The 57,379-nt window shown below is 71.1% G+C and carries 46 protein-coding genes and 1 pseudogene (2 of these 47 cut by a window edge); 11 read left to right on the top strand and 36 right to left on the bottom strand.

Annotation, left to right across the window (positions count from 1 at the left end; genetic code table 11):
- On the top strand, window positions 1-506 hold the 3' portion of the coding sequence (locus ACTMSW_RS09175; RefSeq protein WP_441180092.1) for a protein kinase domain-containing protein. It extends 1,036 nt beyond the left edge of the window; only the last 506 of its 1,542 coding nucleotides appear in the window; its start codon lies beyond the left edge, outside the window; the stop codon is at window positions 504-506.
- 50 nt (window positions 507-556) lie between these two features.
- On the opposite strand, the gene ACTMSW_RS09170 is transcribed toward ACTMSW_RS09175, so the two are convergent.
- Window positions 557-1,381, bottom strand: a complete 825-nt coding sequence (locus ACTMSW_RS09170; RefSeq protein WP_441180091.1) for a phytanoyl-CoA dioxygenase family protein — start codon at window positions 1,379-1,381, stop codon at window positions 557-559.
- Window positions 1,382-1,512: 131 nt separating this feature from the next.
- On the opposite strand from ACTMSW_RS09170, the gene ACTMSW_RS09165 reads away from it, so the two are divergent.
- Complete coding sequence (locus ACTMSW_RS09165; RefSeq protein WP_441180090.1) at window positions 1,513-2,337, top strand: helix-turn-helix domain-containing protein; 825 nt, start codon at window positions 1,513-1,515, stop codon at window positions 2,335-2,337.
- A 59-nt stretch (window positions 2,338-2,396) separates the two neighbouring features.
- Window positions 2,397-2,852 carry a pyridoxamine 5'-phosphate oxidase family protein gene (locus ACTMSW_RS09160; protein ID WP_441180089.1) on the top strand — a complete coding sequence of 152 codons (456 nt, stop codon included), beginning with the start codon at window positions 2,397-2,399 and terminating at the stop codon, window positions 2,850-2,852.
- A gap of 133 nt (window positions 2,853-2,985) precedes the next feature.
- Here the strand turns inward: ACTMSW_RS09160 and ACTMSW_RS09155 are convergent, their stop codons facing one another.
- From ACTMSW_RS09155 to ACTMSW_RS09145, 3 genes are read right to left on the bottom strand one after another with little or no spacing between them, the layout of a single operon-like run.
- Complete coding sequence (locus tag ACTMSW_RS09155) at window positions 2,986-4,230, bottom strand: RNA polymerase sigma factor (protein ID WP_441180088.1); 1,245 nt, start codon at window positions 4,228-4,230, stop codon at window positions 2,986-2,988.
- Window positions 4,227-4,613 (bottom strand): YciI family protein, encoded by a 387-nt coding sequence (locus ACTMSW_RS09150; RefSeq protein ID WP_441180087.1) that lies wholly within the window; start codon window positions 4,611-4,613, stop codon window positions 4,227-4,229. The genes ACTMSW_RS09155 and ACTMSW_RS09150 overlap by 4 nt, the downstream gene beginning before the upstream one ends.
- 5 nt (window positions 4,614-4,618) lie before the next feature.
- A complete protein-coding gene (locus ACTMSW_RS09145; protein WP_441180086.1) occupies window positions 4,619-4,999 on the bottom strand; it encodes a YciI family protein in 381 nt (126 codons plus the stop codon).
- A 238-nt stretch (window positions 5,000-5,237) separates the two neighbouring features.
- Here ACTMSW_RS09145 and ACTMSW_RS09140 point away from each other — a divergent pair.
- A pseudogene (locus ACTMSW_RS09140) lies at window positions 5,238-5,545 on the top strand (YdeI/OmpD-associated family protein); the annotation flags it as partial.
- A gap of 11 nt (window positions 5,546-5,556) precedes the next feature.
- On the opposite strand, the gene ACTMSW_RS09135 reads toward ACTMSW_RS09140, so the two are convergent.
- The 8 genes from ACTMSW_RS09135 to ACTMSW_RS09100 form a co-directional block, all read right to left on the bottom strand.
- Entirely contained in the window at window positions 5,557-5,940 is a 384-nt protein-coding gene (locus ACTMSW_RS09135; RefSeq protein WP_441180085.1) for a low temperature requirement protein A, read from the bottom strand.
- Between the two features lie 130 nt (window positions 5,941-6,070).
- Entirely contained in the window at window positions 6,071-6,697 is a 627-nt protein-coding gene (locus ACTMSW_RS09130) for a LuxR C-terminal-related transcriptional regulator (RefSeq protein ID WP_441180084.1), read from the bottom strand.
- 61 nt (window positions 6,698-6,758) lie between these two features.
- The gene (locus ACTMSW_RS09125; RefSeq protein ID WP_441180083.1) at window positions 6,759-8,528 is read right to left on the bottom strand and encodes a fatty acyl-AMP ligase; all 1,770 of its coding nucleotides are present in this window, start codon (window positions 8,526-8,528) and stop codon (window positions 6,759-6,761) included.
- A gap of 1,063 nt (window positions 8,529-9,591) precedes the next feature.
- Window positions 9,592-10,770 carry an ISAzo13 family transposase gene (locus tag ACTMSW_RS09120; RefSeq protein ID WP_441180082.1) on the bottom strand — a complete coding sequence of 393 codons (1,179 nt, stop codon included), beginning with the start codon at window positions 10,768-10,770 and terminating at the stop codon, window positions 9,592-9,594.
- Between the two features lie 88 nt (window positions 10,771-10,858).
- A complete protein-coding gene (locus tag ACTMSW_RS09115) occupies window positions 10,859-11,515 on the bottom strand; it encodes a class I SAM-dependent methyltransferase (protein WP_441180081.1) in 657 nt (218 codons plus the stop codon).
- A gap of 72 nt (window positions 11,516-11,587) precedes the next feature.
- Window positions 11,588-13,048, bottom strand: coding sequence for an MFS transporter (locus ACTMSW_RS09110; protein WP_441180080.1), 1,461 nt, complete (start codon window positions 13,046-13,048; stop codon window positions 11,588-11,590).
- A 54-nt stretch (window positions 13,049-13,102) separates the two neighbouring features.
- The gene (locus ACTMSW_RS09105; RefSeq protein ID WP_441180079.1) at window positions 13,103-13,963 is read right to left on the bottom strand and encodes an ABC transporter permease; all 861 of its coding nucleotides are present in this window, start codon (window positions 13,961-13,963) and stop codon (window positions 13,103-13,105) included.
- On the bottom strand, window positions 13,960-14,880 hold the full coding sequence (locus tag ACTMSW_RS09100; RefSeq protein WP_441180078.1) for an ABC transporter ATP-binding protein: 921 nt from the start codon (window positions 14,878-14,880) through the stop codon (window positions 13,960-13,962). The genes ACTMSW_RS09105 and ACTMSW_RS09100 overlap by 4 nt, the downstream gene beginning before the upstream one ends.
- Window positions 14,881-15,012: 132 nt before the next feature.
- Between ACTMSW_RS09100 and ACTMSW_RS09095 the strand changes: the two genes are divergently transcribed.
- Window positions 15,013-16,155, top strand: coding sequence for a sensor histidine kinase (locus ACTMSW_RS09095; RefSeq protein ID WP_441180077.1), 1,143 nt, complete (start codon window positions 15,013-15,015; stop codon window positions 16,153-16,155).
- A complete protein-coding gene (locus ACTMSW_RS09090; RefSeq protein WP_441180076.1) occupies window positions 16,152-16,826 on the top strand; it encodes a response regulator transcription factor in 675 nt (224 codons plus the stop codon). The genes ACTMSW_RS09095 and ACTMSW_RS09090 overlap by 4 nt, the downstream gene beginning before the upstream one ends.
- A 54-nt stretch (window positions 16,827-16,880) precedes the next feature.
- On the opposite strand, the gene ACTMSW_RS09085 is transcribed toward ACTMSW_RS09090, so the two are convergent.
- The 12 genes from ACTMSW_RS09085 to ACTMSW_RS09030 all read right to left on the bottom strand — a co-directional run bounded on the left by ACTMSW_RS09085 (window position 16,881) and on the right by ACTMSW_RS09030 (window position 37,361).
- On the bottom strand, window positions 16,881-17,846 hold the full coding sequence (locus tag ACTMSW_RS09085; protein ID WP_441180075.1) for an SMP-30/gluconolactonase/LRE family protein: 966 nt from the start codon (window positions 17,844-17,846) through the stop codon (window positions 16,881-16,883).
- A 132-nt stretch (window positions 17,847-17,978) separates the two neighbouring features.
- A complete protein-coding gene (locus ACTMSW_RS09080; RefSeq protein WP_441180074.1) occupies window positions 17,979-19,268 on the bottom strand; it encodes a phosphoesterase PA-phosphatase in 1,290 nt (429 codons plus the stop codon).
- Window positions 19,269-19,486: 218 nt separating this feature from the next.
- Window positions 19,487-20,719 (bottom strand): beta-ketoacyl-[acyl-carrier-protein] synthase family protein, encoded by a 1,233-nt coding sequence (locus tag ACTMSW_RS09075; protein WP_441180073.1) that lies wholly within the window; start codon window positions 20,717-20,719, stop codon window positions 19,487-19,489.
- Entirely contained in the window at window positions 20,719-20,952 is a 234-nt protein-coding gene (locus ACTMSW_RS09070; protein WP_441180072.1) for an acyl carrier protein, read from the bottom strand. Before ACTMSW_RS09070 ends, ACTMSW_RS09075 begins: the two co-directional genes overlap by 1 nt.
- A 17-nt stretch (window positions 20,953-20,969) precedes the next feature.
- Window positions 20,970-21,968: a beta-ketoacyl-ACP synthase III gene (locus ACTMSW_RS09065; RefSeq protein WP_441180071.1), complete on the bottom strand. Its 999-nt coding sequence runs from the start codon at window positions 21,966-21,968 to the stop codon at window positions 20,970-20,972.
- 97 nt (window positions 21,969-22,065) lie between these two features.
- Window positions 22,066-23,514: an MFS transporter gene (locus ACTMSW_RS09060; protein ID WP_441180070.1), complete on the bottom strand. Its 1,449-nt coding sequence runs from the start codon at window positions 23,512-23,514 to the stop codon at window positions 22,066-22,068.
- 188 nt (window positions 23,515-23,702) lie between these two features.
- The gene (locus ACTMSW_RS09055; protein WP_441180069.1) at window positions 23,703-24,908 is read right to left on the bottom strand and encodes an acyl-CoA dehydrogenase family protein; all 1,206 of its coding nucleotides are present in this window, start codon (window positions 24,906-24,908) and stop codon (window positions 23,703-23,705) included.
- 10 nt (window positions 24,909-24,918) lie between these two features.
- Window positions 24,919-26,058, bottom strand: coding sequence for an acyl-CoA dehydrogenase family protein (locus tag ACTMSW_RS09050; protein ID WP_441180068.1), 1,140 nt, complete (start codon window positions 26,056-26,058; stop codon window positions 24,919-24,921).
- Window positions 26,055-26,873 carry a thioesterase II family protein gene (locus ACTMSW_RS09045; RefSeq protein ID WP_441180067.1) on the bottom strand — a complete coding sequence of 273 codons (819 nt, stop codon included), beginning with the start codon at window positions 26,871-26,873 and terminating at the stop codon, window positions 26,055-26,057. Before ACTMSW_RS09045 ends, ACTMSW_RS09050 begins: the two co-directional genes overlap by 4 nt.
- A gap of 7 nt (window positions 26,874-26,880) precedes the next feature.
- A complete protein-coding gene (locus tag ACTMSW_RS09040; protein ID WP_441180066.1) occupies window positions 26,881-31,551 on the bottom strand; it encodes a non-ribosomal peptide synthetase in 4,671 nt (1,556 codons plus the stop codon).
- A gap of 19 nt (window positions 31,552-31,570) precedes the next feature.
- Complete coding sequence (locus ACTMSW_RS09035; RefSeq protein WP_441180065.1) at window positions 31,571-37,042, bottom strand: type I polyketide synthase; 5,472 nt, start codon at window positions 37,040-37,042, stop codon at window positions 31,571-31,573.
- Window positions 37,043-37,067: 25 nt separating this feature from the next.
- Window positions 37,068-37,361, bottom strand: a complete 294-nt coding sequence (locus tag ACTMSW_RS09030; protein ID WP_441180064.1) for an acyl carrier protein — start codon at window positions 37,359-37,361, stop codon at window positions 37,068-37,070.
- A 441-nt stretch (window positions 37,362-37,802) separates the two neighbouring features.
- Between ACTMSW_RS09030 and ACTMSW_RS09025 the strand changes: the two genes are divergently transcribed.
- Complete coding sequence (locus ACTMSW_RS09025; RefSeq protein WP_441180063.1) at window positions 37,803-38,330, top strand: pyridoxamine 5'-phosphate oxidase family protein; 528 nt, start codon at window positions 37,803-37,805, stop codon at window positions 38,328-38,330.
- Here ACTMSW_RS09025 and ACTMSW_RS09020 read toward each other — a convergent pair.
- The 11 genes from ACTMSW_RS09020 to ACTMSW_RS08970 all read right to left on the bottom strand — a co-directional run bounded on the left by ACTMSW_RS09020 (window position 38,327) and on the right by ACTMSW_RS08970 (window position 52,147).
- Window positions 38,327-38,980 carry a hypothetical protein gene (locus ACTMSW_RS09020; RefSeq protein ID WP_441180062.1) on the bottom strand — a complete coding sequence of 218 codons (654 nt, stop codon included), beginning with the start codon at window positions 38,978-38,980 and terminating at the stop codon, window positions 38,327-38,329. The two genes, ACTMSW_RS09025 and ACTMSW_RS09020, sit on opposite strands and share 4 nt — an antisense overlap.
- Window positions 38,981-38,998: 18 nt before the next feature.
- The gene (locus tag ACTMSW_RS09015) at window positions 38,999-40,729 is read right to left on the bottom strand and encodes an acyl-CoA dehydrogenase family protein (protein ID WP_441180061.1); all 1,731 of its coding nucleotides are present in this window, start codon (window positions 40,727-40,729) and stop codon (window positions 38,999-39,001) included.
- A gap of 27 nt (window positions 40,730-40,756) precedes the next feature.
- The gene (locus ACTMSW_RS09010; protein ID WP_441180060.1) at window positions 40,757-41,809 is read right to left on the bottom strand and encodes a methyltransferase; all 1,053 of its coding nucleotides are present in this window, start codon (window positions 41,807-41,809) and stop codon (window positions 40,757-40,759) included.
- The gene (locus ACTMSW_RS09005) at window positions 41,802-42,614 is read right to left on the bottom strand and encodes an N-acetyltransferase (RefSeq protein ID WP_441180059.1); all 813 of its coding nucleotides are present in this window, start codon (window positions 42,612-42,614) and stop codon (window positions 41,802-41,804) included. Before ACTMSW_RS09005 ends, ACTMSW_RS09010 begins: the two co-directional genes overlap by 8 nt.
- A gap of 14 nt (window positions 42,615-42,628) precedes the next feature.
- Window positions 42,629-43,420 carry a leucyl/phenylalanyl-tRNA--protein transferase gene (locus tag ACTMSW_RS09000; protein WP_441180058.1) on the bottom strand — a complete coding sequence of 264 codons (792 nt, stop codon included), beginning with the start codon at window positions 43,418-43,420 and terminating at the stop codon, window positions 42,629-42,631.
- Entirely contained in the window at window positions 43,417-44,646 is a 1,230-nt protein-coding gene (locus tag ACTMSW_RS08995; RefSeq protein ID WP_441180057.1) for a cytochrome P450 family protein, read from the bottom strand. The genes ACTMSW_RS09000 and ACTMSW_RS08995 overlap by 4 nt, the downstream gene beginning before the upstream one ends.
- Before the next feature lie 37 nt (window positions 44,647-44,683).
- On the bottom strand, window positions 44,684-45,610 hold the full coding sequence (locus ACTMSW_RS08990) for an isopenicillin N synthase family dioxygenase (protein WP_441180056.1): 927 nt from the start codon (window positions 45,608-45,610) through the stop codon (window positions 44,684-44,686).
- Window positions 45,611-45,665: 55 nt separating this feature from the next.
- Entirely contained in the window at window positions 45,666-48,713 is a 3,048-nt protein-coding gene (locus tag ACTMSW_RS08985) for a non-ribosomal peptide synthetase family protein (protein WP_441180055.1), read from the bottom strand.
- A complete protein-coding gene (locus tag ACTMSW_RS08980; protein WP_441180054.1) occupies window positions 48,710-49,987 on the bottom strand; it encodes an MFS transporter in 1,278 nt (425 codons plus the stop codon). Before ACTMSW_RS08980 ends, ACTMSW_RS08985 begins: the two co-directional genes overlap by 4 nt.
- A 47-nt stretch (window positions 49,988-50,034) precedes the next feature.
- Entirely contained in the window at window positions 50,035-51,186 is a 1,152-nt protein-coding gene (locus ACTMSW_RS08975; protein WP_441180053.1) for a SagB/ThcOx family dehydrogenase, read from the bottom strand.
- Between the two features lie 346 nt (window positions 51,187-51,532).
- Window positions 51,533-52,147 carry a TetR/AcrR family transcriptional regulator gene (locus ACTMSW_RS08970; protein WP_441180052.1) on the bottom strand — a complete coding sequence of 205 codons (615 nt, stop codon included), beginning with the start codon at window positions 52,145-52,147 and terminating at the stop codon, window positions 51,533-51,535.
- 94 nt (window positions 52,148-52,241) lie between these two features.
- Between ACTMSW_RS08970 and ACTMSW_RS08965 the strand changes: the two genes are divergently transcribed.
- From ACTMSW_RS08965 to ACTMSW_RS08955, 3 genes are all read left to right on the top strand, one after another.
- Window positions 52,242-53,666, top strand: a complete 1,425-nt coding sequence (locus tag ACTMSW_RS08965) for an MFS transporter (RefSeq protein WP_441180051.1) — start codon at window positions 52,242-52,244, stop codon at window positions 53,664-53,666.
- 71 nt (window positions 53,667-53,737) lie between these two features.
- Window positions 53,738-54,289 carry a PadR family transcriptional regulator gene (locus ACTMSW_RS08960; protein WP_441180050.1) on the top strand — a complete coding sequence of 184 codons (552 nt, stop codon included), beginning with the start codon at window positions 53,738-53,740 and terminating at the stop codon, window positions 54,287-54,289.
- Between the two features lie 23 nt (window positions 54,290-54,312).
- Complete coding sequence (locus tag ACTMSW_RS08955) at window positions 54,313-56,034, top strand: acyl-CoA dehydrogenase family protein (RefSeq protein WP_441180049.1); 1,722 nt, start codon at window positions 54,313-54,315, stop codon at window positions 56,032-56,034.
- Between the two features lie 124 nt (window positions 56,035-56,158).
- On the opposite strand, the gene ACTMSW_RS08950 is transcribed toward ACTMSW_RS08955, so the two are convergent.
- Entirely contained in the window at window positions 56,159-56,878 is a 720-nt protein-coding gene (locus tag ACTMSW_RS08950) for a DinB family protein (RefSeq protein ID WP_441180048.1), read from the bottom strand.
- A gap of 336 nt (window positions 56,879-57,214) precedes the next feature.
- Between ACTMSW_RS08950 and ACTMSW_RS08945 the strand changes: the two genes are divergently transcribed.
- A protein-coding gene (locus tag ACTMSW_RS08945; RefSeq protein WP_441180047.1) for a hypothetical protein crosses the window boundary here: on the top strand, window positions 57,215-57,379 show its 5' portion. It continues 93 nt past the right edge of the window; only the first 165 of its 258 coding nucleotides appear in the window; it begins with the start codon at window positions 57,215-57,217; its stop codon lies off the right edge, out of view.

Genomic DNA, 57,379 nt, shown 5'->3' with positions numbered 1-57,379 from the left:
CTGCTCCCATCGGAGGTATGCCGAGCCCGACCGGGCGACCGTCGGCGCCCCCCGCGGTGCCGTCCACGCAGGGAGAACCCAGCCCGGGCACCGGCGGTGGCGGACTTGTCACCGGCAGCTCCGCCGGCGTGCCGGTTCGCGCACCGGAATCGGCTGCCCCGACGGCCACCCGTCCGGCACCCGCGAGGACGGCGATCCGACCGGGGCCCGCGAACGGAAGCGGTGCACCCCGTCCCACGACGACCGGAAGTGGCTCCCCGGGACCCACGGCAGCACCGACCGGGGAGCCCACGGCGGACCCCACCGGGGAGCCGACGGCGGACCCCACGGCGGACCCCACCGGGGAGCCGACGGCGGACCCCACGGCGGACCCCACCGGGGAGCCGACGGCCGACCCCACGGCGGACCCCACCGGGGAGCCGACGGCCGACCCCACGGCGGAGCCCAGCGAGGAGCCCGGGGCGGAGGAATCGGCAGTGGCCGGGAGCGCAGCGCCGCGAGGCTAGGTGACTCGCGTCGCCGGAGGCGTCCCGACCGACCTCGGCCGGCCCGTGCGTCAGCCGGTGGCCGGCAGGAGCGGGTTCAGCTCGGTGGCTGCCATCTCGCCGGGGTGGGCGCCGGGCAGCCAGGTGGCCAGGTCGTTGGCCTGTGCGGGGTTGGCCGGCGGGAGAACGGTGAGGCCGTCGGCGAACCAGATGACGGTCATCACCTCCCGCATCGTCGTCGACGTGTTGGGCAGTGCCTTGTGCACGGTCCAGCCGGAGTGGAAGGTGGCGTCACCGGCGGCCATGGCGACCGCTGCGGTGACCGGGAACCGCCGGTCCGGCAGGAGCCGCTCGAAGTGCTCCTCGGACGCGTCGGAGATCGTGATGTCACTGAGCGGGCCGTCCGCGTGGCTGCCGCTGGCGAAGCACATGCCGCCGGTCTCGGGAGTGATGTCGACCAGGGGCATCCACATGGTGAGGCAGCGCTGCCCGTCCAGCGGCCAGTACATGGCGTCCTGGTGCCAGGGCGTGTGGCCACCCTGCGGCTCCTTGAACAACGCCTGGTCGTGGTAGAGCCGGACCTTCTCGACGCCGAGCAGCGCGGCGGCCACGCCCGCGAACCGGGCGGCCAGCGTGAACCGGGCGGCGGCCTCGTCGTGCCGCCACAGGTTCCACACCTGCAGGAACGCCCGACCGTAGGTGTCGCGCTCCGCCAACGGCTTGTCCTCGGTGCTCAGCCGCCGGACGCCGGCGGCGATCACGTCGCGGAAGGCGGCGACCTCGCCGGCGTCCGCGACACCCCGCAGTCGGAGGTGGCCGTCCCGGCGGTAGGCGGCGACATCGGTGTCCGAGATCGGGTACGCGCTGGTCAACGGTGGTAGGTGCAGGAGAGTCACGGGGGATTTCCCTTCGCTTGTGGGGGCGGTGTTCCTGCGACGGTGTGCGCTGCCGCAAGCACATCAGGCAACCGGCCGGCACTCCCGGGACGACCTGGCAGAACGGGTACGTTCTGGTTTAGCGTCCTCAGATGGCACCCGTAGCGGAGGTGGTGGCCCGACGTGGCGACGGCCGCCTCGGACACATCCGCCTCGTCGGCCGGATCGAAGGTGGCACCGGTGTCCCGAGCCGCGCGCTGAGGAGCTACCCGTCGTACGCGCTCACCTACGTCACCGCTGGCAACGGCCGGTACCGGGACGCGGCGCACGACGTACCCGTGACACCGGGTACGTTGATCCTCGTCTTCCCCAGGATGCCCCACTGGTACGGCACAGCCGGTGGTGCCACCTGGGACGAGACCTTCCTGGTCTTCGGCGGTCCGTTGTTCGAGCTGGCCCACCGCACGGGTGTCGTCGACCCGGGGCGGCCGCTGCACACCGCCCTGCCCGTGACCCGGTGGAAGGCGCGCCTGGAGGATTTCGGACGCCGCCCCCGTGCCGGTTCGCGCGCCGCCGCGGACCGGGAGGCGCTGGAGCTGATGGCGCTCATCGCCGAAGCGACCGGCACCGCCGACGGACGAGCGGATCGTGGCGCGGTGGACTGGTTCGCCCGGTCGGTGGACATCCTGGAGGGCGACCTGGAGACGCAGGTGGCGATGCCGGAGATCGCCCGAGCGGTCGGGATGCCCTACGAGACCTGGCGTCGAGCGTTCCGGACGCGTGCCGGGAGCAGTCCTCAGCAGTACCGGAACCAGCACCGGTTGAAGACCGCGGTGGAACTGCTGGAGCACACCCGCATGAGTACCCGCGAGATCGCCGCCGCCCTGGGGTTCACCGACGAGCGGCACCTCATCCGCCGATTCCGAGCCCGGCATCGCATGACTCCCCGACAGTTCCGAGACAACCGCCACCGGTAGCGCCTGAAGCGACGCCGTGTGGTCCTGCCGCTCGCTCGCGACGGTGGGATCATGTGCGTATGGCGGCATGGCAGGACGTCGAACGGGCGGAGCCGGAGTTCGCGCAGCGCGTACGCGCGCTGTTCGACGCTCACCGGCACAAGACCATCGCCACCCTGCGAGCCGACGGGTCGCCCCGGATCTCGGGGATCGAGGCGGTGTTCGAGGACGGTGAGCTCGTCTTCGGCTCGATGCCGAACGCGCGCAAGGGCGCGGATCTCCGTCGGGATCCTCGGTTCGCCCTGCACAGCGCTACGGTCGACCCGGTCGAGGGCTCCGAGGCACGGTGGCCGGGTGAGGCGAAGATCTCGGGCCGGGCGACAGCCGCCGGACCCGTCACGGACGGACCAGCCGGCGACCGCTTCCACGCCGACATCGCCGAGGTCGTGCACACCCACCTCAACCCGGAGGCCACGATGCTCGTCATCGAGTGGTGGACACCCACCCACGGGCTACGAAGGATCGAGCGCGGGTGACGTGGGCCGATCCGTCGCAGTCCGCTGTCGCCGACGTCGCGACCGGTCCGCCACGCCTCGACGATTCGGCCGCCTCATGGGACGCACCGACATGCCGTGAACGGCGCGGGAACAGGCCGGCTGCACGTGTCGGTCAGCCGGCGAGCTGGTCGCGGCGGCGGGCGAGGTAGGCCCGCTCCGCGGGGTTGCCGGTGAGACCGATGGCGCGGTCGTACGCCGCCCGCGACTCGCCGCCGCGTCCGAGGCGCCGCAGCAGGTCGGCGCGTGCGGCGTGGAAGGCGTGGTAGCCGTCGAGGACCTCGGCGAGCCGGTCGATCTCGGCGAGCCCGACACCGGGGCCGTCGACTTCGGCGACCGCGACGGCCCGGTTGAGCCACACGATCGGCGAAGGGTCGAGCTGCACCAGGCGGCCGTACAGGGCCACGATGGTGGACCAGTCGGTGTCCCGGGCGGAAGGGGCATTGGTGTGGACCACGTTGATCGCGGCCTGCAGCTGGTAGCGCCCCGGTGGGTCACCGCCGGTCGCCACTGCCTCGATCCGCTCGCGGACCAGGGCGTTGCCTTCGGCGACGAGGGTGCGGTCCCATGCGCCGCGGTCCTGCTCGTCGAGGGTCACCAGCTCCCCGGTGCGGGACACCCGCGCCGGCCGCCGGGCGTCGGTGAGGAGCATCAGGGCAAGCAGGCCGGCCACCTCGCCGTCGTCCGGGAGGAGGGTTCGGAGCAGGCGGCCGAGGCGGATCGCCTCGTCGGTGAGGTCGACGCGCAACGGGTCGTCCCCCTCGCCGGCGAGATAGCCCTCGTTGAAGACGAGGTAGACGACCGCGAGCACGCCGGCGAGCCGCTCGCGGATGTCGTCGGCCGAGGGCACCCGGTAGGGGATGTGCGCCGCCTTGATCTTCGCCTTGGCGCGGGTGATCCGTCGGGCCATCGTGGTCTCCTGCACCAGGAAGGCGCGGGCGATCTCACCGACGGTGAGGCCGCCGAGCAGGCGCAGGGTGAGCGCCACCCGGACCTCCACCGCCAGCGCCGGGTGGCAGCAGGTGAAGACCAGTCTGAGCCGGTCATCCTCGACCGGGCCGGTCGGCTCGGGAGGAGTGTCGTCGTACACGATCCGGGCCTCCTCGTGCTTGGCGTGGCGCTGCGACTCGCGACGGAGCTGATCGATCGCCTTACGGGTCGCGGTCGTGGCGAGCCAACCGCCGGGATTGGGCGGTACGCCCTCGCGGGGCCACCGCTCGGCAGCCGCGACGAACGCCTCGGCCGTCGCGTCCTCGGCGACGTCCAGGTCGCCGAAACGGCGCGCGAGGCGGGCGACCACCCGCGCCCACTCCTCGTGGTGGGTACGGATGATCGCCTGCTCGACGGTGGGACCGGTCACGGCTCCAGCAGCGCCCGGACGGAATCTCCGGTGCGGAAGGGCCGCACCTCGACCCTGCCGCGGCAGGCTCGCGACCCCTCGGCGGCGAGCGCCAGCGCCACGTCGAGGTCGGCCGCCTCGATGACCCAGAAGCCGCCGAGGTGCTCCTTCGTCTCCAGGTACGGCCCGTCGGTGAAGGTCGGCCTCTCGCCCTGCCCGTCGACGGTGGTGGCAGTCGTCGCGGGCTCCAGGCCGTCGGCGAAGACGAGGTGACCGTCCCTCCGGAGCTTCTCGTTGAAGGCGCCGGTGTCGGCGAACGCCTGCGCCATGGCCTCCCGCGAGGGGTAGGTGCCGAACTCGGTGCGCTCGGCCGGTCCGTGGACGGACAGCAGGTACCGGGGCATCGCGCTCACCTCTCCCCGGAGCCGCCACGCCGGGCCTCGCCGGGACCCCGGAACCGGTGCACCTCCTGCGGCCAGTCGAGCGCGGTCGCGAGCCGGCCGGCCCAGTATCGCGCCGCCTCGTCGTCGGGCACGTCCACGGCGGCGAAGCCGCCGAGGTGCTCCTTGGTCTCGACGTACGGGCCGTCGGTGAAGACGGGCTTGCCGTCGACCGACTCGACACTGCACACCACGGTGGACCGGTCAAGCCCGCCGTTGCTGAAGATCAGGACACCCTCCGCCTGCATCTCCGCGATCACGGCCCGGGCGGCCGTGCCCTTCTCGCGGATCTCCTCCGCCGTGTGGTGGGGCACCCACTCGTCGTTGAAGGTGATCAGGTACTCGGTCATGTCGTCTCCTCTCAGTCCCCGTACGAGGGCCTTCCCGGCTCCTCGTGTCCGGCGGCCCGGTCGGCCGCCGCACACCAGTTCCACGAACGGCTACGCCTCGATACGACACCATCCCGGAAACTCCTTTTCAAGGCAGGCGAGTCGGGCCGGCCCAGAGGCAGATGCTGCGGCAACGGCGCAGCGATGGCCTGCCGTCATGACGAGCGCCGAACTGGATGAGTTGATCGTCACGGACGCCGACGCGGAGGCCCGTGAACGCGATGAGCAGACCTCCTGGATCCGGGTCACCCCTCGCAGGCCCCGCAGTTCCGGGTCGCAGCGCAACGTCGCCCAGGTGGCCCGCCTGGAGGCGCAGGGGCGGATACCGCCGCCGGGGCGCGCCGCGGTGGAGCCGCGAAGGCGGACGGGCGGTGGGCGGCCGTCTACGCCCCGCCGTCGGAGGCCGAGGTGCCGGCCGACCTCCTCGCCGCCACCGCCGCCGATCCCGCCGTCCAGGCCGTGTTCGACGTCCGCACCAAGACCAACCGGTTCGCCCTCATCCACCGATAGGCCACCCTTCATGTGGCGACTCCGGTCAGCCGGGGTGGGGACGCCATTTCTGGCGGGCGGCCCCGGGCGCGGGCCGCGTCGGAGATGGCGATCCCGGTCAGAACGACGGCAGGGATGGCGGCGACCATGAGCGGCGGCAGCGGGACCATCGCCGGGGCCGACGGCGATGCAGGCAACGGGGTGTGCCCGAGTGGGTGGGCGACGAGTTCGTCGCCGACAGCGGCGACGACCACACCGGCCACCATCACCAGGTGGGCGTACGAGGCTGTTCGGGCGAGACGCGCGGAATCGGCGGACGCCGGGATCGCTCCTGCCAGGACTTCTCCTGCGCGATAGAAGTAGATGCGCAGCATCTCCAGCGCGCCGACGGTGTCCCGGAGCTGGGCTCGCAACGCTGGCGGTCATGCCAGCGGCCGGCCGGTCGACGTCGCCCCGCTGGCGCCCAGCGGTTGCGCCTCGGCGTACCCGCGCCCGGGTCATGCCGCGGTACCCGACCACGGTATGCGGTGATCGACTCCGCCCTCAGTCGCGGTAGGCGTCGCGGAGCATCTGCGCGACGAAGTGGGCGCGGCTCGGCGAGTTTGCCTTGTGCAGGACGGCTGAGACGCGTCGCTTCGCGCTGTGCAGGGAGATGCCCAGCTTCTGGGCGATCTGCCTGTTGCTCAGACCCTCCAGCAGCAGGTCGATGACCTTACGCTCCCCGGGGCTGAAGTAGGGCTGGGCCGGCGGTGGCGACACGTCGGTCGACTGGACGCGTTCGAACAGGTAGTTCGCCACCGGCTGCGGTATCGGCAGTTCCCCGCGCATCAGGGCCTGCAGCGTGCGGTGCAGTGCCGGCTCCGTGACGTCGTGCAGCATCAGGTAGCCGTCGGCGTGGGTCCTGGCGGCCATGGCCAGGTCCCTGGGCTCTGCGCTGCCGACCAGTTCCAGCACCCGGCTCGTCGGAAAGAGCTTCCGGACTGCGCCGACGGCATCCTCCGGCGATGCGCCGCTGACGATGACGATGTCCGGGTTCGATTCCTCGCCACGCGCTTGTCGTGCGAGGAGCAGGTCGCCATCGCTGCGATGGCATTCGAAACTGCTGACCGTCCCGATTCGTGCCAGCATGGCAGCCAGTCCGTTGCGCAGCACTTCGCGTGGCTCCAGCACAGCGACATCCATCATCCCCCAGGCCTTCCGTAGATTTCGTCGTGTGGGGCGATCGACCGAATCACCCGCCGTAGGACGGTGATCCCCCACTGGAGATGCTCGGTGCCCGAGCGTCCCGGTCCACCGTGGTCAAGGTCTTGTGGTGGTACCGGTCCCTGCAGGCTCGACGTTGCAGTTTTCCGCTCGATGTCTTCGGCAGGGTGCCGCGCCGGACGAACACCACGTCGTGGACGCTGACGTCGTGGCGCTCCGCGACCGCGCGTCGGATCCTCATCCGCTGGTCGCCGAGGTCCGCCGACGCGTCCTGCAGTTCCGCGGCTATCACCACGTGTTCTCGAGTGCCCACCTCGACAGGGAAGGCGACGACGTGTCCGCGCCGCACCACGGGAACCGCCTCCTCGACGGTCAGCTCGATGTCGATCGGATGATGGTTGCGGCCGTCGACGATGATCAGATCCTTGCGCCGCCCCGCGATGAACAGCGAACCGCCGTAGAAGAAGCCGAGATCACCGGTGCGCAGCCAACCGCGCTCCCCGTCGAGCACCGCGTCGAAAACCTCCGCGGTGAGCTCGTCCTGGTCCCAGTAGCCGGCGCAGACGTTGTCGCCGCGGACCCAGATCTCCCCGACGTCCTCCGGTCCCGCCGGCAGCCCGGTCGCGGGGTCGACGATTCGCACCTCTTGATGCAGGGCGGGCCCGCAGCCGACCATGGCGAGCCCTCGGGTGTCGCCGTCGCCGATCCGTCGGACCCGGCCGGCGTTCAGCTCCGCCCGATCGAACGAGCAGATCAACGGCTCCTGGCCCGGCCGAACCCCGGTCACCATGAGCGTCGCCTCGGCCAGGCCGTAGGCGGGAGCGTGGGCGGAAGGCCGGAAGCCGCTCGGCGCGAAGGTCTCGGTGAAGCGGGCCAGCGTCCGGGCGCGCACCGGCTCGGCGCCGTTGCCGAGGTACGTGATGGTGGACAGGTCGAGCCCGGCGCGTTCCTCGGCCGTCACCCGGTCTACGCAGAAGTCGAAGCCGAAGTTCGGGGCCAGCACATGCGTCCCCCGGTGCTCGGCGAGCAGCCGCAGCCAGCGGTACGGCTGCTGCACGAAGGCCAGGGGAGTCAGATGCACGACCGGAGTCCCGGAGGTCAGCGGCAGGAGCACGGCGAAGACCAGGCCCATGTCGTGAAAGAGCGGCAGCCAGCTCACGATCGTGGAGCTTCCCTCGACCAGCAGGCCGGTGGCCAGTTGGTCGACCGCCGTCGCCATGTTGCGGTGGGTCACCCGGACGCCGGCGGGACGCCTCGTCGAGCCGGAAGTGTACTGGAGGTACGCGGTCGACCCCGGCTCGGCGGGTGCCGGTTCCCACGGCGCCGTCGGGTCGGGGTCGACGTCGGCGGGACAGACGATCCGTACCGGTGTCCGCAGGGGGAGACCAGCCACCGCGTCCCGGGCCGTCGATGAGGTGATGGCCACCTCGCAGCCGCAGTCGTCCATCGCCAGCGCTATCCGGTCGCTGCGGCGATAGGCGTCGGGCGCGAACAGCGGCACCGCGATCACACCGGAGTAGAGGCAGGCGACGAACCCGACGATGTAGTCGACACCCGTCGGGCAGAGAATCGCGGCCCGCCCGCCGGGACGGGTCTCCTGGCGCAGTCGCCGGCCGAGGGCGCGAACCCTGGCGTCCAGTTCTCCGTAGGTCAGATCCCGGGCGCGTCCGTGCGGATCGGTGGAGTAGCTGACGAACGTCATCGCCGTCCGCCCGGGGTCCGCTTCGGCGCGCTGCCGGATGACCGAGGGCAACCCGCCGGTCTGTCCGATCCTGCCGAGGTCCGAGATGGTACTCATGGTGTCGTCTCCACCGTCTCCAGGAGTTCAGCCGGGGCACCCGGGTCCGGCCGGCCCGGCCGACGTCGTCCCCCTGGCCACGGCGCGTGCCGGGGGGTCCGCGTACGGTGCGGGCTCGGCACGTCGGTGCGGGGCCGCCACATCCGCGTGGGTCTATCGCTGCCGAGCCGGCAACCGCGCCACAGCGGGCGCATCAGCGGGCCGAGGACATGGGCCTGGATGCGTGCTCGTGCCCTGCGGAGACCGCGACGTGGTTCCCGCTTCGGGCCGGACGGATCTCCGGTCGGATGACTCGTGGCATGACGTCCTCTCGCGTTCTCTGGGAATGATCAGTGCGGCGGACGGAATGGTGGGTTGTGCGGGCGTGGGATTCCCGCTCCGCGGAAGGGTGTCGGTGCGGCACGACGTCGATCGGAGAATGCCCGAAAGTGGTCGGTTCCTGCGGGCGGGACCGTTTCCGACTCGATTGATCGAGAGGTGCCTTTGGCGCTTTCCGACGCGGGCCTTATCACACGAACGGTCTGCCGAAATGAATTCGGGGGCATCCGATCATCGCGGCGAATGACGGCTCCTCGGGCGTTCACCCCGATACGGCGTCTTGAGTCCGGCGATGTCGTCCGGAGCCGGTCCGCCTGCGCTTCTGCCGGCACTCCGACACCCTGCGGAGCAAACGGTATGAGCTGCTCAAACGCAGGAGCAAGGACCCCATTGCCGCTCGAAGCGTCGTTCCCCGGCATTCCTACCCCCGTACGAGTCGCCGCACCCTGAAGATCGACAAGAAATGACCCGACGTGTACGGACTCGCGCGACGACGTGCGCACCTCCGACCGGGGCATTGTGTTCTCGACGTCGAATGCGGAAAGCGCGCCAAGCGCGCTTGGAAGCGTTGTTCGGCGTGGTCTTGGGCAATGGAAAATCTATCACCGCCTCGACGGGACTTCAAGAGTTGGTAACAGCATCTACCGCGGTCGCAACTAATCGATGCAGCTCATTGCGCTCGTAGAAATTACTGCCTGATTGACGGCCGAGCGCGGATGCTCGGCCGTGCGGGGCTCCGTGGCCGTCATCGCGCGGGCGGGATGTCGTAGTTCCAGTCACCGCGGAACGCGTGCCGGGCGATCCGGTGGTGCGGCACGTCCCGTATCCGCCGGTCGGTGATCCGTCCGGCCGGGTGGCCGGCGTCGTGCAGGACCTCGTCGGTCCGGGGTCCGGTCGGGGGGGTCGCGGCGATGGCCCGCACCACCACCTCGTGCCCTTCCGGTGGTCTGCCCCGCCCGTTCATCATGATCTTGAAAAACAGCCGGTGCTCGACATTGGTCCACCGCAAGGTGCCCGGGGGTAGGTGGGTCAGGGTGAGCGCCAGGCCGGTCTCGTCGGTGAAGCGGACCAGTTCCGCCTTCCATGCCGGCGATGCGGACCGGTCCGGGACGCCGGTGTCGGCGGCGATCATCAGCCGCTGCGCGCCGGGGTGCGCATCCTCGCCGAGGATACGCCACCAGCGGCGAATCGACTCCACCGCGAGCGCCGCGGTGCCCGGGTCGGAGCGCACGTCCACCCAGCCGGTGGTCCCGCCGATGTCGGACCGGAGCGCGTCGTCGGAAACGCCGGACATGTCCCGGCCCGGCACGTCGGTCGGCTCCCGATGCCGGCCGGGTGGGCGCCCCTTCCGCGCGCTCACCGAGATGACGGGATGCCCGATGGCGAGGAACTGGGCCGCCATGTCACCGGCGTACGCGAACTGCGCGTCACGGTCCTGACGCGGCCGGCCATTGATCGCCGCGGCGCCGACCTGCAGGGCGTATCCGCATTCCTTGAGGAGTCGGGCCACCGTGTTCGGCCCCACCGGGAAGCCCTGTGCGGTCAGCGTCTGCGCCAGCTTCACCGTCGACTTGGTCGTCCAGCGCAACGGCGACTCCGCGGCGCCGGGGGCGACCGGATCCATCAACGCCTCCAGTGCCGCGACCACCCCGGGCAGAGCGCGGGTGACCGGTGGTCGCCCGGCGCCCTTGGCCCGCACCCGGCCGTTCGGCACGGGGCCGGACGACACCTGCTGCACGCCGCGGGAGACCACCTCCGGATCGGCGCCCACCGCCTCCGCCACCCGCTTGATTCCGCCCCGGCCCAGCCTGCGCGCCGTGGCGCCCAGCAGGAGCCGGCGCTGCCGCTCGTCCAGTACGTCGTATATCGCGGAATAGACAATGGCGAATTCGTTCAGGAACGGCTCACGCGAACTCGTCTTCATTCTCGGGCCTCGATCGTGAATCCTGAGATCAGACAGGTGACGGCGGTCGGTGAAGGGCGTTTACCTCAGCTTCATCGTGTCGACAGATTCAGGAATCGGGGGCCGGCGTGCGGGACGGTGCCTGGTTGACGGCGACGACACAGGTCACCGGAGGGCGGAGGGCGAGGCATTCGGTCCGTGCCAGGGTGAAGCCCGCGGCGCGGAGCAGCTCCCCCTTCTCCCGGCCGACGAGCGTGGGGTCCCTCGTGGCTCCGGGGTGGCGCGGCTGGGAGGCGATGGCCATACGTCCGCCGGGCGTGAGCCGGCGCCGAAGGTCTTCGAGCCGCTCGACCGGCGTCGTCCAGAAACCTATGGAGTTGACGGCGAGGATCACGTCGAAGGGGCCGTCGACGGCCGGCGGCAGCTTCTCGGCCGGGGCCTGGAGCAGCGTCACGCGTCCGGCCCGGATCGCGGCGGCGTTGCGCCGGGTCGCCTGCCGCAGCATCACCTCGGAGTGGTCGATGCCGTACACGTGCCCTGAGGGACCGATCCGGCGGGCCAGTTCGGCGACGGCCAGGCCGGGGCCGAAGCCGATCTCCAGCACCCGATCGGTGGGTCGCACATCAAGCAGCGAGACGACCCAGCGGTTGCGCAGGCGGTTGGAGCGGCGATGCGCCATCTGCCAACCGGCGAGCGCACCGAGCAGGCCCCGGGGCCGGCCGAACTGGCCGATCACGGCGTGGATGACGGTCCTTTCCACCGTCATGGTCTGCCTGCTGCCCGCACCGGGGTCATCGGGAGTTCTCTGTGGCGCGGAGGCCGTGTCGCCGGACATCGCTCACACCTCCAGCGCGCGGTCGGCCCGCAGGTCGTCGGTGGTGTGGGGTTTGCCGGGTGGGGTGAGGAGGGCGGCGGTGAGGGCGGCGGTGATGGCGATGATGGTGAAGGTGGTGAAGGCGTTGGTGAGGCCTTGGGTGGTGGGGTTGGTGGTGAGGCTGGTGGCGGCGATGGTGGAGGCGATGGCGACGCAGAGGGCGGCGCCGAGTTGGTTGAAGGTGTTGATGATGCCGGAGACGAGGCCGGCTTCGCGTAGGTCGATGCGGCCGAGTGCGGTGGTGGTGGCGCAGACGAACAGGGGGCCGCCGCCGAGGGCGAACAGGGTGGTGCCGGGTAGGGCTTGGGTGTAGATGTTGCCGGTGGTGGATACGTCGGTGAGTAGGGCGTTGCCGGCGGCGACCAGGAGTAGGGCGGTGGTGGCGATGGGGCGGGTGCCGGTGCGTCCGATGAGGCGGCCGGCGAGGATGGCGCCGGTCATGAGGGCGAGGGCGGGGGGCAGGAAGAACAGGCCGGTGCGTAGGGGGTTGAGTTCGCGTAGGTGTTGCAGGTATTGGGAGGTGAGGAAGAGGTCGGCGATGAGGATGCCGGCGGCGGTGAGCATGAGGAAGGCGCCTGCGGCGACGGGGCGGCGGGTGAGCAGGTTGAGTCGCATCAGGGGGGTGGTGGTGGTGCGTTCGATGGCGATGAAGGCGGTGTAGAGCAGGATCGCGGTGGTGATGGGTGCCCAGGTGGTGGGGTGGGTCCAGCCTTTGTCGCCGGCGTTGATGAGGCCGTAGATGAGGGCGGCGGAGGCGGTGGTGACGGTGAGGGCGCCCCAGATGTCGAGTCGGTCGGGGTGGGGGTTGCGGCGTAGCGGGACCAGGGCGCGGACGGCCAGGAGCAGGGCGATGCCGACGGGGATGTTGATGAAGAAGACCCAGCGCCAGCCGGGGCCTGCGGTGAGTAGGCCGCCGATCAGGACGCCGGCGGTGAAGCCGAGTCCGCCGAGGGAGGCCCAGATGCTGAGGGCCTTGTTGCGTTCGTTGCCGTGGAAGAGGCTGGTGACGGCGGCCAGGGCTGCCGGTGACAGCAGGGCGGCTCCGGCGCCCTGGCCGATGCGTCCGGCCAGGAGCATGGCTTCGTTCTGGGCTGCGCCGCTGGTCAGGGAGGCGAGGGTGAAGATGAGCAGGCCGGTCATGATGATGGGTCGGGTGCCGATCATGTCGGCGAGTCGGCCGCCGAGCAGGAGCAGGCCGCCGAAGACCAGGCCGTAGATGCTGACGGCCCAGGTGAACGACAGTCGGCTCAGGCCGAGGTCGGCGCCCATGTCGGGTAGCGCGACGTTGATGACGGTCACGTCGAGAATGAGCATGAACTGCGCCAACGCGACCACCGCCAGCGCTTTCCAACGCCGCGGATCCAGACCCGGACCCGGTTCAGCCGGGGCGTCCACACCCCGAACCGGCTGCTGAGCACCTCGCATCACACACTCCTAACTCATCGCTCATGGTGAATGAATAACTGCATTGCAGTGATATCAGTTGGTCACGTCGCGCCGGGCCTTGAGCGCGAGGCTCGCTGCGGTGAAAGCGACCAGATAGGCACCGAGCAGCGCCGCCGCGGCGGTACCGCCGATGGTGGTCAGCACACCCGGGGTCCCGTTCGGGTCGCTCTGCGGCAGGGCACCGATGGCACCGGCCAGGGAGCCGGCCGCCGTCCCCGGTAGCACGTCGGTCACCGCCTCGACCGGCCCCAGCATCTCGGCCACGCCGCGAAGCAGGTGTTCCACCACCAGCACCCAAAGCAGTCCGAGCCCGGTGGCCAGCGCGGGCCCGCGGGTCAGGGTGCCGAGCAGGACCCCGCCCGCGGTCCAGGTGCCGCCGATGAGCAGCGCGCCGCCCAGACCGCGCGCCACCTCGGCAGGGCTCGGCCAGATCACCGGTTCGGACTCCGCCGTGGCGATGAGGTAGCTGGCCAGCAGATCGACGGCGAACGTGACGACCAGGAAGCCGGTGACGATGACGGCGAGAGCGGCCAGCGTGCCGGCGACGGCGACGGAGCGCCGCTGGCCGGTCATGAACACCGTCTTCCATGTGCCCCACGGGTAGCCGCTGCCGACCGCGAGCGCGCCGAGGAGCAGCACCAGCCCGCCGCCGAACATCGGCAGTTGCGACAGCATCGTGGCGGGGACGCTGTCCGGCATCATCTGTACGAGGACGGCGCGCGCGCTCTCCGGATCGGAGGCGTCGGCGGCGAACCCGTCGCTGTTGTCGCGGTAGCTCAGATAGAGGAAGAGATATCCGAAGCTCAGGTTGAGCGCGAGCCAGATGCCGCCCAGCAGCCAGGTGATGGGCCAGTGGAGCAGCCGGACGAGCTCCGCGCGCAGACTATGGATCATGGCGTCGTCTCCGTACCGTCGTCCAGCCCCACACCGGTCAGCGCGAGGAAGGCCTCTTCCAGCGTCCGCTCGCCCGGACGTACCTCGTGCACCGTGACCCCGGCCGACATGAGCGCCCGGATGAGCTCCGGAGACCGGGCGGCGTCGGCCTGCAGCCGCACCATGCCGTCCACGGTCGACACCTTGTCCGCGCCGACCATGCGGCAGGCCACGGACCGGGCCGTGTCCAGCGGCTCTCCGCGCACCACCAGCGTGCTCTCGCCGCGCAGGTCGTCCACCGTCGTCTCGGTGAGCATCCGGCCCGCCGCGATCACACCGATCCGGTCGCAGATCTGCTGCGCCTCGCCCAGCAGGTGGCTGGAGAGCAGCACCGTCTGGCCCTGCTCGGCCAGGGCCCGGATCAGGTTGCGCATGTCGGCCATGCCGGCGGGATCGAGCCCGTTCGTCGGCTCGTCCAGGATCAGCAGCTCGGGCCGGCCCAGGAGGGCACCGGCCACGCCGAGCCGCTGCTTCATGCCCAGGGAGTACTTCCGGAACCGGTCCGACGCCCGGGCGGTCAGGTCCACCAGCTCCAGCGCGGCCTCGACCGCCACGTCGTCGAGTCCGGCATACCGGGCCAGGACGCGCAGGTTGTCGCGCCCCGACAGGTACGGGTAGAAGCCCGGTCCCTCCACCAGCGCGCCGATGCGGGCCAGCGCGTCGGGCGCTCCGGGCGGCCGGCCCAGTACGGTGATCTCGCCACCGGTCGGCCGCACCAGGCCGAGCAGCATGCGCAGCGTGGTCGTCTTGCCGGCACCGTTGGGACCGAGGAAGCCGTACACTTCGCCACGCCGCACGGTGAGGGCCACCCGGTCGACCGCCACGCGGTCGCCGTACCGCTTCGTCAGTCCGTTGGTGACGATTACGTGTCCGGTCATGCCGGTCATGCTCGCGGCTGCTCGCCTCGCGGTCGTCCCCCGGGAAGCGGCAGTTCCGCGTACGCAGATCCGCGTACGTCCGCTACGTGCGGTGACGACGACAGGACTGGACCGGAACGTTATCGTCGGAGCATGGGCACAGGACGGATCAGGCCGTTTGACCTGGGGCTCACGGTGCTGCTGGCGTCCGGAGCCCTGGTCGGCACCACGGGTGCCGCCGCCAACCACGACCAGGCCGCGCCCACCACGTCCTACGTGCTGGTGCTCGCCGCCTGCCTGCCCGTCGCGATCTCGAGCTGGCAGCCGATCTGGGTGGCGGCGCTGACCGGCGCCGCGACGGTCGCCTACATCGCGCTCGACTATCCTTACGGGCCCATCATCCTGGCGCTGGTCGTGGCGGTCTACCGGCTCGCCGCCGGTACACCGTTCCGGCGGGCCTTCACCGGCGCGGCGATCCTGACGTGCGCCTGCCTGGGCGCCGTCGCGACGCGCGCCGCCACCGGGTCACCCCAGGACTGGGCGGACTTCGTCGCGGCGGCCGCCTGCGTCGCCGTGCCGGCGGCCATCGGGGTGGCGATGCGGGTACGTCAGGACGCCTCGGCGGACCTGCGCGGCGAGCAGTCCCGCCGAGTCGTCTACGAGGAACGGCTGCGCCTGGCACAGGAGTTGCACGACGAGGTCGGGCACGGCTTGGCGGTGATCGCCATGCAGGCCGGCGTTGCGCTGCGGGTGCTCGACCGCGACCCGGAGCGGGTCCGGCAGGCGCTCGAGGCGATCCGGACGGCGAGCAAGGACGCCTTGGATGGGGTACGTGCCGAACTGACGGCGCTGCGTGAGCCCCAGCCTCCCGGCGCGTCGCTGCGGCCGGGCACCGGACTGGCCGACGTGCCCGCGCTCGTGGCTCGACTCCGCTCCAGCGGGCTACCGGTCGTCGTCGAGATCGAGGACACGGTCACCGGCCTGCCGGTCGAGGTCGACCGGTCGGCGTACCGGATCATCCAGGAGTCCCTGACGAACGTGCTCCGGCACGGCGGCCCCGGAGCGACGGCGCGGGTGCGCCTCACGGTGTCGGACGGCATGCTGAGCCTGGAGGTCACCGACACGGGTAGCGGCGCACCGCCCGGGGCCGGTGGACATGGCATCGACGGCATGCGGGCCCGCGCGGAGGCCCTGGGTGGCTCCCTGACAGCGGGGTCACGGGCGGAGGGCGGTTTTGCCGTGCGCGCCCGGCTCCCCGTACCGAACCTGGTCGCCCTGCCCGGGGAGCGCAGATGATCCGGGTCGCGGTCGTGGACGACCAGCCGCTGGTCCGGATGGGTCTGCGCACGCTCCTGGAGTCCGAGGCCGGCCTCGACCTGGTGGCCGAGGCCGGCGACGGCCGCGAGGGGGTCGAGGCCGTCCGGCGCACGCTGCCGGACGTGGTGCTCATGGACATCCGGATGCCGGTGCTGGACGGGCTGGCTGCGCTGCGCGAGATTACCTCCGACCCGGCGCTGGCCCGGGTCCGTGTGGTCATGCTGACCACGTTCGAGCTCGACGATTACGTCTTCGCGGCGCTGCGGGCGGGCGCGAGCGGATTCGTGTTGAAGGACGCCGACCCTGACGAGCTGGTCCGCGCGGTGCGGGTGGTCGCGGACGGGGAATCCCTTCTGTCGCCGTCGATCACCCGGCGCGTGATCGAACGGTTCGCCATGGCCCCCTCCGGACCGGCGGCACCGGGCTGGTCAGCACCGCATCCGGAGCTGGACCGCCTGACCAGTCGGGAGCGGGAGATCGTCGCGTGGGTCGCCACCGGCCGGTCCAACGACGAGATCGCGGCCGAACTGGTGGTAAGTGCGGCAACCGTGCGGACACACGTCAGCCGCGCGATGGTGAAACTCGGTGCGCGGGACCGGGCTCAGCTCGTCGTCCTCGTGGTCCAGGCGGGTCTCGCCACGCCGTCGTGACCGGTTCGAAGCGGGAGCCGACCACGATCTGTCACGAACGTCCGAGGCGTGACACTAGCGGCGCACGAGCACGACCTCGTACTGGTCGGCGGTCGGGGGGACGCCGGTGTCGAACTTGGCGTTGACGACCGCGAGATGCCTGCCGTAGGGGATGGCGGTGGCCGGCACCTGGAATGCCTCGTGGGTGATCACGCGTTCGACGGTCCCGGAGGTCAGGTTGTGGTTGAGCCTGATCCGGGACACCTGGTTGACGAAGTTCTGCACCGCCCAGAGGCGCCTGCCCTCCAGCACGATGCCGTCCACCCTGGGCACGTCGAGACCCTCGATCAGACGGCTGACGCCGGTCGCCGGGTCCACCGTGTACAGCCTGCCCAGAGCCGTGTGCGAGACGATCAGAGTCTTCCCGTCGGGGGTGGCGACGATCCCGTTCAGGTTGAACTCGCCGCTGGTGTCGGCCGCCGGGCCGGTGACGGGAATCGTCCGAGCCCGGCCGAGGGCTCCGTTGCGGCCGATCGGTACGAAGTACAGCCGCGCCTGCCGCGAGTCGGTGAAGTAGGCGCCCCGTCTCGTGATGGTGACGTCGTTGACCAGTGTCGACGCCGGGTCGCCGAGCCGGTAGCTGGCGACGGTGGCCCCGGTTCGGGTGTCGTACACGTGCGCGGCGCCGTAGCCGCCGGCCACGAAGAGGCGCCCGCGCCGCGCGTCGACGAACATGCCGAGTGCGTACCGGCCGTCCGGGACGTCGATGAAACGCTCGGCGGTGCCCCGCCTGAGGTCCCCCCGGTAGATGTCCCCGCGGAAGACGTCGCCGGCGTAGAACGTGGCTCCGGGGCCCTTGGCGATGCCCTCGGCCGACGTCGCGCCGGGCAGAACGATGACATCGGTGCAGGGGCCGGCATCGGCGCGGGCGGCGGACGCCGCCGGCACGCCCGGCCCGACCAGCATCATGGTGATGACGATCGGCAGCAGTGACATCCCGCGCGACCACGTTGCCGGTACGCGCACGAACGACCGTCGCATCGTTGTCCTCCTTGTTCGGTGGTCTGGTGCAGCAGGTTCGAATCCCTCGTCGAGCGGCATCGCCGTCGGTCGGCCGCGACTCCTGGTAGGACAGCAGGTGCCGTCCTACCAGGAGTCGTGCAACGGCAGAGGTCAGCCGAAGAGCTGGCGCGACTTGCAGATGATGTTGTGCGTGACCCGGCTGCCGACCCTGGCCGCGACCACGTCGGCGGTCCGGGTGTGGATTCCGGACCAGACCCGGGCGTCGATCATGTCCCGGTTCATCTGGGCCCAGTTGTCGTACGTGAGGGTGACTCCGGGCATGTTCGGGTTGGCGACGGTGAACGGCGCCTCGGGCCCGGCACCCGTGTATATCGTCAGCGCCCGGACGACCGCACCCATCAGGCCGGCGTGGCCGCTGAGATAGTCCGGGTGCGGCGGCGTCGCGTGCAGCGGGGTCCAGGACGGATCCGGTGACGTGGTGGGGTCGCCGTCGCTGTCGGCCTCACGGATCGCCGTGATCGGCCGCCAGGACACGTAGTGGTACTTGGCATCCCAGACGGCGATCATCGCGTCCATGAAGGCGAGCCGGACCACCGCCATGAGCTCGGCCTGCCGCCTCAGGGAGCCGCTCAGTTCCTGCAGCGCGGACCGGACGGCCGGATGGAAGAAGCTCGGCGGAGCCGTGTACATGAACGTGGCGATCTTCGTCTGCTCCGCCGTCCGTACGGTGCTGTCGATGGCACCGTAGTCACGAACCTCCTGCCAGTCCGCGCGATACCGGTCCGACCCGGGCGCCGGCGGCGGGCCCGGACGGAACTGGTCAGGACTGCTCATGGAGAACGGACGCGCGTCGGCGAGACCCGGCCACTGCGCCGTCGCCAACGCCGGTGGCGTCGGCCGCCAGACACCGGGGGCGGGCGACGGCGGCGTGAAGGGACGGCTGACCGACACGTTGTCGAGCCCGTCGCCCTGGCGGTTCGCCAGCACGGCCTGGGTCTCGGCCCGGCCGGCGGCGACTCCCTGCGACTCCGCCGGGCCGTCCGGGATCCGGCTCAGCGTCGTGGCCAGTGCCTGGTCGATCTCGGCCCGACGGGTCGGGACGAAGGTGATCAGGGACTCGTGGACGGCAGCCGCGAAGGCGGCCTTCCGGTAGTGACGTGCCGGGCCCGCCGACGGGCGCTCGTTCACCGCGCGGGCGGCGGCGAGCCACGTGATCGCCCAGGCCCGGAAGTTCTCGATGCCCACCGGCGCAGCCGGCGGTGCCAGCATGGTGTTGGCGACGTCCCACCATTCGACTGCGACGTCGACATCATCGGTGGATCTGGCTGCCGCCGGTGCGGCGGCGACGCCCCAGGTGGAGACGGCGACCGCGACGGCGGTCGCCGCGACCGACAGCCTCCGTACCGCGGTGGGGCGATGGGACTCGAACGGATACCGCATACCTACTCCCTCGGTTTGTAACACGACGTGTGGGGACCTGCGCTCCGGCCCGGACCGCCCGGAGGTGCTCTCGCGGGACGGGCCCCGACCGGGCCGGCGTCGTGCCGCGGCGTGCTCCGTGCCCCGCCGGCGCCGTCCCGGACGGGTGCCGTGCCGCAACCGCGGTCGCACGGAGGTGTGCACAGAACCATGTGCGTGCTCCTCATGGTGGTCAACGGTCAGCCCGACGGGACGGCGCTCACCACCAGCACCGCGTTCTGGCCGCCGAACCCGAACGAGCTACTGATCGCCGCAGTGATCGGTAGGGTCCGCGGGCTGCCGGCCACCACGTCGATGTCGATCTCGGGATCCTGCCGCTCCAGGTTGGCCGTCGGGGGGACGACACCGTGCTGGACGGCGAGGACCGTGCAGGCGGCCTCGATCGCGCCGGCCGCACCGAGGGAATGACCGGTCACCCCCTTGACCGACGTGACCGCGGGCCGCCCGCCGAACAGGTGACGCAGCGCCCTCGCCTCGGTGACGTCGTTCAGTGGCGTGGAGGTGCCGTGGGCATTGACGTGGTCGATCTCGTCGGGACCCAGACCGGCGTCGGCCAGGGCCATGTCGATCGATTGCCGGACCCCGGTGCCCGACGGGTCGGGCTGGGTGGCGTGGTGCGCGTCGGCTGAGGCCCCGAATCCGCTGATACAGGCCCGCACCGGCGCCTGCCGGGCGCGGGCGTCGGCCACCCGCTCGAGGACCAGGATCGCGGCGCCCTCGGCCTGCACGAAGCCGTCACGGTCGGCGTCGAACGGCCGTGACGCCCGAGCCGGCTCGTCCCGACGCCGGGACAGCGCACCCATTTTGGCGAACGTGTTGACGATCAGCGGCGTGAGGCTGGCCTCCGCGCCGCCGGCCAGCACCACGTCGCACTTGCCGCCGCGCAGCAGCTCCCGGGCGATGCCGATGGCGGTGGCACCGGACGCGCAGGCGGTCGCCGTCACCAGGTTGGGACCGGTCGCGGCGAGATCCATGGCGGTGTAGCCGGCGACCATACTCGTCATCGTCATCGGGATCAGCATCGGCGAGACGCCCTCGGCGCCTTCCTCACGAAACACGTCGTGCTGAGCCTCGACGGTGCCCGTGCCGCCGAGCGCGTTGCCGATCACGACGCCCACCCGGGCACCGTCCCAGGTCGACGGATCCAGGCCGGCGTCGGCGACCGCCTCGCGCGCGGCCGCCAGCGCCAGGTGGGTGTACCGTTCCGTCCGCCAGGCGAGCTTCCCGCCGAGCACCGCGCGCGCGTCGAATCCGGGAACCCGGCAGGAGAAGTCGACCGGTAGCCCGGCCAGCACCGGGTCCGTTGCGGCGGCCGGCTCGCCGCTGAGAATCGTGGACCAACTCGCGGCCGTGCCGACGCCGGCCGGGGTCACCATGCCGATGCCGGTCACGGCGACGTCGAAGCGCGACATCAGGCAGCCTTGCGCACGATCAGGTCCGCGACGTCGGCGACGGTGTCGTCCGGCGAGATCTCATCCTCGCCGATTTTGACCCCGAACTCCTTCTCCGCTATCAGGCCGAACTCGACGAGCGCGAGCGAGTCCAGGTCCAGGTCGCTGAGCGTCGTCTGGGCGCTGAACTCGTCGGGCGCCACACCGAACCGGGTGATCAGCAGCTTGCCTATACGCTCGGTGATGTCGTTCATGTGCGCGGCTCCTTTCGCTACACGGGTGTGATGTCAGGCCACACGAGCGTCGTCGCCCCCCAGGTGAGGCCGCCGCCGAACGCCGCGAGTACCACCCGGTGCCCGGCGCGCAGCTGCCCGCTGCGAGCCGCGTCCGCCAGCGCGAGGGGGATGGAGGCCGCTGCGGTGTTCCCGACCGATGCGATGTTGCTGACCACCCGGTCGGCGGCGAGGCCGAGCTCGGTGCCGAGAGCGGCCAGGATGCGGGCGTTGGCCTGGTGGCAGACCAACCGGTCCACGTCCTCGGTGCGCCAGCCGGCCCGGCTCGTCGCCGTACCCGCCGCCTGCGCCATCCGTACCACCGCGTGTTTGAACACGGCGGTGCCCCGCATCTGGAAGTAGTGATCCTCGGCCGGTGTGGTGGCTCCGGTCGAGCGCTGCCGGGAGCCGCCGGCGGGTATCCAGATCAGCTCGGCGAGTTCCCCGTCGCTGCCGAGGTCGAAGGCGCCCAGGGCGCCGGGCTCGTCCGCCTCTCCGCGGCGCAGCACCACGGCGCCGGCACCGTCGCCGAAGATGGCCGTGGTCGTCCGATCGGCTGGATTGAGGATCGTGGAGTAGGTGTCCGCCCCGATCACCAGCAGCCGCTCGGCCACACCCGTCGCGATGAGCCCGGCACCGCTGGCGGCGGCGTAGAGGAATCCCGTGCACACGGCGTTGACGTCCATCGCCGGTACGCCGGTGAGGCCGAGCCGGCTGGCCACTGCCGGCGCCGTCCCCGGGCATCGGTGGTCGGGGGTCGTGGTGGCCAGCACCACCGCGTCGACCCGGGTGAGACCGGCTGACTTCATCGCCCGTATGCCCGCCTCCACGGCGAGGTCGGCGGTCGACCCGCCGGCGTTGATCACCCGCCGCTGGTGGATGCCGGTCCGGGTCTCGATCCACTCCACCGACGTGCCCAACCGCGCGGCCAGCTCGGTGTTCGTCACCACTCTGGGCGGCAGGTACGAGCCGATGCCACACACGACGGCGCTGGTCATCGGCGTGCCCGGGGCGTCATCTTCAGCAGGCCCGACCGTCGCGTGGGGACGGGCGACGACCGGCCCGTAGCCGCCGAGACGCCGACAGCGGCCGGGCTCACGGTGCGACCGCCTCATCGTCGGTGGTGTGGGGTTTGCCGGGTGGGGTGAGGAGGGCGGCGGTGAGGGCGGCGGTGATGGCGATGATGGTGAAGGTGGTGAAGGCGTTGGTGAGGCCTTGGGTGGTGGGGTTGGTGGTGAGGCTGGTGGCGGCGATGGTGGAGGCGATGGCGACGCAGAGGGCGGCGCCGAGTTGGTTGAAGGTGTTGATGATGCCGGAGACGAGGCCGGCTTCGCGTAGGTCGATGCGGCCGAGTGCGGTGGTGGTGGCGCAGACGAACAGGGGGCCGCCGCCGAGGGCGAACAGGGTGGTGCCGGGTAGGGCTTGGGTGTAGATGTTGCCGGTGGTGGATACGTCGGTGAGTAGGGCGTTGCCGGCGGCGACCAGGAGTAGGGCGGTGGTGGCGATGGGGCGGGTGCCGGTGCGTCCGATGAGGCGGCCGGCGAGGATGGCGCCGGTCATGAGGGCGAGGGCGGGGGGCAGGAAGAACAGGCCGGTGCGTAGGGGGTTGAGTTCGCGTAGGTGTTGCAGGTATTGGGAGGTGAGGAAGAGGTCGGCGATGAGGATGCCGGCGGCGGTGAGCATGAGGAAGGCGCCTGCGGCGACGGGGCGGCGGGTGAGCAGGTTGAGTCGCATCAGGGGGGTGGTGGTGGTGCGTTCGATGGCGATGAAGGCGGTGTAGAGCAGGATCGCGGTGGTGATGGGTGCCCAGGTGGTGGGGTGGGTCCAGCCTTTGTCGCCGGCGTTGATGAGGCCGTAGATGAGGGCGGCGGAGGCGGTGGTGACGGTGAGGGCGCCCCAGATGTCGAGTCGGTCGGGGTGGGGGTTGCGGCGTAGCGGGACCAGGGCGCGGACGGCCAGGAGCAGGGCGATGCCGACGGGGATGTTGATGAAGAAGACCCAGCGCCAGCCGGGGCCTGCGGTGAGTAGGCCGCCGATCAGGACGCCGGCGGTGAAGCCGAGTCCGCCGAGGGAGGCCCAGATGCTGAGGGCCTTGTTGCGTTCGTTGCCGTGGAAGAGGCTGGTGACGGCGGCCAGGGCTGCCGGTGACAGCAGGGCGGCTCCGGCGCCCTGGCCGATGCGTCCGGCCAGGAGCATGGCTTCGTTCTGGGCTGCGCCGCTGGTCAGGGAGGCGAGGGTGAAGATGAGCAGGCCGGTCATGATGATGGGTCGGGTGCCGATCATGTCGGCGAGTCGGCCGCCGAGCAGGAGCAGGCCGCCGAAGACCAGGCCGTAGATGCTGACGGCCCAGGTGAACGACAGTCGGCTCAGGCCGAGGTCGGCGCCCATGTCGGGTAGCGCGACGTTGATGACGGTCACGTCGAGAATGAGCATGAACTGCGCCAACGCGACCACCGCCAGCGCTTTCCAACGCCGCGGATCCAGACCCGGACCCGGTTCAGCCGGGGCGTCCACACCCCGAACCGGCTGCTGAGCACCTCGCATCACACACTCCTCATTTGTGCCTCGGGTGACCGATACCGCTACCCGTCGGCGTCCCCGTGGACATCGCGGATACAGGGAAGCCGCTCGCCTGTAGAACGGATTGCCGAATCGGCGGCCGACGGCCGATCAAACCCTCGTGCATGCCCTGCAATCACGTCTCCGGTGCGGGCATGCGTGGATAGCCAACCTTATCGACCGCCCCCCGTGCCACGGAAGGCCGAGCCCTCGAAAACACTGCGGGAAATGGTACGTAGAAGAATGTTCGACGTGCCCTCGTAGATCTGCCCGATCATGGCGTCCCGATAAAACTTCTCCACGGGATATGCGGTGCTGTAACCGTTACCGCCGAGGGTCTGGACGGCTTGGGAGGCCGCCCGTTCGGCCACCTGGGACGCGAAGTACTTCGCCATCGCACACCGCGTCAGCAATTCGGGAACGTAGCGTCCGCTGTCGGCCAGACGCGCGGTGTCGTACACCAGCAGGCGGGCCGCCTCTATCTCCGTCGCGACGTGCGCGAGCGGTAGTTGCACCCCCTGGAAGGTGGCGATGGGCTGGCCGAACTGCCGGCGTTCCCGGGCGTACCCGGCGGCGGCTTCGAGGGCACCGGTGGCCAGTCCCACCATCTGCGCGCCGATGCCGATGCGGCCGATGTTGAGCGTGTCGATGGCGATGTCGTACCCGTCACCCTCCTCGCCCAGCCTGTGGTCCTGCGGGACGCGTACGCCGTCCAGCAGAAGCTCGCAGGTGGAGCTGGCACGGATACCCAACTTCTCCTCGTTCGGCCCGACGACCAGCCCCGGCGTGTCCCGCGGCACCACGAAGGCGGTGATGCCGTGCGCGCCGTGCTCCGGGGCGGCGTTGGTGAAGATGACGAAGAGCCCCGCCTCCCCGGCGTTGGTCGTCCAGACCTTGCGCCCGGTGAGGACGTAGTCCGTGCCGTCGCGTACGGCCAGGGTGCGCAGGGCGAATGCGTCGCTGCCGGACTCGGGTTCGGACAACGCGTAGGCGCCGACGACCTCCCGCGCCAGCAGCGGCAGGAACCGTTCCTGCTGCTCGGGGCTGCCCCAACGGATGAGCGCGATGTTGACCAGCGCGTTCTGGACGTCGACGCAGACCGCCACCGACGGATCGACGCGGGCGAGCTCGGCGATGGTGAGCGCGCTCATCAGCATCGAGCCGCCGCCGCCGTCGTACCGGTCCGGGATCTGGATGCCCATCACGCCGAGGTCGAACAGCTCGTCGATCAGATCCCGCGGCATGCGGGCTTCCCTGTCCATCTGCGCCACCCGGGGGCGAAGCCGTTCCTCCGCCCACTTGTGAATGGTGGTACGCAGCGATGTCTCCTCGTCCAGCAGTGCGAAGTGCCGGGAGATCGGGCCGGTAGTCGTCGTCATGACGTTCCCCTCACCGGAAGGCGGATAGTCCCAGGACGGACCTGGCGACTACGAGCTTGTGGATCTCGGTCGTTCCCTCCGCAATGGTCAGCGCCCGCGCGTCCCGGAAATGGCGTTCGAGTGGAAAGTCCGGGGACAGGCCGTTGGCGCCGTGTATTTGAATCGCGTCCGACGTCACCCGCACCGCCATCTCCGTGGCATAGGCCTTGGCCATCGAGGCCTCGCGATCGGACCGCCGGTCCTCCTGGATGGAGGTCAACGCGCGATGAATGAGCAGGCGCGAGGCGTCGATTTCGGTGGCCATGTTGTAGATCTTGTCCTGGATGAGTTGGAATTCTCCGATCGGCCGGCCGAATTGACGGCGCCGGCGGGCGTAGGACGCGGACTCCTCGAGCGCCGCCCGGGCGATCCCCACCGAGATGATTGCCATCCGGCAGCGTGACCACTGCAGTTTCTTGAAGATGAGCTGGAGATTCTTGAGCGAGCCCGCCGGGCCGATGCAGTTCTCGCGAGGGACGCGGCAGTCCTCGAAGATCATCTCGGAGGTCACGAAGGCCTTGAGGCCCACCTTGGGCAGGTCCCTGGTCCGGTACGGCGAGCGTTCACGCTCGACGATGACCGGCCTGATCGTCTGCTTCCCGTCGTCGGCACCGACCCGGCACAGGACCACCGCGTAGTCGGAGATGTCGGCGTTCGAGATCCAGCGCTTGCGCCCGTTGATGACGAACTCGTCACCGTCCGGGACCGCCCGGGTCTCCATCGCCGCGTTGTTCGACCCGTGGTTCGGCTCGGTCGAGGCCACGCACCCGACCTTGTCGCCGCCCAGCAGCGCGGGCACCGCTCGTTCCCGCAGCTCCGGCGATCCCGCCTCGGCGATGTACTGGGCACACGCCTGCGAGATCATCAGGCAACCCTCGAGCGAGGGGAACACCCGGGCGAGTTCCTCGCTCGCCAGGGCCGCGGTCACCTCGTCCGTCGTATCGTCCATCGGATAACCGTGCCGCCGGAGCGTCTTGACGATGTCCGGCAGCCGGTCCAGCGGCAACTGGTCGTCGGTGTAGCGGTCGCCGAGCGGCTTGATGTCCTCCTCCAGGCCTGCTCGAAGGGCGGTCAGCCACTCGGTCGGCGTCGTGGCCAGCTCGATGCTCATGTCGCCAGGCCCTCCTCCGAACTCTGCTTGAGACGCTCGATCTCCGCCGTCAGGGCCTCCGCGAACAGTCCTCGAGACGAGTCGAGGAAGAAGTGGCCACCAGGCAGGGTGCACACCGAGAAGTCGCTGGTGGTGTGCTCGCGCCAGCCCTCCAGGTCGGAGCGGGTCACGCTCCAGTCCTCGCTGCCACCGAACGCCGCGATCGGGCAGCCGACCGGATCACCACCCCGATGGTCGTAGGTCTCGTCGAGACCCAGGTCCGCGCGCAGCACCGGCAGCATCACGTCGACCAGTTCCTTGTTGTCGAGCAGCGCGTTGCGATGGCCGGCCAGGCGATGCAACCCCTCCACCAGGTCGTCCCGGGACAGCTCGTGCAGCGGGGGACGGGACGACCGGAGGTGGGGCGCCCGTGCCGCGGCGACGAAGAGGGCACTCGGCCCGGGCCAGCCGAGCCGCGGCAGGTTGCGGGCGACCTCGAAGCTGATCAAGGCCCCGACGCTGTAGCCGAGCAGCACGTACGGCTGGGGAACGTCGGCGAGGACATCGGTGAGCTGGTCGACCAGCGGCTGCAGCCGGGTCAGCGGCGCCTCGCCGAGGCGACGGCCGTGACCCGGCAGCTCGATGGCCCACAGCTCGACGTCGCCGGGAAGTTCCGCCGCCAAATCGTTGAAGACCGACGCCCGGCCGCCCGAGTAGGGGACGCACACCAGGCGCAGGCCCGCGTCCGCGTTGGGACGCGGGCACTGCACCCAGGGCTGGCTGTGCGCCAGCTGGACCTCACGGGCCTGACCGGTCCGATTCGAGGGCTTCTTCATCGGATGGTCAGGCGGTCGGCGCGGCCGCGTGCTCGGTGACGTTGCCGAACTTCTCCGTGAAACGGGCGATCTGCTCCTCGGTCAGGTAGACCCCGTCGCACTGCGGCGGGCCGCCGACGTAGCCGTTCTGGCGCAGGACCTCGATCTGCCGGTGGCACCGGGCCGGGTCAGACGGTCCCACCACCGGGCCCAGGCCCGGCTGTCCGACGATCAGGTTGGAGAGCACGGAGCTGGTGATGTCCACCTTGCTGAAGGCGTCCGGGGTGTTGGCGGCGAACCACTCGACGCCCTCCTCGCCGGCCAGCTCGTACATCAGCGGGGGCCAGCTGAAGATCTTCTGCATCGGTGCGCTGCACCGGACCACGTCGCCCTGACCGAACAGGATGTCGGCGCGCTCCTCGACCCGGGCCATCGCGGCGTCCCGGTCGTAGCACGGCGGAATCGAGTCGTCGACCAGCATGGTCCCGGGCCGGAGCCGGGACACGTCGACAATGTCGGGGGCGTTGGTGTCCGCGCTGATCAACGTCGACTCGTAGAACTCCTCCGGCAGGGTGGACGTCCCGCCGATCATCGCGATCTCGCCCTTGTATCCGGCCGCCCGCGCCTCGTCGGCGGCCTTCTTGATCCGGTTGGGGATCCCGCTGGCAGGGCCCCGCTGGCTGTCGCCCGTGGCGGCGTAGGGATCGCACAGGATGAGCTTGCGGGGGTGCGGCAGGTAGTTCAGCAGCAGGTGCATGGAGGCCTTGCCCACCGAGCCGACGCCGAGAACGCCCAGCACCTCGTTCTCCATCCGCCGCCCGGTCACGCGCAGCAGGTTCTCCACCACCAGGAGCACCGAGGCCGAGGTGGTGTCGTGGCCGCTGGTGATCGGGGGAAGGTCCGAGCGGCCCTGGACGGCGTTGTGCACCATCCGGCCGTAGTCCGTCGCCGACACCAGCAGCCCGCTGAGGGAGACGTTCTTCGCGCCCAGCCGGGCGCCCAACTCCACCCCACTGACGATCGTCTCGACCAGCCGCTCGCGGTGCACGTACAGGTCGGCCGTGTCCAGACGCGGCACCATGATGGTGGCGATGCGGCCCAGGTTGGTGTTGATGACGCCGCACAGCATGGGCTTGTCCAGGGCCATGAGCCGGGCCGCGACGTCGATGGGGTTGATGCCGGCCCGCTCGAACAGACCCGCGGGCATGGCCAGTACGCCCGCGCCGTCGACGGGCGCGATCTCGCCGGAGTCGAAGAGGCTCAGCAGATCACGCCGCTCGGTGACCACACTGCCCTCGGCCTGGCCGTTCTCCATCGCCGTCACTGCCTTCCCGTCGGTTGCCTGGTTCCCGTTGCTCGACCCGTTGAGCGCCACCGACAGCTCGGCGATGGTGGGGTGTGCGAACAGGAAGCGCACCCCGAGCTGCTTACCGACCGAGTCGGAGATCTTCGACACGAGGTTCACCGCCTGCAGCGAGTCCTCGCTGAGCTCGAAGAAGCTGTCGTAGATGCCGACGTCGCTGACGGCCAGCACCTCGCGCCAGTGCGCGGCCAGCATCTCCTCCAGCGGGGTGCGCGGAGCGACCGGCCCACGGCCGGCTGCGGGCGCGGGGACGTCCTCCTTGGCCAGGGCTGAGCGGTCGATTTTCCCGTTGGCCGTGAGCGGCAGCTTGTCCCGGGTGATCACCGTCTTGGGGACCATGTACTCGGGCAGCTTGTCGCGCACGAAGGTCCGCAGCTCACCCGTATCGAGCGGCGTGTCGCCCGCCGGGACGACGTACGCCACGAGCCGCTTGTTCTCCCCCTCCTCGTCCACGGCCAGGACGACTGCTTCGTGGACCGCGGGGTGCGCACGCAGAGTGCTCTCGATTTCGCCGAGTTCGATTCGGTAGCCGCCGATTTTCACCTGGAAGTCCTCTCTCCCCAGTAGTTCAATGCTGCCGTCAGGTAGACGGCGTCCGAGGTCACCCGTCCGGTAGAGGCGCTCGCCCGTCTCCGGATGGGTGATGAAGGCGGCATCTGTCGCCTCCTTGTTGCGCCAGTAGCCCGCCGCCACGCCGACGCCGCCGATGTACAGGTCACCCGGCACCCAGACCGGACGCATGTCGAGCTCGCCGTCCAGGACGTGGATCTGCTGGTTGGCCATGGGCTTGCCGTACGGGATGCTCGGCCGGCGGGGGTCGACCTTCTCGACGGGATGCAGGATCGACCAGATCGATCCCTCGGTCGCGCCGCCGAGGCTGATCACCCGAACCCCCGGCGCCAGCCGGCGGAGCTGGTCGGGCAGGGTGACCGGAATCCAGTCACCGCTGAGCAGGGCCACCCGCAGCGAGTCCGGAACGGCCGCCCGGACACCGTTGGCGTACTCGACCAACAGCCGCATGAAGCCCGGTACGGAGTTCCATACCGTGACCCGTCCCTGCCGCATCATGTCGAGCCAGTGGCCCGGGTCGCGGAGGCCCGACTCGTCCGGCAGCACCAGCGTCGCCCCTGCCGCCAGCGTCCCGAACACGTCGTAGACCGAGAGGTCGAAGCCGAGGGCGGACAGACCGAACACGGCGTCGTCCGGGCCGACCCCGAAGCGCTGGTTGACGTCGGCGATCGTGTTGAGCGCGCTGCGGTGCGCGATCATGACGCCCTTCGGCACGCCGGTGGAGCCCGAGGTGTAGATGACGTACGCCAGGTCGTCCTCGTTCTGGACCGGTTCGAGCGGCTCCTCGGAGAACTCCTCGAGGGCCTCGGTGTCGACGCGGAGCCGCCGGACGTTCTCGGGCCAGGCGCGACGCCGGTCGACGGACTCCTGGGTGAGCACGATCTGGGCCTCACCGGCCGCCAGCAGGCGATGGAGCCGCTCGCGCGGAAGCGAGGCGTCGAGCGGCAGGTACGCCGCTCCCGACTTGAGCACGCCCAGCACGGCCGCGACCTGCTCCCAGCCCTTCTCCATCACCACGGCGACGAGCGTGTTGGGCTTCGCACCCTGCTCGCGCAGCCAGCGGCCGATCCGGGTGGAGCGCCGGTCGAGCTCGCCGTAGGTCATCGTCCCGGCCGAGGACACGACGGCGGGCTGGTCCGGCCGCTGCGCCGCGTGGTCCAGGAACGCGCTGTGCAGAAGCCCGGTAGGCAGCGGGGCCGCCGTCTCGTTCACCGCGCGTTGCAGCTCGCGCTGGTACTCCGGCGCGATGTGCCGGCGGCTGCGCTCCTCCCAGCTGCCGGGCTCCTGGGCGAGGCGGCGTACGTGCCGCACGAACGCGTCCATCAGGTCCTGGGCGAGCCCGGGCGGGAACACCGCGTCCAGGACGTCCCAGGTGAACTCCAGCCCGCCGTTCCGCTCGGCGCTGCGGATCTCCAGGTACACCTGCGGGGTCTGGCTGACGGTGTAACCCAGCTCACCGAGGCCCGAGATGTCGACGCTGCTCATCTCGACGCTGTTGAACACCACGTACGTGTTCCGACGCGGGGTGCCGCCGTGTGCCTTCGCCAGCTCGCGCATCACCTGCACACCGCTGACGTAGCGGCAGTGCTCCAGGTCCTCGATGAGCTGCCGTTGCAGGCGCCGGGCCCGTTCCAGGAACGTGGACCCGGGTGCGGCGGTCACCCGGAGGTGGTTGGGCAGGGCGAAGCTGCCGACGATGTTGCTCACGTCCTCGTGGATCGGCAGCCGGTCCCAGAACGGCGCGTTGATGCTGAACTCCTGGGTCTTGCTCCAGACCGCGGCGACGTCGCAGAAGGCGCTCAGCAGAGCGGCGCCGGGCATCAGGCCGGCCTGCTTTACCCGTGTCTTGAATTCCTTCCAGGGCTCGGCGTCCAGCAGCCGTGCGTTCAGCGCCACCGACTTCATCGGTCCGGTGATACGGGGCACGTCGATCGGCAGCTCGGGCGGCGGCGGCAGGGTCGGCAGCCGCCGCCGCCAGTAGTCGAGCGCCCGCTCGTACACCGGCGTCCCCTTCAGGGCCGTCTTGGCGACGACGTAGTCACGCGTCGACAGCTCCAGGGGCGGGAGGTCTCCGCCGCTGTAGAGCACCGAGAGCTCCCGGAGGATCTGCAGCAGGCTCAGCGAGTCGGCGACCAGGAGGCTCGATCCGAGGTGGAGGCGCGTACGGTCGCCGTCGAGCAGGGTCGCCCGCAGTCGGAAGAGCGGCCACTCGTGCGGGGTGAACATCTCCCGCGGCATCTCCAGGCGGAACTCCTCGAGCCGTGCCGTCACCGCGTCGGCGGGCTGACCGCGCAGGTCGAGCACCTCGATCCGGTACTCCGGTACCTCCGGCAGGATCTGGTTCTGACCGTCCGGGAGCACGATGGCGCGCAGCATGCCGTGCCGCTGGATCACGCGGTGCCAGGCGTCGGAGAACCGGTCGAGGTCGAGCGCGACCGTGTCGACCTCGATGTAGCCGTTGCCGGACAGGTTGCCGATCTCGAAGGCGTCGCGCTTGCCGGCCCACAGGGCCTGTTGCATGTCCGTCAGCGGGAACGGCTCGTGCAGGTCCTCCGGCGACGGCTCGATCTTCGTGATGGCGGTCGGTCGGTCGGTGGAACGCTCGCGGAGCGCGGCGAGAAGCTCCTCCTTGCGTTCCTTCATCGCCGTGCGCAGCTCGGCGGTCAGTGCGTTCTTGGGGGCGCGAGCGCGCAGCTCGTCACCGTCGGCCCAGAGGGTCACCCCCCGCCGGGCAAGGTCGGCAAGTAGTTCTTTGACGGTGCCCATCTCTTCCCTCCAGGTGATGTCAGAAAATCTCGAACTCTTCGTCGGACTCGATGTCCGCACCGTCGTCCCCCGGTCCCGGGGCGCCGGCCAGCATCTGTTCGGCGAGCTGCCGCACGCTGGATCCCTCCAGGGCGGCAGCCAACGGCAGCGACATGCCGAGGTCCACCTCGATCTGGTTCTTCATGCCGACCGCGACCAGCGAGTCCAGTCCGACGCCGGTGAGCGGCTGGTCGGCGTCGAGCTGCTCCGGCTTCATGTCGAGCGCCCGCGCGATGGCGACGTGCAGGTACGCCTCGAGCAGCTCCTGACGCTCGGCCGGATCGGCGGCGAACAGCTCGTCGACGGTGAGGGTGCTCGGGCCGGGACCGGCGGCCGTCGTCGCGGTGGGCTCGGCGGAGACGAGCTCCGACGTCAGGAGCGATCCCGCCGCGACCGGCGAGTGCGCCGCCCAGCGGTCCCAGTCGACCGTCGCCACGGCGACCTGCGGCGTCGTGAGGCCGAGCAGTCGCCCGAGCCATTCAATGCCGCCGGCCGGTGCGATGCCCTTGACGCCGGCGCGCTCGACGAACCGGCCGACACCCTCGGGTCGGACCGACAACCCGGTGTTCTCCCAGGGCCCCCAGGCGATGCTCAGTGCCGGTCGCCCCTGCGCCGCCCGTAGTCCGGCCAGGGCATCGAGGAACGCGTTGGCCGCCGCATAGTTGCCCTGACCCGGCGAGCCGAGGGTGCCTGCGAGCGACGAGAACAGCACGAAGAAGTCGAGGGGCAGGTTCGCCGTCAGGTTGTGCAGGTTCCACGCACCGACGGCCTTCGGTTCGAGGACGGCGAACAGCCGCGCCGCATCGAGCGTGCCGAGGGTGGCGTCGTCGAGGACACCGGCCGCGTGCACGACGCCGCGCAGCGCCGGCATGGTGTCCGCCACCTCGGCGACGATCTGCGCGAGCACCAGTTCGTCGCTCACATCGGCGCGCATCACCCGCACGTCGACGCCCTCCTTGCGGAGCGCCCGCAGTTCCTGTTCGGTCGCGTCATCGGCCTCCCGACGGCCGACGAGCACGAGATGGCGCGCACCGTGCTCGACGAGCCAGCGCGCCACCAGCAGTCCCAGCGCGCCGAGGCCGCCGGTGACCAGGTAGGTCGCGTCCTCGCGCACGGTGTCGCCGGGCTCCCTGCGGGGTGCTGCCAGGCGCCCCAGCCGCGCCACGTGCCGCTCGCCGCCCCGGACCGCCACCTGGGTCTCCGCGTCGTCGGCGCGGAGCTCCTCGGCGATCCGCTCCGCGGCTGCCGGGTCCGGCGATGGCTCCAGGTCCAGCAGCGTGGGCCGCAGTTCAGGATGTTCGAGCGCAGCCACCCGGCCGAGCCCCCACAGCGGTGCCTGATCCACCGATACCGGTGGTGCCGAGCCGTCGATGCCGTGGACGCCGCTGGTCACGAGCCACAGGCGCGGGGGCGGCTCCGCCGGGGTACCGTCGGCGAGTGCGTGCACCAGGTGCAGCACGTTCACGACACCGCGCAGTTGGGCGGCGCGCAGCCTGGTCGGCCGGGCGTAGATCCGGTCCCGGGCGAAGCGCTGGCCGCGACCACCCGCGTCCGCGGCGTCCAGGCTCCAGAGGTGGACGACGCCCCGTAACGCTCCCATCCGCTCCCGCGCCGCGCCGACCGCTCGGCGTACCTCGTCCTCGCGGTCTGGGCGGATCACGAGCCGGCCGGGATCCGAGTCGTCGTAGCCCTCTCCGTGCGTCACCAGGACGGCCGGGTCGCCGTCGCCGGTCAGGCGCGCCGCGAGCGCCTCGCCCACCCCGCGGCCATCGGCGAAGATCAGCCAGCCGCCGGCAGGGTTCGGGCGGGCGGGAGCGCCGCGGCCCTGGCGGCGCCAGCGCACCTCGTAGAGAGCGCGGTCGAGTGCCATGGCCGCCGGCAGCCACGTGTCACCGTCGAGCTGCCTGATGTGCACGCCTTCGAGGAGCAGGACGGTCTCGCCGGCGTCGTCGGCCAGCCGGACGTCGCCGATGGTGCCGGTGGGGGCGGCGTCGCTCGGCGGGCGCAGGCGGGCGTGGGCCCAGAGGCGGCCCGGCTTGCCCGCCGCCGGCTGCGCCACCATGCGATCGATACCGAGGGGAACGTAGGGTCCCTGGCCGTCGGCGTCGGCATCACCCAGCAATGTTGCGGCGAGGACCTGCAGGCCGGCATCCAGCAGCACCGGGTGGACGCCGTACGTGCCCAGCTCGGACTCCACCTGCGGCGGCGGGACGAGAACGGCCAGCGCCTCCCGGTCACCGTTCCAGAGCTGCTCGACCGCCCGGAACGTCGGGCCGTACTCGAGCCCGCGCGCGCCCATGGCGTCGTAGAGGGTGGCCGCCTTGACCGGGTCCGGGCAGCGCGTGCGCAGCGCCTCCAGGTCCAGCGGTGGAAGATCGGCCGTGGCCTCCCCGAACGAGATGGTGCCGGTTGCGTGTCTGGTCCATTCCGGACCGTCGTGATTGTCCTGCGCGGTGCGGGAGTACGCATGGAAGCTCACGCCCGAGCCGTTGGAGGCGGACATCCGCAGCTGGACGGTCGCCGCGTCGGCGTCGTCCAGGACGAGCATGCGCTGAAGCTCGATCTTCGTGAGTACGGCGGCGTCCTCGCCGTATGCCTGCGCCGCCGCCGCCCGCACCATCTCCAGCCAGGCGGCGCCCGGGAGCACGGCGATGCCCTGGACGCGGTGGTCGTGGAGGAAGGCCGGCGCCGCCACGCTGATCGTGCTCTCCCAGACGTGGCCGGCCTCGGAGTCGGCGAGTTGCAGGTGGTTGCCGAGCAGAGGGTGCCCGCCGAACTCGCCGCCGAAGGACGACGGACCGGCCGGCGTGGCCAGCCAGCAACGCTCGTGCTGCCACGGGTAGCCGGGCAACCGCACCGGGCGCCGGGGTTCTGGATGCAACGCCGTCCACGCGGGCTCGAAGCCGACGGCGTACAGCGCCCCGAGCGACGTCAGCATGGTCTCGGCCGGTGGCTGCTCCCGGTGCAGTGAGGGCAGGAGCGCGGCCTCGTGGCGCCGGCTCTGGGCACACTGCGCGATGGCGGGAAGCAGTACAGGGTGTGGCGAGAGTTCCACGAACACGTCGTGGCCCTGGTCGAGGAGACCGTCGACGGCCCCGGCGAAGAGCACCGGCGTCCGGATGTTCTCGGCCCAGTAGTCGCCGTCGAGCACCTCGCCGTCGACGACCCTGCCCGTCACCGTCGAGTACATCGGCAGCCGCGTCGCCGTCGGCCGCAGGCCGCTCAGCGCGCCGGCGAGGTCGTCCCGGAGCGGCTCCATCTGCGGGCTGTGCGACGCGAAATCGACGGACTGCAGGACCCGACAGAAGATCCCCCTGGTGCTCAACCGGGCGGTGACCTGCTCGACGGCCTCCGGATCCCCGGAGATCACGGTCGAGGTCGGTGCGTTGACGGCCGCCACCGACAGGCGATCGTCGAGGCCGCGCAGTTCGTTCCGGACGGCGTCGGCGGAGAGTTCGACGACGGCCATCCGTCCCCGGCCCGAGACCGTGCGGATCAGCCGGCCGCGGTGGCAGATGACGCGTACGGCGTCCTCCAGGCTCAGTGCCCCCGACAGGTGCGCCGCCGCGACCTCGCCCATGCTGTGGCCGACCATGGCGTCCGGGACGATGCCCCGCGATCGCCACAGGTTGGCCAGGGCCACCTGCACGGCGAACAGCGCCGGTTGGCAGAAGTCCGTCTCGTCGAGGCGGCTCATCGAGGTGTCGGCCCAGAGCTGGTCGAGCAGTGACCAACCGGTCTCGGCCCGGATCAGCCGGTCACACTCCTCCAGGGTGGCACGCAGCACCGGCTCGTCGCGCAGCGTCGGGTCGAGGGGCCACCAGATCGGTCCCTGCCCGGAGCAGACGAAGACCAGCCGCCGGCGTCGGCGCGGGCCGGCGTCGCCCACCGCCATCCCGGCGTGGGTCTCGCCCCCGAGGAACGCGCGGATCTGGTCCGCCGCACCGTCGCGGGTGCTGCTGACGAGGGCCAACCGGTGGCGGTGGTGCGAGCGGCGGACGCTCGTGGTGGCGGCCAGGTCCCCGAGGTCGGGGGCGTCGTCGTCCGCGGTGAGCACGCTCAGGTGCCGCTCCGCCGTCTGCCGCAGTGCCTCCGGCGTCCGGGCCGAGAGGGGGATGAGGACGGTGCCTTCCGCGCGTGGCCGGGCCGCGTCGTCGTGCGCGCGGCCGTTCGGGGCCTCTTCGAGCACGATGTGGGCGTTCGTCCCGCCGAAGCCGAAGGAGCTGACCCCCGCCCGGAGCGGACCCTCGCGTCGTGCCCACGGATGGCGGGCACGCGCGGCCCGCAGCCGCAGCGCCTGGAAGTCGATCTGTGGGTTGGGGTTCTCGATGTGCAGGCTGGCGGGGATCTGGCGGTGTTCGAGCATCAGCACGGTCTTGATGACGCCCGCGATGCCGGCGGCGGCCTCCAGGTGGCCGATGTTCGACTTGACCGATCCGACGACGCAGGGGCGTTCCGGCGGGCGGTCCTTGCCGACCACCGTGCCCAGCGCGCCCGCCTCCATCGTGTCGCCGAGTGCCGTGCCGGTGCCGTGCGCCTCGACGTAGTCGACGTCGCTCGGCGCGACGCCGCTGTGTTGGTACGCGGCACGCAGCACGTCCTCCTGCGACAGGCGGTTGGGTGCCATCAGCCCGTTGGAGCGCCCGTCCTGCCCGACCGCGCCGCCCCGGATCACGGCCCGGATGTCGTCGTGATCGGCGAGCGCGCGCTCCAGTGGCTTGAGCACCACGACACCCGCGCCCTCACCCCGGACGTAGCCGTCGGCGCCGGCGTCGAACGTCTTGCAGCGGCCGTCCGGGGCCATGACGCCGGCCTTGGTGAAGTTGATCGCGAACGAGGGGGAGAGGATCAGGTTCACGCCGCCGGCGATCGCCAGGTGCGACTGTCCGTTCCACAGGCTCTGGCACGCCATGTGCAGAGCCACCAGGGAGGAGGAGCAGGCCGTGTCCACGGCGGCGCTCGGGCCGCGGAGGTCGAACATGTACGAGATGCGGTTGGCGGCGATGCTGAGGGCGACGCCGGTGCCCCAGTACGCGTCGATGTTCCGCAGCCGGGACGCTTGCAGCAGCGCGTAGTCGTAGGTGCTGATCCCGACGAAGACCGCGGTGTCGCTGCCGGCGATCGCCGTGCGCGGCTGGCCGGCGTCCTCGAGTGCCTCGGCGGTGACCTCGAGCAGGAGCCGCTGCTGCGGGTCGATGGCGCCCGCCTCGCGGGGGGAGATGCCGAAGAACTCCCGGTCGAACTGGTCAACGTCGTCCAGGAAGCCGCCCCAGCGCGTGATCATCTTTCCGGGCGCCTGAGGGTCGGTGTCGTAGAGGTCCTCGGCGTTCCAGCGATCGGGCGGCACCTCCCTGATCGCGTCGACGCCGTCGAGCAGGAGCTTCCAGAACTCGTCCGGGCCGTTGGCACCCGGGAACCGGCATCCCATGCCGATGATCGCGATTGGTTCCATGCCGCGCTTACCCCCGGTCTGGACGTCAGTCGTTGTGCGAGCTCGGTGCGATACTGGCGACGTGCTCGGCCAGCGCCGCGATGCTGGGGTACTCCCAGGCCAGCGTCTCCGGCAGCGGGATGCCGAGCAGTGTGGCGAGATCGCTGACCAGGGCGACGCTCGACGCCGAGCCGAGACCGTTGGCGATGAAGGACTCGTTCACGTCGATCAGCTCGGGGTCCAGCCCCTGGGCGTCGGCGATCCTGATGACGATCCAGTCCTCGATGCTCTGCTGATCGGCGAGCACCGGCGCGTCGGGCTCCGCAGCGGTGGCTTCCACTGCCGTGGGACGCTCACGTTCGGACGAGTGCGTATTCCACAACGACATGACAATCGCCTTGCCTCATTGTCGAAAGGTGGACTGTCCGGGGCGCGGGTGTTCGGTGCGCCGCGACGCTCGCGATTTCCGTTTCGCGAGATCAGCCTGCTGCGGACGTTACGCGAGACGGCAGGTATCGACAGGCCTCGAAGGTGCGGTCCATGAGCCGCGCGAAAGTGCGCACTCATGGGGCGCTCCGGAGCACGTTCGGGCGGTCGATCGGTCGCCGGGGAATTGTTCACCCGAAGGGACCGGTTCGGGGTGGCGCGACCCGTTGACCGCGGCGGCGTCGGCACCGCATCATGACGGACGACCCGGGGCCGACGTGGTGCGACCGGTCGATCCCTGATCGCGGGCGTCCTCGTACGGCGATGGTCTCCCCCGCTCGAAAGGGCCCAGCGGATGGACGACGACAGCCTGGCCGGCCGGACGCGCCGGCTGCTGAGCGAGGCCAGGTATCTGACCCTGGCGACCGTGTCCGAGGACGGATCGCCCTGGGCGGCGGTCGTGCAGTACGCCTGGCTCACGGACCCGCTGCGCTTCGTGTTCGGCTCGGCGACGGAGTCCCGCCACAGCCGGAACATCGCCCGGGTCCCACGGGTCAGCGGCTCGCTTTTCCACGTCTCCGCGACCGGGGGGTGGGAGGTCGCCGCGGTCGACGGCGCGCAGTTCACCGGGCGGTGCGCGGAGGTGGCGGCCGAGGACGTACGCCGCTTCGCGCCGCTCTTCTACGAGAGCGTGTTTCCCGATCCACGCGAACGTGCGGAGTGGAGCCTGCCCATGGCGCTGCTGCGGGCGCCCGCCCCGCACCGGTTGTACGTGATAGACGTGGTGCGCTGGTGGCTGGTCGACACCCGGACGTGGGTGGCGGACCGGATCGACCGGCGGATCGAGATGCCGCTGACCGAGCTGTCGCCCTCGGCGGACTAGCGGCCGGCCAGGGTGTTCCAGAACATCGACTCGTAGGCGTGGACCATCCGGGCGGTCCGGACGGCGGCGACCGGATCGTCACCGTCGGACAGTCCGGTCGCCAAGGTGGCTGCGGCCTGGTCCACCAGGCTCGGCGGGGTGTCGGCGAAGAATCGGAAGTGCCCGACCGCCTTGTCGTCGAAGCCGTAGGTGGACTGGAGGGCGTCGGCGACCCGCGCGCTGCAGCCCCCGGACTCCGTCACGTTGGCCAGCAGGGCGAGGGCCACGTCGCTGCGCGTGCCGTAGAGCGAGACCTGGGCCAGGTAGGCCGGGTAGGCCTGGGCCGCGGGTGTCGGCTCGTACCGTCGCAGTTGTCGCTCGGTCAGGTTCAGCGCGGCGGCGAAGTCCAGCAACAGCGTCAGCGCCTGGCCCTCCCCGTCGGCCATGGCGAGCCACAGGTCGCCGGCCGGTGCCGTGGGAAAGCGGGACGCGAGCAGGGCGAAGCTGCGCCGGTCGCTGAGTACGAGCGGGTACAACTCACCGGCCAGCCGGCGCAGCCGTTCCCGGGAAACGATTCCCGCCTCGAGCAGCTCGAGGAATCGGTTGTCCGCCGCCTGCGCGGCGATCTGCTGCTGCGCGGACCTGATGACGCGGGTGATCTCGGCGTTCACGGCGGTCTCCTCGACCGGTCAGGTGGTGGGCAGGATGCGGCGCAGGTTCGGCCCCGTGGGCGGCCCAGGCTGCGGGTCGGCGATCCACGGGCCCTCGACGGAGGGATCGAGCACTCCTTCCTCCAGCCACCGGTACCGGCCGTCGAGCACCTGGCGGGCCACCGTACGGTCGGCGGTGTCGGTGTTGTCGGACAGCCGGTGGAACAGGTCGGTGACCCTGCCGCGGGCCTGTGTGCAGAAGGCGTCGGCGAGTTCTTCGGGCGTGCCGTCCAGGTCGGGTAGCGCGGTCGCGTACGCGCAGCTGGCGCTCATCGCGTAGAGCTCCGCACCGATGTCGACGATCCGTCCCAGGTGCCGCTGCCGGTCGTCGAGTGTCGCGTCCGGCAAGCCCGCGGCCTGCTCGATCGTGGCGGCGAGTCGCCGGGCGGAGGCGTCCACGAACGACAGGTGGGCGGCGAGCGGTCCGGAGCCGACCCGGTACGTCGCGGGCGGGGGCGACACCGCCTCCCGTTGGCGCTCGATGACGGCCCGGGCGAGGAACACCCGCAGTACCTCGGTGGAGCCGTCGAAGATGCGCCCGACCCGGAGATCACGCAGCACCTGCTCGACCGGGACGCCCCGCTCGCCGCGCGCCACCGCCGAGGCGGCGGTCTCGTAGCCCCGGCCGCCGCGCAGCTGCAGAAGCTCGTCCGCGAGCAGCCAGGCCTTCTCCGAGGCGAACAGCTTGGCGAGTTCCGCCTCGATCCGGGTGTCGGCCTGTCTGGCAGTGACCTCGACGATCGCCTCCAGGGCGAACGCCGTCGCCGCGAGCAGGGCCAGCTTGCCGACCACGGCGTCGTGCTCACCGATCGGTCGACCCCACTGGACGCGCGTGCCGGCCCACTGCCGGGCGATCCGCAGGCTCCATTTCGCTGCGGCGGCGCACACGGCCGGCAGCGACAGCCGTCCGGTGTCCTGCGCCGCGAGGGCGATCTCGAGGCCCCGGCCCTCGTGCCCGATCCGATGCCGCTCCGGTACCACCACGTCGTGCAGCCGGATGACGCCGTTCTCGAGGCCGCGCAGGCCCAAAAAGGAGCTGCGGTGGTCCACCGTGACGCCGGGGGCGCCGGCCTCCACCACGAAGGCGGTGATCCCGCCGGCGCCGTCGGAGGGGGCGGGCACGACCGCCAGCACGACGAGCAGGTCGGCGATGACACCGTTGGTCGTCCACAGCTTCACGCCGTTGAGCGTGTAGGTGCCCGCCGCCCGGTCGGGAACGGCGCTGGTACGGATCCGGAACGGGTCGTTGCCGATGTCGGCCTCGGTCAACGCGAAGGCGGAGATCTCGCGGACACAGCGGGGCAGGAACTCCTTCCTCTGTTCCTCCGTGCCCGCCAGCAGGAGCGGCTGGGGGAGACCGATGGCCTGGTGCGCGCCGAGCAGCTCCCCGAGCGCGGAGTGCACGGTGCTGACGACCATCAGCGCACGGAGGTAGCAGAGGTCGGACAGGCCCAGGCCGCCGTACTCGCGGGGGATCTTGATGCAGAACGCGCCGATGTCCTTGAGGCCCTGGATGACGTGGTCCGGAATCCGGTCGTCGCGCTCGATCAGGCTGCCGTCGACCTCGTTCTCGCAGAAGCTCCGCAGTCGGGCGAGGAACTGCTCCTCCCGCGCCCCGACCCGTCTCGGGTCGCCGGGCGGCATCGTGAGCAGGTCGGTCCGGAGCCGGCCACGGAACAACTCGGCCGCGAAGCCGGGCGGTACGGGCATCGTTGCCTCCCGGGATCGAGGGGGACGTCAGGACCGTGCGGGCGAGGCCTCGATGATCGACAGCGGCCCGGCCGCACCGTCCGCCACGGACCGGACCGTGAAACCGGTCTCGGTGAGCAGCGCCCGGAACTCGCTCTCGGTCCGTTCCCGGCCACCGGAGTTGACCAGCATGTTCACGTCGGTGAAGAACATGATCGGCACCTCCGTCGACGCGGTCTCGGGCAACACCGACCCGATGATCAGCAGCGTCGCGGTGGGAGGCATGTGTGCCCGGCAGGTGCGCAGGATCGTCCGGGAGTCGTCGTCGTTCCAGTCCTGGAACACGCTCTTGACGATGTACAGGTCGGCGTCGCCGGGAATCTCGGCGAAGAAGTCACCGGCCCGGACCTCGCCGCGCTCCGCCAACCCCGCGGCCCTCAGCACGTCGGGCGCTCCGGCCACCCCGCTCGCGCTGTCGAAGACGGTGCCGCGCAGGTGGGGGTGACGGGTCAGGATCGCGGCCAGGAGGGTGCCGTCGCCGCCGCCGACGTCCACCACGGTCCGGACCGCCGAGAAGTCGTAACCCGCGGCCACCTGTGCGGCCGCGATCCGCGACTCCTCGCTCATGGCGACGTTGAACAGCGCACTGACGTCCTGGTGCTCGGCCAGGTACGCGTAGAAGTCCCGGCCGTGCACGTGGTCGAAGGCGTGCTTGCCGGTCCGGGTCGAGTACATCAGGCCCTGCCACGAGCCGATCAGCAGGGGATGGCAGAACATCCGGGTGAAGGCGTGCAGCGAGTCCGGCGAGTCCGACCGCAACTGCGCGCCCACGTCGGTCAGCGCGAACCGTCCGGGCGTCGGCTCGTCCAGGAGCCCGACCGCGGCCAGCATGCGCAGCAGGCGCCGCAGCGACGGCTCGTGCGTGTCGGTCGCGGCCGCCAGTTCGGCACTGGTGCGGGTCCCGTCCTTGATCAGGTCGGCGATCCCGAGTTCGGCCGCCACGCCCATCGCGTGTGCGGTCATGTACCCGCCGATCCGCTCGATCAGGGCCGCCCGCAGCCGCATCTTCTCGGCGGGGTCGGTGGTCACCAGGTCAGTCATCGGAATCGTCCTCCGCGGTCTGGTCGTCAGGGGGAGTGCCGGGGCGTTCGGCGAGCCGGTGCCGGACCCACACGTTGGGCTCGATGTAGACCGCGTAGTCCTGGTCCGTGTCCACCACGACCGGGGAGACGGCACCGGGTACCACCGTGGGGCCGCTCGTGTCGAAGGGCAGACCCGTCCACCGGCGCCACTGGGCGAGGCTGCCGGAGACGGTCATCGACACCGGGCAGACGTGCAGAATCTGAGCCCCGGCCCGGGCGTGCACCCGTAGCCAGGGATCCTCAGGTAACCCGTCCGGACGGGTGCGAGCCGCGTACTCACGCATGGGCACGTACGGTTCGAGGTGTTTGCGGCTGGGGCGCACCGGCGCGACGAGGTCGTAACATCCCGCCTTCCGGGAATGGTCGATGAGAGCCCGGAGCACCCGACCGGACATGTTCCGGCCCAGGAGGCCGGGCACGACCGCGATCTCCAGTGCGCACATGGTGGTGAGCCGGCGCCCGTTGGCGGTGTCCGCCATGCAGCGGCGCAACGCCTCGTCCCAGCCGGTGTCCGGGAGCGTGTTCGGGTCGCCGTCCCAGTGGAGGGGAACGCTCGCCGCGCGGGCGACGACCCGGTCGTCGTCGCCGAGGACCAGCAGTTGGTGCGCCGCGTGCCGGTCGAACGCCCAGTGCACCAGGATCGGGTCGGGGCGGATGTAGTCCGGCCAGGACGACTCCATGGCGAGCATCGCCGAGGCGAGGTCCGGCCGTGCGGCGAGGCTGACGATGTGCAGTCCGGGCGTCGCGGTACCTGTCGACGTCATGGTCTCCTCCCGTGTCACTCGGCCAGCCGGCGAGCCGGCAGCCGATCGAGGGGCAGCGCCCGGTCTCCGACCGGAGCGCGCAACAGCTCCAGGTACCGCGACCGGGGTACCGGACGCGCACCCAGCCGTCTGACGTGGTCGCCGTCGTGCTGGACGTCGATCGCGACCCCACCGACCTCCGCGAAGCGCCGCGCCAGATCGGCGACGGCGACCTTGGCCGCCCCGCTACGCCGGGTGAACTGGGAGTCGGCGCTGAAGATCGATCCGGTACGCACTCCGAACGTCCCGCCGACGAGGTCGTCGCCGTCCCACACCTCCACGCTGTGGGCATGTCCGCGTTCGTGGAGACCGAACAGCCCGGCGACCAGCTCGTCGGTCAACCAGCGGTGCGTGCGGTTCTCCCGGCATCGCAGCACCACGTGGCGGAAGCAGCGGTCCACCGTCGTCGTCCACGCCAGCCTGCCCCGCAACTGCTTGGCGAGGCTGCGTTGCAGGTGCACCTGGCCGGTGAGGATGAGCGGCCTCGGGTCCGGCGAGCACCAGGCCACCGAGAAGGGCTCGGCGGAGCCGGGGAGCACCTTCACCCGCCCGGCCTCCACCGCCGAGGCGTAGGTCAGCTCGTTGACGAGCCGGTGTTCGGGGCCGTCGGCCGGGAAGGGGTACACGCCGTGCTGGTAGGCGGCGAGCAGGGCGTCCGGGTGCAGGTCGTCGCCGAACGCCACCGGGTCCGCGGCCGGGGCGGCGGCCACGTCGACGGCGTCCCACATCGAGGCGTAGCGGACCAGGGCGGGCGTGGTCTGCTTCATCGGCCGTGGAGATGGACCGGCAGCGCGGCGACGTCGTTGCCGATGAAGGTGTGCCGGGGCTCCACCTCCGCCGGGTCGCACGCCAGGGCGAGACGCGGGAAACGGTCGAACAACGCGGTCAGGGCCACGTGGGCCTCGAGGCGAGCCAGGCGTGAGCCCGGACAGAAGTGGGCGCCCAGTCCGAACGCGATGTTCTCCTTGTTCGCGCGGTCGATGTCGAAGACGCCCGGGTCGTCGTGGACGGCGGGATCCCGGCCGTGGCCGCCGTAGCAGATGAGGATCGCGTCCCCCCGGCGGATGACCACACCCTCGCCGAGGTCGATGTCCTCGGTGGCCCACCGCATGGGCAGGTGCATGACCGGACAGTGCACCCGCAGCGACTCCTCCATGGCATCGGGCCACCGGCTGGGATCGGCGCGTACGGTCCGGAGCTGGTCGGGATGGGCGAGCAGTTCCCGGACGGTGTGGTTGATCAGATTGATCGTGGTCTGGCTGCCGCCACCGATCATCAGCAGCAGCGTCGAGATGAGTTCGTGCTCGCTCAGCGGCTCGACGCCGGTCTCCCGCGCGGCGAGCAGGAAGCTTGTCAGGTCGTCGCCCGGGAACCGGCGGCGGGTGTCGATGAGTGTCCGCATGGCGGCGTGGAGGTCGTCGATGAGCGTGCGGGCCTCCTCCTCGGTCAGGTCGGTGGCCCCGGCGGTGTGCAGCACCCGCATCACCTCGGGGCGCTGGTCGTCCGGGACACCGAACAGGTCGCAGATCATCTGCGTCGGCACCCGATAGGAGAAGCGGGCGCTCAGGTCGACCGGTCCGTCGCCCGATCCCGCCTCCAGGTCGTCCAGCAGCCGGGCCACGAGATCCTCGGCCTTCCCGCGCATGGCCTCGACGCGCCGGGGGGAGAACGCGGGTGTGATCAGCTTTCGGAGGCGCGCGTGCTCCGCGCCGTCCGTGGTGGCCATCGACTCCACGTCGACCCAGGGGGACAACCAGGGCACCGAGCCCGGCACGTAGCTGGGTACGGTCTTCCGGAGGTTGCGGGACACGCCCGGGTGCGTCAACAGGAGCTTGACGACGTCGCCGCGGGTGACCGACCACGCCCCGACGCCCTCGGGCAACTCGACCGGCACCGCCGGTCCCATCTCGCGCAACCGGTCCACCTGTTCATAGGCGCACCGGCCGCCCCGGCTGTCGAGGCGCAGGCGCGTTTCCGTGCTGAAATCGATCATGATCTGCCCTTCTGCGCTGCGGCGGATTCCTCCCGTGCTAGGACGAGGCCTGGTACGTGGTCTGCATCTTGTGCGAGAACCACTGGCCCACCGTGACCCGCTCGAGGTGCGCCTCCGGCTGGGCCGGGGCGAGCGGCTGCATCGGCTCGATCGAGGCGTCGTGGTTCGGCAGGTAGAAGAACGGGATGGAGATCCGCGACCGGGTGCTGTCCTGTTCCGGGGTGACCACCCGGTGCACCGTCGACGCCCATCGGCCGCCGGTCCAGAAGGCCATCAGGTCGCCGATGTTCACCACGAAGCTGCCGGGAACGGGCGGGACGGCCAGCCAGTCGTCGCCGTGGGCGACCTGCAGACCACCCAGGTCGTCCTCCACGTACAGCACGGTCAGGCTGCCCCAGTCGGTGTGGGCCTCGCGCCGCAGGGCGTCCGGTGCCGGCCGCGGGTAGTAGTAGTTGGCCAGCAGCAGTGACACGTGCCGGTCGAACTTGTCGTCGAAGAAGTTCGGGTCGAGGTCCAGGGCGGAAGCGAACAGCCGCATGATGTCGGCCGACAGGTCCGTCATGGCCGCCATGTACCGGTGCCAGGTGGTTCTGAACGTGTCGTCCGGCCAGATGTTGGCGACCTTCCACGTGGCCGGGTAGTCGCCGAGCCGGCCACGTTCCTCGTCGCTGAGGTCGCCGGTCACGTGCGCGGCGAACGCCTCGTACGGCCCGCCCGGCCGGCGCAGCCCCGAGACCCCGGTGCCGCGGTTGGCGCTACGTTCCTTCTCGGTCTCCGGCAGGGTGAAGAAGCCCTTCGTGGTGGTGTACATGCTCTCCACCAGGTCCCTCGCCACGCCGTGTCCCACGACGGAGAAGAAACCCGAGGTCTCGCAGGCCTTGCCGATCGCGCCGGCGATGGCGGCGCGGCCGGCCTCGGTGTTGCGTGCGGACAGGTCGATGACGGGTACGAAATCGTCTGTCATGGCAGCTCCCTCGCTCAGGTGGGCCGGCGGCGCCCCGATCGGCCGCGCCGTCCGGCTAGGTGGTCGACGGCAGGAAGCCGATCGACATCAGGTAGGTGAGGTAGCGGTCGAGCATCTCGGCGTCGACCGGCGGGATCTCGATCCCGCTGCCGCGCAGGGCCCGGTCCACGTTGCTGCGGGTGAAGGTGGGGAAGGTGGTCTCCAGGTACATCTCGGCCACGCTCATCCGGCCGGTCGCACACCGGTCGATGAACAGGGGCGCGAACGGGGTCATCGGGTGCTCCGGCTGTTCCACCGCGATCCGGACGAGCTGGTCAAGCCACTCGTCCCAGGGGACGTGCCGGATCGGGTAGCCGTGCTGCCGGAGCCGCTCGGCGAGCGCGGCGATGTTGACCTTTCCCGGGTTGGTCAGGTGGTAGACCTCGCCGGCCGGCAGTGCCGTACCCGCGATGTGCACCACCGCGGCCGCGAAGCGGTCGACCGGGGTGTAGTCGAGCGGCAGCTCCGCGACCGGCGCGGTGCCGGTGTCGACGACGAAGCGCTTCATCGCGCACATCTCGGTCGCGGTGTTCCACGCGCCGGTCACACAGTCGCCGGAGATGTCCGCCGCCCGGTAGATGGCCACCGGCAGCCCCTGCCGGGCCGCGTTCCGCAGCAGCACCTCGGCGACCCATTTGCTCTCCACGTAGCCCACCGAGAGGTGGTCCGGGTGGGCGGGCGGGGTGTCCTCGGTGACGTGCCTCCGTCCGGCGGTGCCGAAGCCGGCGATCACCGCCATCGTGGAGGTGTAGTGGATCGGGATGTTGCGGTACCGGCCGGCCAACCGGACGATCTCGCGGGTGCCGCCGACGTTCGCCGGCCGCATGTGTTCGTACGGATAGACGAAGTTGACCCGGCCGCCCGGATGGTGGATGACGTCGACGGTGCGTGCGAGCTCGTCGAAATCCGCCGTGGACAGGCCGAGGAGCGGCTCGGCCAGGTCACCGGCCAGGGCGACGACCCGGCCCGCGGCGTACGCCCCGGCCAGGTCGTCGCGGAGGTAGTGCCGCGCGTTGGCCCGGATGCGCTCCATCGCGTGCGCCGCGTCGTCGGCGCGTACCAGGCAGTGCACGACGGCGTCGGTCGTGGTCAGCAGCTCGCGCAACAGGTAGATGCCGAGGAATCCGGTCGCTCCGGTGAGCAGGATCCGTGCCGGGTTCCGCCAGTCGGGCGGGTCGGTCACCTGGCGCCGGATCGGCACGCCCACCTCGGCCTCGGCGGCGAAGTCGACCGGCTTCCTGGTGCCGCCGGCGAGCGTCCCGGTCCGGGCCGCCTGCACCCCGGCGGCGAAGTCACGCAGCGTGGTGTCGTCGAGCAGGAGCTCGATGAGCGGCCGGACGTGGCCGATCAGTATGCCGAAGCTGCCGCGGATCCTGGCCATCAGCTCCGCGGCCTGGATCGAGGTGCCGCCCAGCGCGAAGAAGTTGTCCTCCGGGCCCACCCGGTCCACGTCGAGCACCGCGCACCACAGCCTCGCCACGCCGCGTTCGACCAGGCTGGTGGCCGAGGCGCCGTCGGGTCCGGTGCCGGTCGGCGGCGCGGCGGACGGGTCGTGGGCGGGCAGGGCGTCCAGGTCGATCTTTCCGTTGGGCGTCAACGGCAGGTCGGGTAGCTCCACGTACGCCGTGGGCACCAGGTGGTCGGGCAGCAAGCGGGCGGTGAACCGCCGCAGCTCCGCGGCGGTGACCGCGCGGCCCCGCGGGACGCTGTAGTACGCGACGAGGCGCTGCTGGTCGTTCCGGTCCCAGACCTTCACCGCCACGTTGTCGACCGATTCGTGCGTGGCGATGGTCGCCTCGATCTCGCCCGGTTCGACCCGGAAGCCACGGATCTTGAGCTGCCGGTCGACCCGTCCGAGGACCTCGAGGTTCCGCTCCGGCGTCCACCGGCCGATGTCCCCGGTGCGGAACATCCGCATCCCGGTCCGGCCCGCGAAGCGGTCGGGCAGGAAGCGTGCCCGGCCCGGCGCCTCCTCGGCGAGGTAGCCACGGGCCACGCCGCGTCCGCCGAGGTAGATCTCGCCGCGCTCGCCGGGCTCCACCGGCCGCATCCGGTCGTCCAGGAGGTAGACGTGGGTGCCCGGCAGTGGTCGACCGACCGGGGCGGCGCCGTGGGACGGCAGCAGCTCGACGGTGAGTTCCATGGTGCACGACGTGATGGTGGCCTCGGTCAACCCGTAGGCGTTGATCAGTCGCGTTCGCGGCATCAGGCGCAGGGCCTCGCGGCAGTCCTCGGCCCGCACCGCCTCACCACCGACGATCGCCAGCCGCACCGGCAGCTCCACCGGATCGCGGGCGCACTCGGAGAGGAACCGGCGCCAGTACGCGGGCGTGAGGTCCATGACGGTGATCGCGTGCCGGCGCAGTCGCCCGGCCAGCTCGCTCGGCGCCCAGGTCCACTCCGGCAGGACGAGCGTCGCGCCGTTGAGCAGGGCCACCATGATCTGCTCGAGCGAGGTGTCGAAGGGCAGCGCGGCGAACTGGAGCACCCGGTCCGCGGGACCGATCCGGTACCGCTTGTTGATCTCACCGCACAGGTAGCTCAGCGAGCCGTGGTCGACCAGCACGCCGTTGGGTGATCCGGTGGAGCCCGAGGTGTAGATGACATAGGCGATGTCCGCCTCGTCCACGGTCCCATCCGGTGGACCGGCGGGCCGGTCGGCGACGGTGGCCGCGGCCGCGGCCGGGTCGATGGTCGTCACCGGTACGGCGGCGAAGGGCGGGACGTCGTGCTCCCGGGCGATGACCGTCGCGCATCGGGTCTCCTTGACGAAGGCCTCGATGCGCCCGCCCGGCGTCCCCCGCTGCACCGGCAGGTACGCCGCGCCCGCCTTCAGGACGGCGAGAAGGCTGACGATCGCGTCGATGGACCGCTCCAGGTGGACCATGACCACCGCACCCGGTTCCACACCCCGGTCGCGCAGCCGGTGCGCCAGCCCGTCGGCGCGCCGGTCCAGCTCGGCATAGCTGATCCACTGCTCTCCGTGCATGACGGCGACCTCGTCGGGCTGCGACGCGGCACGGGCGGCGAACTGGTGATGGACGAGGGGCTGGCTGGTGTTCATGGGGTTCCCGTCGATGGCTGGTCGGCCTTCCACCGGGTCGCTGGTGGCGACGCGGACGGTTCGGGGTCGGCGAAGTGGGCGACGCCGGGAACGAGCAGCGCGAGCCCGCTCGCGGCGGCGGTCACGATCGCGCCGGCGACCAGGGTGGGGCGGACGCCGATCAGGGCGACCACCGGTCCGGTGAGCAGGTAGCCGACGGGCAACAGCGCGTACGCGTTGAGCTGGGTGAGCGCCAGGGTCTTGCCGAGGACCTCGGGCGGAATGGCGCGCTGCAGGGCCGACAACCAGTAGATGAAGTACAGCTCGACGGTGAATCCGCCGATCGCGAAGCATGCCGCGGTGACCGGCAGCGGCAGCGGGACGACCAGGCTGGCCGGCAGGGCGGCGTACGCGGTGAGCGCGAGCATGCTCACCGTGCCGGGGCGCCGGGGCCGCCACCGGCCGGCGATGACGACCGCGGGGAGGGCCCCGGCGGCGAGCGAGGCGAGGATGATGCCGTAGGAGACGCTGCCGCCGATCTCGTTGCTGGCGATGAACGGCAGCAGGGTCAGGGTGGGTGCGGTTCCCGCGAAGATCTGGACGGCGACCGCTGTCATCACGGCGACGACCCACGGGCGCTGCCGTACGGCGCGTAGGCCGGCGGTGGCGTCGGCGAGCACCCCGGATCGGGGACGATCGGCGACGGTGTCCCTGATACCGATCATGGCGACGGCGCCGGCGGCGAACATGACCGCGGCGAGGCCCAGCGCCGCCCGGGTGCCGATGCCGGCGACCACCGCGGCGCCGGCGAGCGCGCCGAGGAAGATGGCGCCACGCTGGGCGGCGGACAGCAGCGCGTTGCCGCGTTCCAGCATGGACGACGGCAACAGCGCGGAGACGAGGGCGGGCTGCGCCGGCCGGGACATGGCCTCGGCGGCACCGCACAGCGCGGTCACCACCGCGAGGCCGGCCAGCGGCAGCCGGTCGAGCGTCACCAGGGCGACGACCACGACGACGGCGCGCACCACGTCGGCGGAGAGCAGGATCCTCGGCCGGGACACCCGGTCGGCAAGGATCCCGCCGACGAGCAGGCACACGACGAGCGCCACGGCGCGCCCGGCGAAGATCGTGGCGACGGTGCCGACCCCGCCGCCGCGACCGACCGCGTAGAGGCTCAACGCCACGGGCAGGATCTGGTCGGCGATGGCCCCGGCGGACTGGCTGCCCCAGACCCGCAGGAACCGCGGGTGCCGGCGGAGCCCTTCGGCGGGCGTCGGTGTCTGCGTGGCGGTCATCGCGGTTCCGAGGAAAGGTGGCCGCGGACGCGGTGGGGGAGCATGGGCTACACCTCGTCGTACGGGCTCGGGGCGTGGCGGGTGCGGCTCACGTGGTCCGCGGTGGCCAGGTGCGCCGGCGGCGGGTGGCCGTGGTCGACCGGGAGCGCGTCGTGACTCGGCGCGGGGAGCCCCGCGGAGAGCAGGTACGTGGCGAACTCCTCGTCGCGGTCGACACCGAGCATGTCCTCGATGCGGCTGTCCTGGAAGGCGACGGTCTGGAACGGGGCGAGGCCCAGCGCGGCGCAGGTGAGGGCGAAGGTCTGCCCGTAGTGCCCGGCGTCGTACATCCAGAGCCGGTAGGCGCGTGGGTGGCGGTACTTGAAGGACAGCCGTCCGGCGACGGTGGTGGTCAGACAGGTGAAGGCGCCCTGGTAGGACGGTTGCTGACCGTAGACCAGGGCGGCGACGCGCTCCCGGCCCACGGACGGGTCGAGGAGTTCGAGGCAGTGCCGGTCCGGGGCGTAGTGGTAGAGGCCGGGTGGGACGCTGCCGACGGCGAACACGGCCACGTAGCACTCCACCTCGTGGCGACCGCCGGCCGAGGCGCTGACCCGGGCCTGCTGTACGCCGAACTGGCCGCCGTCGATGAACCGCTGCGGGGCGAACGCGTACGACAGGACGGTGGCCAGAGCGTCGACGCTCACCGGTTCGTCGGCGAACAGTCGGTGGGTCCGGCGCGCGGCGAAGACGTCCTCGACCGGGGTGCGCAGTGGCAGGAGGCGGCGGGGCAGGAACACCGCCGGGGCGTCCGGGTAGCGCTTGAACGGCGCGGGGGCCGGGCCCTCGGCGATGATCTGCGCGGCGGTCTCGTCGCGTCGCGTCGAGCCGACCAGGTAGTCGGCGTCCCGGGCCTCGGCGTGGAACCGTCGCGCCACCGAACCCCAGTGCTGCCAGATCGCGGGCGGGCCGTCGGTGCCCTCCTCGACCAGCACGCCGATGTCGAGAAGCTTCTTGATCGCGGTCAGCGCCCGGCTGGCGTCCTCACCGCCGATGCGGTGCGCGACCTCGTCGGCGTCCTGGGGATCGGTCAGTTCGTGCAACAGGGTCATCAGGTCGGGTGTGACCCGGAGCCATTGACGCGGGGTATCGGGGAGGGCGACGAACAGCCCGTCGGTGTCCCACCGGCAGATCAGCTGTCCGTGGCGGCGTATCCGCATCTGCGGTGCCTCCTGTGCTGCGGGACGGATAGGGAAGCCGAGCGCGGGGGAAACCCGCGCCCGGCAACCGTGCTTGATCAGTACGCCGGGTGCTGCAGCAGAACCTCTTCCGACTTCACGATCTCCACGTCGAACGCCATGGCGCTACCTCCTTCCTGCGTCGATGGGCCAGTTGACCGGTTGTCGCCCGCCGGCGGTACGAGCGGCACGGCATCGGCGTCCGTGCGCCCCGAACTGGTCTCTGGTGGACGCTATCCGGGGGCGACCGCGCGGGCAGGCCTCGAAGGTGCGGACCATGCACCGCACGAAGGTGCGCACCCATGGATCGGTGCCGGACGTCCACGGGTCAGCCGGGGCCCGTAGGTCCGGGACGGCCGGGCGGTGGGGGCGCGTAGGCGGCCAGGATCGTCTCGGCGATGAGTCGGGGGGCGTCGGCGGGGTCGACGCGGCCGGCGGCGACGTCGGCCGCGGAGCCCTTCATCAGGTGGTACAGGACGCCGGCCAGCCAGCTCGCCGGAAGATCGGTCCGGAAGACGCGTTCGGCCTGGCCGCGGCGGATCAGCGCATGGACGCGTCGCTCGGGCTCGGCGTGCAGTTCGTGCACCCGCCCCGGCGGCAGGATCGCCTGCGCGGCTTCGAGCACCGCGCTCGCCTGCGCCATCAGCATCCAGCCGGACTCGATCAGCGCGCGCAGCGCCGGCCGGGGGTCACCGGTCAGGTCGATGCCCGCGAGCACCTGCTCGCCCCGCGCCAGCAGTCGCACCAGGGCCGCCTCGACCAGCGCCTCGCGGGAGGGGAAGTGCCCGTACAGGGTCACCCGCCCCACTCCGGCGGCCTGCGCGATCTGACTCACGCTGGCGCCGCTGCTGCGGCTCAGGCAGGTGATCGCCGCCTCGAGGATCTTCTCGATGTTCTGCTGCGCGTCGGCTCGGCGGGCCGGCTCGGTGGCGGAGCTGGACATCACACTCCTTCTAAGCCGTACAGGGGTGTATGAGTTAGGGTCGGACTCTCAACCCGAACACGGCTGTTCACCTTAGCGAAGGGAGTTGAGCGCCATGACCGAAGGCGGAACCTCGACCACCCCCGACCTGACCGACCCGCCCGCAGCGGCGGGCCCGGACCCCCGGCGCTGGCGGATCCTGTGGCTGGTGGGCATCGCCCAGCTCATGCTGATCCTGGACGTGACCGTGGTGGCCATCGCCCTGCCGCACATCGGTGCGGACCTCGGTCTGGAGCGCGAGGCCCTGACCTGGGTGGTCAGTGGCTACACCCTCGCCTTCGGCGGGCTCCTGCTGCTCGGCGGACGTGTGGCCGATCTGTTCGGCGCCCGTCGGATGGTCCTGATCGGACTGCTGCTGTTCGCGGCGGCGTCGCTTGTCGCCGGGCTGGCCGCGGCGGGTCCCGTGCTGCTCGCCGGTCGCGTCACGCAAGGGCTGGCGGCGGCGCTGCTGTCGCCCGCCGCGTTGTCACTGATCGTCACCATCTTCGACGGCGAGGAGCGCAACAAGGCGCTCGGTATCTGGGCGGGGCTCGGTGGCGGCGGCGCCGCGATCGGTGTGCTGCTCGGCGGCCTGTTGACGGCGGGGCCCGGCTGGCCCTGGGTGTTCTTCGTCAACGTGCCCGTGGGTCTGGTCCTGCTGGTCGTCCTGCGCGCTCAGCTGCCGCGGGAGCCCGCCCCGGCGCGATCCGGCCGGCTCGACGTACCCGGCGCCGTCCTGGTCACCGCCGCGACCGGGGTCGTGATCTACGCTCTGGTCCAGGCCGGGGACCGGGGTTGGGCCACGGCGACGACGGCGGTCCTGGTGGCCGTGGCGGCGGTGCTCTACGTCGCGTTCGTCGCCCGTCAGCTGACCGCCCCCAGTCCGCTGATGAACCTGCGGCTGCTCATCCGGCGCCCGGTGGCGACGGGCACGCTGCTCATCACGGTCGCCACCGCACTCATGATCATGGTGTTCTTCCTCGGCACCTTCTACCTGCAGGATTACCGGGGCCACGGCCCGCTGGCCACCGGCCTGTTCTTCCTGCCGGTGGCCGTGGCGACCATGATCGGCGCCAACGCCGCAGGAGGTCTGATCGGCCGCGCCGGCCCCCGCGCGCTGGGTGTGGGCGGCCTGCTGCTCGCCGCGGCCGGCATGACGGCCCCCGCGTTGTGGGCCGGCACCGCGGTCATGGTGATCGGAGTGGCGGTCGCCGCCGCCGGCACCGGGATCCTCTTCGTGGTCGCCTCCGCCACGGCTCTCGGCCAGGTGGAACCCCAGGAGGCGGGCCTGGCCTCCGGCATCGTCAGCACCTTCCACGAGTTCGGCGCCTCGCTCGGTGCCGCCGTGGTGTCGTCGATGGCGGCGGTGAGCATCGCCGGCGCCGGCACCGCCGGGTTCACCCGCGGCTTCGCCACCGGCGCCGTCGTCGCGGTCGTCGCCGCCGTGGTCACCGCGATCCTGACGCCGGCGCGCGGACGGCGGACCCCTGCGCCCGGCTGACACGTCACCCGTACCGGCTGAGAACGTCCTCGAGGTTGCTATGCAACGAGTTGCATAGCAGGATCACGGGTGTGGCACTGGAACACGCGATCCTCGTCTCGCTGCTCGAGCAGCCCGGGTCCGGCTACGAGCTGGCGCGGCGGTTCGAGCGCTCCATCGGCCGGTTCTGGACCGCCACCCACCAGCAGATCTATCGCGTCCTTCGGCGGATGGAGGCCGACGGCTGGGTCACCGCCGAGGAGATCGGCCAGGACGGGCGCCCCGACAAGAGGTGCTACTCCGTGACCGCGACCGGCCGGGAGGTTCTCACCGGGTGGCTGCGGGAGCCCGTCCAGCCGGAGACGGTCCGCCACGAACTGGCCGTGAAGATCCGCGGCGCGGCGTTCGACGACGATGCCGGCCGGGCTGCGCTGATCGCCGAGGTCGAGCGGTACCGCGCCGACCACGAAGCCACACTCCACCGCTACGTCACGGGCGAGCGGCGTGACTTTCTCGACGCCGGCGAGCTCGACGCGGGCCAGCGGTTGCAGCACGTCGTGCTGCGGGGCGGCGTCGCGTACGAGCGGATGGTCCTCGACTGGCTCGACGACGTCCTCGAAACCCTCCACGGCCTCGGCCGGTGACTCCCCAGGAAGGCGATGCCCCCATGGCGAACCCGTTGTTGCTGAACCCGCGTACCTACGACCCCGCGCACCTCGACGACGAGACCCGCAGGCTGCTCCGCGCCACTGTCGACTTCTTCGAGAATCGCGGCAAGAAGGCGCTGGTCGACAGCTACAACGATCGGGCCTGGTACGGCGACTTCCTGGACTTCGCCGCGAAGGAGGGCCTGTTCGCGACGTTCCTGACGCCGGCAGCCGATGGCGGCGGGGCGGCGGACAGACGCTGGGACACCGCGCGCAACGCAGCGCTCAGCGAGATCCTCGGCTTCTACGGTCTGGGCTACTGGTACACCTGGCAGGTGACCGTCCTGGGTCTCGGGCCGGTGTGGCAGAGCGCGAACGCGGACGCCCGCGCCCACGCGGCCCGGTTGCTCGCCGACGGTCACGTCATGGCGTTCGGCCTGTCCGAGCGCAGCCACGGCGCCGACATCTACTCCACCGACATGATCCTCACGCCGGACGGCGCGGGCGGATTCCGGGCCAACGGCGGCAAGTACTACATCGGCAACGGCAACGTCGCCGGCCTCGTCTCGGTCTTCGGCCGCCGCGCCGACGTCGAGGGGCCCGACGGCTACGTCTTCTTCGCCGCGGACAGCCGCCACCCCGCCTACCGCCTGGTCAGGAACGTCGTGAACGGGCAGATGTACGTCAGCGAGTTCCGACTGGAGGACTACCCGGTACGCGCCGAGGACGTGCTGCACACGGGCAGGGCTGCGTTCGACGCCGCGCTCAACACCGTCAACGTCGGCAAGTTCAACCTCTGCACCGCGTCCATCGGCATCTGCGAGCACGCGATGTACGAGGCGGTCACCCACGCGCACCGGCGGGTGCTCTACGGCAAGCAGGTCACCGACTTCCCGCACGTGCGGCGGGAGCTGACCGACGCGTACGCCCGACTGGTCGCGATGAAGCTGTTCAGCGACCGCGCCGTCGACTACTTCCGGTCGGCGAGCCCCGACGACCGGCGATACCTGCTGTTCAACCCGATGACGAAGATGAAGGTCACCACCGAGGGTGAGCGGGTGATCGACCTGCTGTGGGACGTGATCGCCGCGAAGGGCTTCGAGGCGGACACCTACTTCGACAAGGCCGCCAAGGACATCCGTGGCCTGCCGAAGCTCGAAGGCACCGTGCACGTCAACCTCGCCCTGATCGTGAAGTTCATGCCGAACTACCTGTTCCAACCGGCCGACTTTCCGCCGGTGCCGACCCGTCAGGACCCCGCCGACGACGAGTTCCTCTTCCGGCAGGGGCCCGCCCGCGGCCTCGGGGCGGTCCGGTTCCACGACTGGCGCAGCGCGTACGACGCGTACGCCGACATCCCGAACGTCGCGGTGCTCCGGGAACAGGCCGACGGACTCCGCGCACTGCTGCGTGCACACGCCCCGGATGAGGATCAGCAGCGCGACCTGGACTTCCTGCTCACCCTCGGCCAGCTCTTCGCGCTGGTCGTCTACGGTCAGTTGATCCTGGAGCAGGCCGAGCTGACCGCCCTGGATCGCCACCTGCTCGACGAGATCTTCGCGGTACTCGTCGGTGACTTCTCCGCCTTCGCGACGGAGCTGCACGGCAAGGCGGCCACCACCGAGGCGCAGGCCGCCTGGGCGGTGGCGCACCTGCGCCGCCCGATTCCGGACGCGTCCCGCACCGCTGCCGTCTGGGCGCAGGTCGAGGCGCTCGCCGGCGCGTACGAGATGCAGCCGTAGGGCGCCGCGACCAGGTCGGGCGCTGCGGACGGGCCGGGGAACATCGGCCCGTCCGCAGTTGCCCGGTCATGGCCGAGCGGGCACGGCCTCCGGTGGAGGTCGGTCCACGTCTCCACCCGGGCCCCTATTCCTGCGCGTCGAGGTCGCGCAGTGCGAAGCGGAGGTGCTCCCACTCCTCGTCGAAGATCACGTGGAGACAGTGCAGGACCGGCTCCTCGTGTTCAGGTGACCACGCGGTCGGCCGAGGCTCGGCGAGCAGGTCCGGCGTGACGCTCGCGAGGAAGTCCCGCACCATGGCCTGCCGCCCGGCGCGCAGCTCGAGCACCTCGGCGAGGTCGGGCCGCTCGGTGGCGAAGACCGACATGTCGAGCCCGTCCGTCTCGTACTCGGCGTGCGGCTGCCCGAGCGGATGGAAGGGCTGCGGCAGGCGCAGGATCGCCTTGCCGAGCCATGCGTCGGTGGCGAACGCGAGGTGCCGCAGGGTCTGCGCGAAGGACCACTCGCCATCGATCGAGACGTCGGCGGTGCCCTCGGGCATGGACTCGACCCGGTCGATCGCGGCTGCCCAAGCCCGTTCGAGCGCCGCCCACGCCGTGCGCAGGCCGTCGGGATCTCTGGCATGCTTCAGTTCGCGCCCGGGAAACCGCCGGTTGAGTTCGACCTCGACGAGCGGCACGACGTCGACACCGTTGATCAGCAGCGCACCGTCCGCCAGCCACGGCGCATCGATATCGATCCCGCGCACGTCGACGCCGCGCATCACCGCACCGGCCAACGTCGACCTGGTGAACCGGGCGCCCCGCAGGTCCCTGTCGACGAACATGGGGACGTCGCCCTGCGCCATGGCACCCTCCCTCCCGTTGGCGATCGCGGCGATGCTAGCGGGCGGGTCCGACAACGAATGCGAGAACGCAGCCACCCGAGTTCAACGAGCATCGACCGGCGCAGAGCAACCGAGCGGGACCATCTGATGCGACGTCGACGACGGTACAGCTGGTCACCACCGTGGAAACGGGTCCGTCCGGGGGCCAAGGACCTGAGGGGCACCGGGCAGGCGGACCGTCGATCGGACGAGCTCGGCGTTGCAGTACCGTCAAGGCGCCCACACCGGCGTCGAGCAGTCCGCGTCCGCCGGCTGGCGATGGTCCGCGGGGCACCCGACGAATCCAGGGAGATACCGATGCCGGAGCCCGAGCCCGTTCAAGGCACCCGTGCCGAGGATGCGGACACGCCAACCGAGACCGAGACCGACACCGAGACCGACACCGAGGCCGAGGCCGAGGCCGAGGCCGGTGAGCCTGCCGTTTACCCGAATCGGGCTGCCCGGCGCGCGAAGGGCAAGGTT

Source organism: Micromonospora sp. BQ11, from assembly GCF_052068135.1.
Taxonomy (GTDB): domain Bacteria; phylum Actinomycetota; class Actinomycetes; order Mycobacteriales; family Micromonosporaceae; genus Micromonospora.
Note: the sequence above shows the minus strand (reverse complement) of the source record. Positions and strands in the feature narration are given on the sequence as shown.

Excerpts from the sequence above, each read along its gene's own strand:
- ACTMSW_RS09165 (WP_441180090.1), top strand. The coding sequence starts at position 1,513 with ATGGCACCCGTAGCGGAGGTGGTGGCCCGACGTGGCGACGGCCGCCTC.
- ACTMSW_RS09160 (WP_441180089.1), top strand. The coding sequence starts at position 2,397 with ATGGCGGCATGGCAGGACGTCGAACGGGCGGAGCCGGAGTTCGCGCAG.
- ACTMSW_RS09150 (WP_441180087.1), bottom strand. The coding sequence starts at position 4,613 with ATGCCCCGGTACCTGCTGTCCGTCCACGGACCGGCCGAGCGCACCGAG.
- ACTMSW_RS09145 (WP_441180086.1), bottom strand. The coding sequence starts at position 4,999 with ATGACCGAGTACCTGATCACCTTCAACGACGAGTGGGTGCCCCACCAC.
- ACTMSW_RS09125 (WP_441180083.1), bottom strand. The coding sequence starts at position 8,528 with ATGAGTACCATCTCGGACCTCGGCAGGATCGGACAGACCGGCGGGTTG.
- ACTMSW_RS09120 (WP_441180082.1), bottom strand. The coding sequence starts at position 10,770 with ATGAAGACGAGTTCGCGTGAGCCGTTCCTGAACGAATTCGCCATTGTC.
- ACTMSW_RS09115 (WP_441180081.1), bottom strand. The coding sequence starts at position 11,515 with ATGACGGTGGAAAGGACCGTCATCCACGCCGTGATCGGCCAGTTCGGC.
- ACTMSW_RS09110 (WP_441180080.1), bottom strand. The coding sequence starts at position 13,048 with ATGCGAGGTGCTCAGCAGCCGGTTCGGGGTGTGGACGCCCCGGCTGAA.
- ACTMSW_RS09105 (WP_441180079.1), bottom strand. The coding sequence starts at position 13,963 with ATGATCCATAGTCTGCGCGCGGAGCTCGTCCGGCTGCTCCACTGGCCC.
- ACTMSW_RS09100 (WP_441180078.1), bottom strand. The coding sequence starts at position 14,880 with ATGACCGGACACGTAATCGTCACCAACGGACTGACGAAGCGGTACGGC.
- ACTMSW_RS09095 (WP_441180077.1), top strand. The coding sequence starts at position 15,013 with ATGGGCACAGGACGGATCAGGCCGTTTGACCTGGGGCTCACGGTGCTG.
- ACTMSW_RS09090 (WP_441180076.1), top strand. The coding sequence starts at position 16,152 with ATGATCCGGGTCGCGGTCGTGGACGACCAGCCGCTGGTCCGGATGGGT.
- ACTMSW_RS09085 (WP_441180075.1), bottom strand. The coding sequence starts at position 17,846 with ATGCGACGGTCGTTCGTGCGCGTACCGGCAACGTGGTCGCGCGGGATG.
- ACTMSW_RS09080 (WP_441180074.1), bottom strand. The coding sequence starts at position 19,268 with ATGCGGTATCCGTTCGAGTCCCATCGCCCCACCGCGGTACGGAGGCTG.
- ACTMSW_RS09075 (WP_441180073.1), bottom strand. The coding sequence starts at position 20,719 with ATGTCGCGCTTCGACGTCGCCGTGACCGGCATCGGCATGGTGACCCCG.
- ACTMSW_RS09070 (WP_441180072.1), bottom strand. The coding sequence starts at position 20,952 with ATGAACGACATCACCGAGCGTATAGGCAAGCTGCTGATCACCCGGTTC.
- ACTMSW_RS09065 (WP_441180071.1), bottom strand. The coding sequence starts at position 21,968 with ATGACCAGCGCCGTCGTGTGTGGCATCGGCTCGTACCTGCCGCCCAGA.
- ACTMSW_RS09060 (WP_441180070.1), bottom strand. The coding sequence starts at position 23,514 with ATGCGAGGTGCTCAGCAGCCGGTTCGGGGTGTGGACGCCCCGGCTGAA.
- ACTMSW_RS09055 (WP_441180069.1), bottom strand. The coding sequence starts at position 24,908 with ATGACGACGACTACCGGCCCGATCTCCCGGCACTTCGCACTGCTGGAC.
- ACTMSW_RS09050 (WP_441180068.1), bottom strand. The coding sequence starts at position 26,058 with ATGAGCATCGAGCTGGCCACGACGCCGACCGAGTGGCTGACCGCCCTT.
- ACTMSW_RS09045 (WP_441180067.1), bottom strand. The coding sequence starts at position 26,873 with ATGAAGAAGCCCTCGAATCGGACCGGTCAGGCCCGTGAGGTCCAGCTG.
- ACTMSW_RS09040 (WP_441180066.1), bottom strand. The coding sequence starts at position 31,551 with ATGGGCACCGTCAAAGAACTACTTGCCGACCTTGCCCGGCGGGGGGTG.
- ACTMSW_RS09035 (WP_441180065.1), bottom strand. The coding sequence starts at position 37,042 with ATGGAACCAATCGCGATCATCGGCATGGGATGCCGGTTCCCGGGTGCC.
- ACTMSW_RS09025 (WP_441180063.1), top strand. The coding sequence starts at position 37,803 with ATGGACGACGACAGCCTGGCCGGCCGGACGCGCCGGCTGCTGAGCGAG.
- ACTMSW_RS09015 (WP_441180061.1), bottom strand. The coding sequence starts at position 40,729 with ATGCCCGTACCGCCCGGCTTCGCGGCCGAGTTGTTCCGTGGCCGGCTC.
- ACTMSW_RS09010 (WP_441180060.1), bottom strand. The coding sequence starts at position 41,809 with ATGACTGACCTGGTGACCACCGACCCCGCCGAGAAGATGCGGCTGCGG.
- ACTMSW_RS09005 (WP_441180059.1), bottom strand. The coding sequence starts at position 42,614 with ATGACGTCGACAGGTACCGCGACGCCCGGACTGCACATCGTCAGCCTC.
- ACTMSW_RS09000 (WP_441180058.1), bottom strand. The coding sequence starts at position 43,420 with ATGAAGCAGACCACGCCCGCCCTGGTCCGCTACGCCTCGATGTGGGAC.
- ACTMSW_RS08995 (WP_441180057.1), bottom strand. The coding sequence starts at position 44,646 with ATGATCGATTTCAGCACGGAAACGCGCCTGCGCCTCGACAGCCGGGGC.
- ACTMSW_RS08990 (WP_441180056.1), bottom strand. The coding sequence starts at position 45,610 with ATGACAGACGATTTCGTACCCGTCATCGACCTGTCCGCACGCAACACC.
- ACTMSW_RS08985 (WP_441180055.1), bottom strand. The coding sequence starts at position 48,713 with ATGAACACCAGCCAGCCCCTCGTCCATCACCAGTTCGCCGCCCGTGCC.
- ACTMSW_RS08980 (WP_441180054.1), bottom strand. The coding sequence starts at position 49,987 with ATGACCGCCACGCAGACACCGACGCCCGCCGAAGGGCTCCGCCGGCAC.
- ACTMSW_RS08975 (WP_441180053.1), bottom strand. The coding sequence starts at position 51,186 with ATGCGGATACGCCGCCACGGACAGCTGATCTGCCGGTGGGACACCGAC.
- ACTMSW_RS08970 (WP_441180052.1), bottom strand. The coding sequence starts at position 52,147 with ATGTCCAGCTCCGCCACCGAGCCGGCCCGCCGAGCCGACGCGCAGCAG.
- ACTMSW_RS08965 (WP_441180051.1), top strand. The coding sequence starts at position 52,242 with ATGACCGAAGGCGGAACCTCGACCACCCCCGACCTGACCGACCCGCCC.
- ACTMSW_RS08955 (WP_441180049.1), top strand. The coding sequence starts at position 54,313 with ATGGCGAACCCGTTGTTGCTGAACCCGCGTACCTACGACCCCGCGCAC.
- ACTMSW_RS08950 (WP_441180048.1), bottom strand. The coding sequence starts at position 56,878 with ATGGCGCAGGGCGACGTCCCCATGTTCGTCGACAGGGACCTGCGGGGC.